Source organism: Actinoplanes sp. NPDC051861 (assembly GCF_040681145.1).
In the GTDB taxonomy this organism is placed as follows: Bacteria; Actinomycetota; Actinomycetes; order Mycobacteriales; family Micromonosporaceae; genus Actinoplanes.
On the sequence record NZ_JBFAYE010000001.1, the window covers coordinates 928834 to 985470 of the forward strand.

General features: G+C 70.5%; 54 protein-coding genes. 36 read left to right on the forward strand and 18 right to left on the reverse strand.

Annotated elements, in window-relative coordinates:
* Nucleotides 1–181: 181 nt before the first annotated feature.
* From AB0M02_RS04575 to AB0M02_RS04585, 3 genes are read right to left on the reverse strand one after another with little or no spacing between them, the layout of a single operon-like run.
* A complete protein-coding gene (locus AB0M02_RS04575; RefSeq protein WP_364221325.1) occupies nt 182–1390 on the reverse strand; it encodes a DNA-protecting protein DprA in 1209 nt (402 codons plus the stop codon).
* 28 nt (nt 1391–1418) lie between these two features.
* Nucleotides 1419–2987 (reverse strand): YifB family Mg chelatase-like AAA ATPase, encoded by a 1569-nt coding sequence (locus AB0M02_RS04580; protein ID WP_364221328.1) that lies wholly within the window; start codon nt 2985–2987, stop codon nt 1419–1421.
* A complete protein-coding gene (locus tag AB0M02_RS04585) occupies nt 2987–3346 on the reverse strand; it encodes a YraN family protein (RefSeq protein WP_364221330.1) in 360 nt (119 codons plus the stop codon). The genes AB0M02_RS04580 and AB0M02_RS04585 overlap by 1 nt, the downstream gene beginning before the upstream one ends.
* Before the next feature lie 138 nt (nt 3347–3484).
* Here AB0M02_RS04585 and AB0M02_RS04590 point away from each other — a divergent pair, with 138 nt between their 5' ends.
* From AB0M02_RS04590 to AB0M02_RS04625, 8 genes are all read left to right on the forward strand, one after another.
* The gene (locus AB0M02_RS04590; protein ID WP_364221333.1) at nt 3485–4039 is read left to right on the forward strand and encodes a hypothetical protein; all 555 of its coding nucleotides are present in this window, start codon (nt 3485–3487) and stop codon (nt 4037–4039) included.
* A gap of 258 nt (nt 4040–4297) precedes the next feature.
* Nucleotides 4298–5203 (forward strand): 30S ribosomal protein S2, encoded by a 906-nt coding sequence (gene rpsB, locus AB0M02_RS04595; protein WP_364221336.1) that lies wholly within the window; start codon nt 4298–4300, stop codon nt 5201–5203.
* Between the two features lie 74 nt (nt 5204–5277).
* Nucleotides 5278–6108 (forward strand): translation elongation factor Ts, encoded by an 831-nt coding sequence (gene tsf, locus AB0M02_RS04600; RefSeq protein ID WP_364221339.1) that lies wholly within the window; start codon nt 5278–5280, stop codon nt 6106–6108.
* 157 nt (nt 6109–6265) lie between these two features.
* Nucleotides 6266–6976, forward strand: coding sequence for a UMP kinase (gene pyrH, locus AB0M02_RS04605; RefSeq protein WP_364222557.1), 711 nt, complete (start codon nt 6266–6268; stop codon nt 6974–6976).
* Between the two features lie 59 nt (nt 6977–7035).
* A complete protein-coding gene (frr, locus tag AB0M02_RS04610; protein WP_364221342.1) occupies nt 7036–7593 on the forward strand; it encodes a ribosome recycling factor in 558 nt (185 codons plus the stop codon).
* A complete protein-coding gene (locus tag AB0M02_RS04615; RefSeq protein WP_364221345.1) occupies nt 7593–8633 on the forward strand; it encodes a phosphatidate cytidylyltransferase in 1041 nt (346 codons plus the stop codon). The genes frr and AB0M02_RS04615 overlap by 1 nt, the downstream gene beginning before the upstream one ends.
* A 15-nt stretch (nt 8634–8648) precedes the next feature.
* The gene (rlmN, locus tag AB0M02_RS04620; protein WP_364221348.1) at nt 8649–9827 is read left to right on the forward strand and encodes a 23S rRNA (adenine(2503)-C(2))-methyltransferase RlmN; all 1179 of its coding nucleotides are present in this window, start codon (nt 8649–8651) and stop codon (nt 9825–9827) included.
* Between the two features lie 37 nt (nt 9828–9864).
* Nucleotides 9865–11043 carry a DivIVA domain-containing protein gene (locus AB0M02_RS04625; RefSeq protein WP_364221351.1) on the forward strand — a complete coding sequence of 393 codons (1179 nt, stop codon included), beginning with the start codon at nt 9865–9867 and terminating at the stop codon, nt 11041–11043.
* 54 nt (nt 11044–11097) lie between these two features.
* Here the strand turns inward: AB0M02_RS04625 and AB0M02_RS04630 are convergent, their stop codons facing one another.
* Nucleotides 11098–11334: a DUF2631 domain-containing protein gene (locus AB0M02_RS04630; protein WP_364221354.1), complete on the reverse strand. Its 237-nt coding sequence runs from the start codon at nt 11332–11334 to the stop codon at nt 11098–11100.
* 147 nt (nt 11335–11481) lie between these two features.
* Between AB0M02_RS04630 and AB0M02_RS04635 the strand changes: the two genes are divergently transcribed.
* Nucleotides 11482–13041 (forward strand): Rieske 2Fe-2S domain-containing protein, encoded by a 1560-nt coding sequence (locus AB0M02_RS04635; protein WP_364221357.1) that lies wholly within the window; start codon nt 11482–11484, stop codon nt 13039–13041.
* Here the strand turns inward: AB0M02_RS04635 and AB0M02_RS04640 are convergent.
* Together AB0M02_RS04640 and AB0M02_RS04645 are read right to left on the reverse strand one after the other, a co-directional pair.
* On the reverse strand, nt 13038–14606 hold the full coding sequence (locus tag AB0M02_RS04640; protein WP_364221360.1) for an NAD(P)/FAD-dependent oxidoreductase: 1569 nt from the start codon (nt 14604–14606) through the stop codon (nt 13038–13040). The genes AB0M02_RS04635 and AB0M02_RS04640 overlap by 4 nt on opposite strands.
* Nucleotides 14603–15418, reverse strand: coding sequence for a YhjD/YihY/BrkB family envelope integrity protein (locus tag AB0M02_RS04645; RefSeq protein WP_364221363.1), 816 nt, complete (start codon nt 15416–15418; stop codon nt 14603–14605). Before AB0M02_RS04645 ends, AB0M02_RS04640 begins: the two co-directional genes overlap by 4 nt.
* A 50-nt stretch (nt 15419–15468) precedes the next feature.
* On the opposite strand from AB0M02_RS04645, the gene AB0M02_RS04650 reads away from it, so the two are divergent.
* Genes AB0M02_RS04650 through AB0M02_RS04675 form a run of 6 tightly spaced genes read left to right on the forward strand, consistent with a single transcriptional unit; the run spans nt 15469 to nt 21206 of the window.
* Nucleotides 15469–15948, forward strand: a complete 480-nt coding sequence (locus AB0M02_RS04650) for a YcxB family protein (protein ID WP_364221366.1) — start codon at nt 15469–15471, stop codon at nt 15946–15948.
* A gap of 23 nt (nt 15949–15971) precedes the next feature.
* Entirely contained in the window at nt 15972–17171 is a 1200-nt protein-coding gene (gene dxr / locus AB0M02_RS04655; protein WP_364222560.1) for a 1-deoxy-D-xylulose-5-phosphate reductoisomerase, read from the forward strand.
* Nucleotides 17172–17212: 41 nt separating this feature from the next.
* Complete coding sequence (locus tag AB0M02_RS04660) at nt 17213–18472, forward strand: site-2 protease family protein (protein WP_364221369.1); 1260 nt, start codon at nt 17213–17215, stop codon at nt 18470–18472.
* 5 nt (nt 18473–18477) lie between these two features.
* Nucleotides 18478–19653, forward strand: a complete 1176-nt coding sequence (ispG, locus tag AB0M02_RS04665; protein WP_364222563.1) for a flavodoxin-dependent (E)-4-hydroxy-3-methylbut-2-enyl-diphosphate synthase — start codon at nt 18478–18480, stop codon at nt 19651–19653.
* Between the two features lie 48 nt (nt 19654–19701).
* A complete protein-coding gene (locus AB0M02_RS04670; protein WP_364221372.1) occupies nt 19702–20685 on the forward strand; it encodes an LLM class F420-dependent oxidoreductase in 984 nt (327 codons plus the stop codon).
* Nucleotides 20686–20723: 38 nt separating this feature from the next.
* On the forward strand, nt 20724–21206 hold the full coding sequence (locus tag AB0M02_RS04675; RefSeq protein ID WP_364221375.1) for a GNAT family N-acetyltransferase: 483 nt from the start codon (nt 20724–20726) through the stop codon (nt 21204–21206).
* A gap of 128 nt (nt 21207–21334) precedes the next feature.
* Here AB0M02_RS04675 and AB0M02_RS04680 read toward each other — a convergent pair whose 3' ends face one another.
* Nucleotides 21335–21928, reverse strand: coding sequence for a PadR family transcriptional regulator (locus tag AB0M02_RS04680; protein WP_364221378.1), 594 nt, complete (start codon nt 21926–21928; stop codon nt 21335–21337).
* Nucleotides 21929–22051: 123 nt separating this feature from the next.
* Here AB0M02_RS04680 and AB0M02_RS04685 point away from each other — a divergent pair, with 123 nt between their 5' ends.
* Entirely contained in the window at nt 22052–22891 is an 840-nt protein-coding gene (locus AB0M02_RS04685; protein ID WP_364221381.1) for a GNAT family N-acetyltransferase, read from the forward strand.
* Nucleotides 22892–22899: 8 nt separating this feature from the next.
* On the opposite strand, the gene AB0M02_RS04690 is transcribed toward AB0M02_RS04685, so the two are convergent.
* The 5 genes from AB0M02_RS04690 to AB0M02_RS04710 form a co-directional block, all read right to left on the reverse strand.
* Nucleotides 22900–23958, reverse strand: a complete 1059-nt coding sequence (locus AB0M02_RS04690; RefSeq protein ID WP_364221384.1) for an ABC transporter permease — start codon at nt 23956–23958, stop codon at nt 22900–22902.
* Nucleotides 23955–24848 (reverse strand): ATP-binding cassette domain-containing protein, encoded by an 894-nt coding sequence (locus AB0M02_RS04695; RefSeq protein ID WP_364221387.1) that lies wholly within the window; start codon nt 24846–24848, stop codon nt 23955–23957. Before AB0M02_RS04695 ends, AB0M02_RS04690 begins: the two co-directional genes overlap by 4 nt.
* Nucleotides 24849–24929: 81 nt before the next feature.
* Entirely contained in the window at nt 24930–25586 is a 657-nt protein-coding gene (locus tag AB0M02_RS04700) for a response regulator transcription factor (RefSeq protein ID WP_364221389.1), read from the reverse strand.
* Nucleotides 25583–26863, reverse strand: coding sequence for a sensor histidine kinase (locus AB0M02_RS04705; RefSeq protein WP_364221392.1), 1281 nt, complete (start codon nt 26861–26863; stop codon nt 25583–25585). The genes AB0M02_RS04700 and AB0M02_RS04705 overlap by 4 nt, the downstream gene beginning before the upstream one ends.
* 38 nt (nt 26864–26901) lie before the next feature.
* Complete coding sequence (locus tag AB0M02_RS04710) at nt 26902–27255, reverse strand: MerR family transcriptional regulator (protein ID WP_364221395.1); 354 nt, start codon at nt 27253–27255, stop codon at nt 26902–26904.
* A gap of 584 nt (nt 27256–27839) precedes the next feature.
* On the opposite strand from AB0M02_RS04710, the gene AB0M02_RS04715 reads away from it, so the two are divergent.
* From AB0M02_RS04715 to AB0M02_RS04745, 7 genes are all read left to right on the forward strand, one after another.
* Nucleotides 27840–29354: an amino acid permease gene (locus AB0M02_RS04715; RefSeq protein WP_364221397.1), complete on the forward strand. Its 1515-nt coding sequence runs from the start codon at nt 27840–27842 to the stop codon at nt 29352–29354.
* Nucleotides 29355–29367: 13 nt separating this feature from the next.
* Complete coding sequence (locus AB0M02_RS04720; protein WP_364221400.1) at nt 29368–30714, forward strand: glutamine synthetase family protein; 1347 nt, start codon at nt 29368–29370, stop codon at nt 30712–30714.
* 30 nt (nt 30715–30744) lie between these two features.
* On the forward strand, nt 30745–32100 hold the full coding sequence (locus AB0M02_RS04725) for an aldehyde dehydrogenase family protein (protein ID WP_364221403.1): 1356 nt from the start codon (nt 30745–30747) through the stop codon (nt 32098–32100).
* Between the two features lie 4 nt (nt 32101–32104).
* On the forward strand, nt 32105–32869 hold the full coding sequence (locus tag AB0M02_RS04730) for a 3-oxoacyl-ACP reductase (protein ID WP_364221406.1): 765 nt from the start codon (nt 32105–32107) through the stop codon (nt 32867–32869).
* 171 nt (nt 32870–33040) lie between these two features.
* A complete protein-coding gene (locus tag AB0M02_RS04735) occupies nt 33041–33730 on the forward strand; it encodes a gamma-glutamyl-gamma-aminobutyrate hydrolase family protein (RefSeq protein WP_364221409.1) in 690 nt (229 codons plus the stop codon).
* A 16-nt stretch (nt 33731–33746) separates the two neighbouring features.
* Nucleotides 33747–34481, forward strand: coding sequence for a gamma-glutamyl-gamma-aminobutyrate hydrolase family protein (locus AB0M02_RS04740; protein ID WP_364221412.1), 735 nt, complete (start codon nt 33747–33749; stop codon nt 34479–34481).
* Between the two features lie 111 nt (nt 34482–34592).
* The gene (locus AB0M02_RS04745; RefSeq protein ID WP_364221415.1) at nt 34593–38120 is read left to right on the forward strand and encodes a SpoIIE family protein phosphatase; all 3528 of its coding nucleotides are present in this window, start codon (nt 34593–34595) and stop codon (nt 38118–38120) included.
* On the opposite strand, the gene AB0M02_RS04750 is transcribed toward AB0M02_RS04745, so the two are convergent.
* Nucleotides 38110–38427: an STAS domain-containing protein gene (locus AB0M02_RS04750; protein ID WP_364221418.1), complete on the reverse strand. Its 318-nt coding sequence runs from the start codon at nt 38425–38427 to the stop codon at nt 38110–38112. The two genes, AB0M02_RS04745 and AB0M02_RS04750, sit on opposite strands and share 11 nt — an antisense overlap.
* 68 nt (nt 38428–38495) lie before the next feature.
* Between AB0M02_RS04750 and map the strand changes: the two genes are divergently transcribed.
* Nucleotides 38496–39353 carry a type I methionyl aminopeptidase gene (gene map, locus AB0M02_RS04755; protein ID WP_364221421.1) on the forward strand — a complete coding sequence of 286 codons (858 nt, stop codon included), beginning with the start codon at nt 38496–38498 and terminating at the stop codon, nt 39351–39353.
* On the forward strand, nt 39350–40048 hold the full coding sequence (locus tag AB0M02_RS04760; RefSeq protein WP_364221424.1) for a VIT1/CCC1 transporter family protein: 699 nt from the start codon (nt 39350–39352) through the stop codon (nt 40046–40048). Before map ends, AB0M02_RS04760 begins: the two co-directional genes overlap by 4 nt.
* 11 nt (nt 40049–40059) lie before the next feature.
* On the opposite strand, the gene AB0M02_RS04765 is transcribed toward AB0M02_RS04760, so the two are convergent.
* The 3 genes from AB0M02_RS04765 to AB0M02_RS04775 all read right to left on the reverse strand — a co-directional run bounded on the left by AB0M02_RS04765 (nt 40060) and on the right by AB0M02_RS04775 (nt 41733).
* Entirely contained in the window at nt 40060–40767 is a 708-nt protein-coding gene (locus AB0M02_RS04765) for a nucleotidyltransferase domain-containing protein (protein WP_364221427.1), read from the reverse strand.
* Between the two features lie 63 nt (nt 40768–40830).
* Entirely contained in the window at nt 40831–41253 is a 423-nt protein-coding gene (locus tag AB0M02_RS04770) for a ferritin-like domain-containing protein (protein WP_364221430.1), read from the reverse strand.
* A gap of 9 nt (nt 41254–41262) precedes the next feature.
* Nucleotides 41263–41733 (reverse strand): hypothetical protein, encoded by a 471-nt coding sequence (locus AB0M02_RS04775; protein WP_364222566.1) that lies wholly within the window; start codon nt 41731–41733, stop codon nt 41263–41265.
* 193 nt (nt 41734–41926) lie between these two features.
* Between AB0M02_RS04775 and rimP the strand changes: the two genes are divergently transcribed.
* From rimP to truB, 10 genes are all read left to right on the forward strand, one after another.
* On the forward strand, nt 41927–42559 hold the full coding sequence (rimP, locus tag AB0M02_RS04780; RefSeq protein WP_364221433.1) for a ribosome maturation factor RimP: 633 nt from the start codon (nt 41927–41929) through the stop codon (nt 42557–42559).
* Entirely contained in the window at nt 42556–43572 is a 1017-nt protein-coding gene (gene nusA, locus AB0M02_RS04785; RefSeq protein WP_364221436.1) for a transcription termination factor NusA, read from the forward strand. Before rimP ends, nusA begins: the two co-directional genes overlap by 4 nt.
* A gap of 34 nt (nt 43573–43606) precedes the next feature.
* A complete protein-coding gene (locus tag AB0M02_RS04790) occupies nt 43607–43936 on the forward strand; it encodes a YlxR family protein (protein WP_364221439.1) in 330 nt (109 codons plus the stop codon).
* 106 nt (nt 43937–44042) lie between these two features.
* Nucleotides 44043–47150 carry a translation initiation factor IF-2 gene (gene infB / locus AB0M02_RS04795; RefSeq protein ID WP_364221442.1) on the forward strand — a complete coding sequence of 1036 codons (3108 nt, stop codon included), beginning with the start codon at nt 44043–44045 and terminating at the stop codon, nt 47148–47150.
* A 62-nt stretch (nt 47151–47212) separates the two neighbouring features.
* Complete coding sequence (locus AB0M02_RS04800; protein ID WP_364221445.1) at nt 47213–48235, forward strand: SAM-dependent methyltransferase; 1023 nt, start codon at nt 47213–47215, stop codon at nt 48233–48235.
* A 33-nt stretch (nt 48236–48268) separates the two neighbouring features.
* Nucleotides 48269–48562, forward strand: coding sequence for a DUF503 domain-containing protein (locus AB0M02_RS04805; protein WP_364221448.1), 294 nt, complete (start codon nt 48269–48271; stop codon nt 48560–48562).
* A gap of 71 nt (nt 48563–48633) precedes the next feature.
* Nucleotides 48634–49101, forward strand: a complete 468-nt coding sequence (gene rbfA / locus AB0M02_RS04810; RefSeq protein ID WP_364221451.1) for a 30S ribosome-binding factor RbfA — start codon at nt 48634–48636, stop codon at nt 49099–49101.
* Complete coding sequence (locus tag AB0M02_RS04815) at nt 49098–50111, forward strand: bifunctional oligoribonuclease/PAP phosphatase NrnA (RefSeq protein WP_364221454.1); 1014 nt, start codon at nt 49098–49100, stop codon at nt 50109–50111. Before rbfA ends, AB0M02_RS04815 begins: the two co-directional genes overlap by 4 nt.
* Nucleotides 50112–50575: 464 nt before the next feature.
* Nucleotides 50576–51886: an MATE family efflux transporter gene (locus AB0M02_RS04820; RefSeq protein ID WP_364221457.1), complete on the forward strand. Its 1311-nt coding sequence runs from the start codon at nt 50576–50578 to the stop codon at nt 51884–51886.
* A gap of 69 nt (nt 51887–51955) precedes the next feature.
* A complete protein-coding gene (gene truB, locus AB0M02_RS04825) occupies nt 51956–52843 on the forward strand; it encodes a tRNA pseudouridine(55) synthase TruB (RefSeq protein ID WP_364221460.1) in 888 nt (295 codons plus the stop codon).
* A 6-nt stretch (nt 52844–52849) separates the two neighbouring features.
* Here truB and AB0M02_RS04830 read toward each other — a convergent pair whose 3' ends face one another.
* Both AB0M02_RS04830 and AB0M02_RS04835 read right to left on the reverse strand, forming a co-directional pair.
* The gene (locus AB0M02_RS04830) at nt 52850–53245 is read right to left on the reverse strand and encodes a response regulator (protein ID WP_364221463.1); all 396 of its coding nucleotides are present in this window, start codon (nt 53243–53245) and stop codon (nt 52850–52852) included.
* The gene (locus AB0M02_RS04835) at nt 53242–55581 is read right to left on the reverse strand and encodes an ATP-binding protein (protein WP_364221466.1); all 2340 of its coding nucleotides are present in this window, start codon (nt 55579–55581) and stop codon (nt 53242–53244) included. Before AB0M02_RS04835 ends, AB0M02_RS04830 begins: the two co-directional genes overlap by 4 nt.
* Before the next feature lie 103 nt (nt 55582–55684).
* Here AB0M02_RS04835 and AB0M02_RS04840 point away from each other — a divergent pair, with 103 nt between their 5' ends.
* On the forward strand, nt 55685–56614 hold the full coding sequence (locus AB0M02_RS04840) for a bifunctional riboflavin kinase/FAD synthetase (RefSeq protein ID WP_364221469.1): 930 nt from the start codon (nt 55685–55687) through the stop codon (nt 56612–56614).
* Nucleotides 56615–56637 lie beyond the last annotated feature (23 nt).

Here is a 56637-nt window from a genome sequence, read left to right on the forward strand (position 1 = left end):
CGTTGGCCGTCTCGCCGGTGCGGGGCGATTGGTTGGCCGTCTCGGTTGTGTGTGGGGCAGTGGCGTGGTTTCCGCGTGGTTCGTTGCTGTGGGATTCGGTGGGTGGTGTTGGGGTTGGTGGGTCCCGGGCTGGGCGGGACCCGGGGTTGGTGGGCCTCGTATTCCGGTGTTGCCGTGCACGTCAGGTCTCCGGGTCTGGGTGGTGTTGGGGGGCCAGGGCTATGCCGTTCTCACGGCGGGTTATCAGGCCGGCGGTTTCGAGCAGGGTCAGGCGTTGGAGGACTGTGCGGACTGACAGGCCCGCGGTGGCAGCCAGGTCCTCGGGTGTGGCGAGACCTCTTCGTGGCACGGCCTCCAGGACCAGGGCTGACTCCTCGTCCAAGGAGTCGCGGGCGTGGTCGGGGCCGCGTGGAGGCTCGGTCAGGTACTCGCCTATTCGGCCGATCTCCTCGAGTACGTCGTCGGCGGAGGTGACCAGCCGGGCGTACGGGTTGCCGCGCAGGATGGCGTGGCAGCCCACGGACATCGCTGAGGTGACCGGGCCGGGCACGACCATGGCGGGCCGGTTCAGGGAGAGCACTCGGCTCATCGTCTGGGTGGCGCCGCTGCGGGCCGCCGCCTCGACCACCACTGTTCCGGCGGTGACTGCGGCGATGACACGGTTGCGGATCAGGAAACGGTGCCGCAGCGGCTCGGCGCCGATCGGCCACTCGCTGATGAGCAGCCCTTCCTCGGCGATCTGATCGAACAGAGCGGAGTTGCCCAGCGGGTAGGGGCGATCCACTCCGCAGGCCAGGATGGACACGGTCCGGCCGCCGGCGGCGAGCGCCCCGCGGTGTGCGGCGGCGTCGATGCCGAACGCGCCGCCGGAGAGGACGGTCCAGTTCTGGCCGGCCAGGGCGTAGGCCATCTCGGTGGCGACGTGGGTCCCGTAGCTGGTGGCGGCTCGTGCGCCGACGATCGCGACGGAGCGTTCGAGGGTTTCGTGGAGGGGCGGGGCGCCGCGGACCCAGAAGCAGAGCGGTGGGCGGATATCCTGATTTATCCGGCCTCCGGTGTCGAGTTCCAGTCCGGCGAGGTCGTCGACCCTGGTCGGCCACTCGTCGTCCGAGGGCACGACGATGCGGGCGCCGAGCCGTTCGGCGCGGCGGAGTGAGGCTTCCGCCACGCGTCGGGCGTCGCCGACCGCCATGCGCGCGGTGACGGTGGAGCGCAGGCTGCCGTTCGGGAAGTCGCCGCTGAGCAGGCGATCCAGGGTTTCCGGTGCACCAAACCGCTGGATCAGCGACCAGACCGTGCGGTTCCCGGGTTCGGCGAGCCAGGTTAGCGCGACCCTCGCGGCTCGATCCACGGGACTGCCGGGCTCGCGGTCGGGGGCGGGGATGGTCATGGGTTCTCCCTGGAGGTGAAGGGACTGGTCATGAGGCCCTCTTCCGGTCGCGGGCCGGCCTGTGGGACATCTCGCCCATGCGCAGGAAGAAGGCCTCGCTCACGTCGTCTGGGCTGGGCTTTTCGCGGCCGTCTAGGTCGCAGACGGTCCAGGCGAGTCGTAGGACCCGATCAAGCCCGCGCGCCGAGAGGACGCCTCGATCGACCGCTCTGTGCAGGATCTCGGTGCCTCTGGCAGGGAGTCGCCATGGTCGTCGCCGCAGTTCAGGCCCTGGGACTTCGGCATTCACGCGCCAGCCTCCGGCGGACCACCGCGCGGCGGCGGCGGAACGGGCCCGTGCGACTCGGGCTGCGACGATCGCGGACGACTCGACAGCGGGCGTTCCGGTGGCAGCGGATTCACCCATCAGCTGGACCGCCGTCAGGGGCAATGCGTTGATTCGAATGTCGATGCGGTCGAGCAGCGGCCCGGAAAGCTTGGACAGATAGCGCCGTCGAGCCGCCGGGCTGCAGTTGCAGAGTTGGTCTCCGGCGGGAGACGCGCACGGACAGGGGTTGGCGGCGACGACGAGTTGGGTCCGTGCCGGGTACTCGACGGTGCCGCGCGATCGGGACAACAGGACCCGTCCGCTCTCCAGCGGCTGTCGCAATGCCTGAAGGGTGGAGCGGGACATCTCCGGCGCCTCGTCCAGGAAGAGAACACCTCGGTGGGCCAACGAGATGGCACCCGGGCGGCCCAGGCCCGTGCCGCCTCCCACGAGGGCCGAAAGGCTCGCGCTGTGATGGGGTGCCTGGAACGGCGGGCGCCGGACGAGTCGACCGTCCGGTGGCAGGACACCGGCGATCGATTGGAGAGCGGTCACCTCCAGAGCGGCCTCGTCGTCCAGTTCCGGGAGGATGGACGGCAGGCGCTCGGCGAGCATGGTTTTGCCGGCACCGGGAGGCCCGATGAGCGCGACGTGGTGCCCACCGGCGGCGGCGATCTCGAGGGCGTATCTGGCGGTCTGCTGGCCGGCGACGTCGGCGAGGTCGGGTCCCGAGTAGGGCAGAGGGGGTGGGGCGGGCGGCGGGTCGAGCAGGGTGTCGTTGCCGCGGACGAAGTCGATCAGGTGGCGCAGGGAGTCGACAGCGCGCACGGTCACGCCCGGCACCACGGCCGCCTCTTGCGCGTTGCCGACCGGCACGACGACTCGCGAGACCCCCGCACGAACGGCGGCGGCGACCATCGGGAGGACGCCGCGGACCGGACGGACCGCGCCGTCGAGCCCGAGCTCGCCGAGGAGCACGACGCCGGCCAGCGGCGAGACTGGAAGGTCGCCCGCGCCGGCCAGGAGGGCGACGGCTATTGCCAGGTCGAAGCCGCTGCCGTGTTTTGGCAGGGCGGCCGGCAACAGGTTGACCGTGAGGCGGCCGGGGGGCCACTCCTGGCCCGAGTTGACGACGGCTGCGCGGACCCGGTCGCGGGCCTCGTTGAGTGCTGTGTCCGGCAGGCCGGTGAGCACGACGGCGGGTAGGCCGCCGGAGAGGTCCGCCTCGACCTCGACCACGTGGCCGGCGACGCCGACCAGGCCGACGCAGAGGACTCGGGCGTACCCCATCAGAACGCCGCCCTGATGTGTACGAGCCGGGTGGCGCCGCGGCGCTGGGGGAAGACCTCGACCACGTCGAAGCGGATGTGCTTCGCGCGTACCCCTGAATCGGCCAGCCAACGGACGGCCAGGAGTCGCAGCTTGCGGATCTTGCGATGGTCGACCGCGGCGGCCGGCGTGCCGAAGGCCGCGCCGCGCCGGGTCTTGACCTCGCAGAAGACCAGGTCGTCGCCGTCGCGCAGGATGAGGTCGACCTCGCCGTCGGAGCATCGCCAGTTGCGGTGCAGCACGACGAGGCCGAGGTCCTCCAGGTGCCGGGCGGCGAGTCGTTCGCCGTACGCTCCGACCGCTTTTCGCTCAGTCGTCATGAGGCGGCACCGTGGCACTGTCGCGAGGGCGCCGCACAGGAGCCTGTGGATGTGGCGGCTTTGTGGATTTCGGCTCGGAGTGCCTTCCGGTGTGATAAGGGTGGCAGCGGACCCGCCAGTCGCTTACGGTGCGAATCCGTGGAGCATCGATACGCCGACGAGCCCGAACCCCCCAGCTGGTACACCGGCCGCCGGTACACCACAGACCCGGAGGTGTCCGGGTCTCACCGGGTGCCGGAGCAGCGTGACCTGAGCGAGTCGGGCCGCATCCCGATCCGCGGCCCGGAGTATCCGGCTGTGCGCCCGACGCCGGCGGCCGAACAGACCGGCCCGTTCCAGCCGCTCGCACCACAGGCGCCGCAGGCACCGGTTCAGCCGGCCGGACCCCAGACTCCGGCCGACCGGGTCTATCAGACCCGCCGCCCGGTCTCCTCGCTGATCCTCCTGGGCATACTGGCGATTCTGCTGGTCCCGGCCCTGCGGCTGCTCGCCACCGTGACCTTCACCGCAGACCCGGCCGCCGGCGGCATCGTCCCCGCCGTCCTGCTGACTCTGGGCCTCGCGATGACCGGTTTCGGCCTTTTCGCCGTGGGGAGCGGACCGATCACCCGCGACTCCTGGACGCGAGCCCCGCACGTCTATCTGCCGGTGGGCCTGATCGTCCTGCTGGCGGCCGGGCTGGCAGCCGCCTGAGCAGAGCGGTGCCGGACCCGAGGCCGGACCAGGCCGTCCCACAGCTTGGCGTATGCTGGTGCACGGCGACCGCCCCAGGCGGTCGACCTCGCGCGCCCTCCGACCGTGCCGTTGCTGGCTTCCCCAGTCCCGGCGGCCGGCGGCGACGGCCCTCCCTGGTCCCGATTCTCTCGGGCCCGACTGTGGCCGCCGACCGGGCGCCAGGACGCTCACCGCCGGTGAGCGTGACAACCAGGGAAGACCAGGGAGTAACCCACCATGGCCGTCGTGACCATGCGCCAGCTGCTGGAGAGCGGTGTCCACTTCGGGCACCAGACCCGGCGCTGGAACCCGAAGATGAAGCGCTTCATCTTCACCGAGCGCAACGGTATCTACATCATCGACCTGCGCCAGACCCTCGACTACATCGAGAAGGCGTACAGCTTCGTGCGTGACACCGTCGCCGAGGGTGGCCACATCCTCTTCGTCGGCACCAAGAAGCAGGCTCAGGAGGCCATCGCCGAGCAGGCGACCCGGGTCGGCCAGCCGTACGTGAACCACCGTTGGCTCGGCGGCATGCTGACCAACTTCCAGACGGTGTACAAGCGTCTGCAGCGCATGAAGGAGCTCGAGGCTCTGGGTGACCTGAGCGGCACCGCCGCCGGTTACACCAAGAAGGAGACCCTCCAGCTCTTCCGCGAGAAGACCAAGCTCACCAAGACCCTCGGCGGTCTGCGTGACATGACCAAGACGCCGTCGGCGATCTGGGTCGTGGACACCAAGAAGGAGCACATCGCCGTCGACGAGGCCCGCAAGCTGGGCATCCCGGTCATCGCGGTGCTGGACACCAACTGTGACCCGGACGAGGTCGACTTCCCGATCCCGGGCAACGACGACGCGATCCGTTCCGCCGAGCTGCTGACCAAGGTCATCGCTGCGGCTGTCGCCGACGGCCTGATCGCCCGCTCCGGCCGTGGCCGTGGCGGCGCCGACGAGAAGCCCGAGGCCGGCACCGTCGCCGCCGGTGAGCCGCTGCCCGAGTGGGAGCGCGACCTGTACGAGGGCGCCGAGAAGAAGGCCGCCGACGAGACCGCCCCGGCCGCCGCTGCTGCCGAGCCGGCCGCTGCTGCTGCTCCGGCCGCCGCCGCTGCCGCTCCGGCTGCCGCCGCCGTCCCCGCCGAGTAAGTCCCGATTGCTTCCGGCCGCCGCCGCTGATGGCGGCGGCGGCCGAGTTCCCGACTGACATCGAGAGAAGAGTCATGGCTAACTACACCGCCGCGGACGTGAAGAAGCTCCGCGACCTCACCGGTGCCGGCATGATGGACTGTAAGAAGGCGCTCGAGGAGGCCGAGGGCGACTTCGACAAGGCCGTCGAGTTCCTCCGCATCAAGGGCGCCAAGGACGTCGGCAAGCGCGCCGGCCGCACCGCCGCCAACGGCATCGTGGCCCACTCCGGCAAGGCGCTGCTCGAGCTCAACTGCGAGACCGACTTCGTCGCCAAGACCCCGGACTTCGTCTCCCTGGGCCAGCGCCTGGTCGAGTTCGGCGAGGCCAACAAGATCGCTGACGCCGCCGCGCTGCTGGCCGCCACGCTGGACGACGGCAAGACCGTCGCCGACACCGTCCAGGACTACGCCGCCAAGATCGGCGAGAAGATCGTGGTGAACCGCTTCGCGATCGTCGAGGGCAACGTCGCGGTCTACCTGCACCGCAAGGCTCAGGACCTGCCGCCGCAGGTCGGCGTGCTGGTGGAGTACTCCGGCAAGACCGACGAGGCCGGTGACGCGGACGCCCGCGGCGTCGGCATGCAGATCGCCGCGATGCGCCCGAAGTACCTGACCCGCGAAGAGGTCCCGGCCGAGGTCGTGGAGTCGGAGCGGCGCATCGCCGAGCAGACCGCCCGCGAGGAGGGCAAGCCCGAGCAGGCGCTGCCCAAGATCATCGAGGGCCGGGTCAACTCCTTCTTCAAGGACTTCGTCCTGCTGGAGCAGTCTTCGGTGGTCGACAACAAGAAGACCGTGAAGCAGGTCATCGCCGAGGCCGGTATCGATGTCACCCGGTTCGTCCGGTACGAGGTCGGCCAGGAGTAAGGGCACCGCAGACATAAGGCACGGGAGGTCGGGAACGCGATTCTGCGTCCGGCCTCCCAGTCGCATAAGGTCTCCTGTTGAAAGTGAAGGGAAGGCGGGTCTCATGACGATGGTGACCGAGCAGTCCGCCACGGTTGACGATCAGAACCCGCCGACCATGCGGCCGCGGCGGGTCGTTCTCAAACTCTCCGGCGAGGTGTTCGGCGGCGGCGCGGTCGGTGTCGACCCCGACGTCGTTCAGTCTCTGGCACGGCAGATCGCGACGGTCAACCGTCGTGGCATCCAGGTCGCCGTGGTGGTCGGCGGCGGCAACTTCTTCCGCGGCGCCGAGCTGCAGAAGCGCGGCATGGACCGCAACCGGGCTGACTACATGGGCATGCTCGGCACGGTGATGAACTGCCTGGCGCTCCAGGACTTCCTGGAGAAGGAGGGCATCCAGACGCGCGTGCAGACCGCGATCACGATGGCCCAGGTCGCCGAGCCGTACATTCCGCTGCGTGCCATCCGGCATCTGGACAAGGGCCGGGTCGTCATCTTCGGCGCCGGCGCCGGCATGCCGTATTTCTCCACCGACACGGTGACCGCCCAGCGCGCGCTGGAGATCCACGCCGACATGGTGCTGATGAGCAAGAACGGGGTCGACGGCGTCTACACCGCCGACCCGCGGGTGGATCCGGACGCCCGCAAGCTGGACACCATCACCTTCCAGGAGCTCCTCCAGCGCGGGCTGCGGGTGGCCGACCAGGCCGCGTTCAGCCTCTGCGAGGAGAACAAGCTGCCGATGCTGGTCTTCGGCGCGGAGGGCGACGACACCATCGTGCGTGCGTGCGCCGGCGAGCGGATCGGCACTCTGATCACCGCTGACTGATTCGCGCCACGTCCCCACATCCCGCACCACCGAAGACAGCAAGGAGGCGAGAAGAGCCGGTGATCGAGGAAACCCTCTTCGAGGCCGAAGAGAAGATGGACAGCGCGGTCGAGCACGCCAAGGAGGAGTTCGCCGCCATCCGTACCGGCCGGGCGACTCCGGCGATGTTCTCGAAGATCGTGGTCGACTACTACGGCGCGCCCACGCCGGTGACCCAGATGGCCTCGGTCGGTGTTCCGGAGCCTCGCATGGTCATCGTCAAGCCGTACGACGCGTCCCAGCTCGGCCCGATCGAACGCGCCATCCGCGACTCCGACCTCGGGGTCAACCCGAACAACGAGGGCACCCAGCTGCGCATCCACCTCCCCCAGATGACGGAGGAGCGGCGGCGCGAAATGATCAAGGTGGCCCGCCACAAGGCCGAGGAAAGCCGCGTTGCCATCCGTAACGTCCGCCGTAAGGCCAAAGAGCAGCTGGACAAGCTGGTCAAGGACGGCGAGGCGGGCGAAGATGAGGGCCGTCGTGCTGAGAAGGAGCTCGACGACCTGACCCACCGCTACGTGGCGGTCGTCGACGAGCTCCTCAAACACAAGGAAGCCGAGTTGCTCGAAGTCTGATGTCCTACCTCGATCCGCGTGCCGGGCAGGCCTCCGGCGACGACACGAGCGTGCCGGCGCCGTACGTCTATGACCCGAACATCCGGCACACCCCGACTGCCGCCTGGCACGCGGACCAGAGGGAGCCCCAACCGGCGAACGAGCCCGCCGCGGCGCCGAAGGGCGCCAAGGGCCGCCGCCGGGCGGGGCGGGGGCAGAACAAGGACAAGAGCCGGGCCGGTCGCAACCTTCCGGCCGCGATAGCGGTCGGGGTCAGCCTAGGCCTCGTCGTGCTCGCCTCGCTCCTGATCCAGCCGATGGCCCTGCTGGCCGTCCTGGTCGTGGCGTCCGGCATCGGCGTCTGGGAGATGGCCCGGGCCGTGACGGTCACCGGCAGCAACCCGCCGCTCGTCCCGCTGATCGCGGGCAGCGCCCTGATGGTGGGACTGGCCTGGCAGGCCGGGCCGGACGCGCTCGCCATCGGCCTCGTCGTGACCGTGGGCGCCGCCATGCTCTGGCGGCTGGCCGACGGCGTCGACGCCGTACGCCGTGACTTCACCCCCACCGTGCTCATCGCCGTGTACGTGCCGTTCCTGCTCAGCTTCGCCGCGATGCTGGTGCATCCGGGCGAGGGCGACCAGATGGACGGCGCCTGGCGCGTGCTCGGTGTGCTTGTCGCCGTGGTGCTTTCCGACACAGGCGGCTACGCGGCCGGCGTCTTCCTGGGCCAGCACCCGATGGCACCGAAGATCAGCCCCAAGAAGTCCTGGGAGGGGTTCGCCGGCTCGGTGACCGCCGCCGCGATCGGCAGCGGCGCGCTGCTGTTCTTCCTGCTCGACGTGCCGGTCTACTGGGGTCTGCTGTTCGGCGCCGCCATCTCGGTGGTCGCCGTCCTCGGCGACCTGGCCGAGTCCATGCTCAAGCGGGACCTGCGGATCAAGGACATGAGCAACCTGCTGCCGGGCCACGGCGGCCTGATGGACCGGCTCGATTCGATCCTGTTCGCCGTGCCCACCGCTTACCTGCTCTTCTCGATCATCACCCCGAGCTGGCAGGCGTGAGAAGCTGGATATGCCATGACGATTCTTCCGGTCATTCCGATCACCCCAGACCAGCCCGACGCGGTGGCCACCCGGCGCCGTCCCAGCATGCCTCCGCGCCACCTCGCCGACCTCGACCTGGCCGCCCGGCGGACCGCGGTCACCGGCCTCGGCGAGCCTGCCTTCCGTGCCAAGCAGCTCTCCACCCACTACTTCGGCCGTCTGGTCCGGGACGCCGCGGCGATGACCGACCTCCCGGCGGCCTCGCGTGACAAGCTCACCGCGGACCTGTTGCCCACGCTGCTGACCCCGATCCGGGAGCAGGCGTGCGACGACGGCGCCACGCGCAAGACGCTGTGGAAGCTGCACGACGGCGCGCTCGTGGAGAGCGTCCTGATGGGCTACCCGGATCGGGTGACGGCCTGCGTCTCCAGCCAGGCCGGCTGCGGCATGGCGTGCCCCTTCTGCGCAACCGGGCAGCAGGGCCTCACCCGGAATCTGTCGGTTGCCGAGATCGTGGACCAGGTGGTCTATCTGGCCGGTGTGGCCGCCTCCGGCGCGGTCACCGGCTCACCGCCGCGGCTGTCCCGCGTGGTCTTCATGGGTATGGGCGAGCCGATGGCGAACTATCCGCGCGTCATGGAGGCCGTGCGGCGGCTCACCGCCCCGGCACCGGAGGGCCTCGGGCTGTCACAACGGCACATCACGGTGTCCACGGTGGGTTTGGTGCCCGCAATGCGCCGGTTGATAGCCGAACAGCTCTCTGTGACTCTTGCGTTGTCACTGCATGCCCCCGATGATGATCTGCGCGATGAGCTTGTGCCCGTCAACCAGCGTTGGAAGGTGGCCGAGGTGCTCGATGCCGCGTTTGATTACGCGGCGCAGACCGGCCGTCGGGTTTCCATCGAGTACGCCCTGATCAGGGACGTAAACGATCAGCCCTGGCGTGCCGACCTGCTGGGCCGCCTTCTGAACGGCAAGCTGGCCCATGTGAATCTCATCCCGCTGAACCCCACCCCGGGCAGTAAGTGGGATGCCAGCCCCAAACCGGTCGAGCGAGAGTTCGTCCGCCGGCTGCGAGAGGCCGGCGTGGCGACCACCGTGCGCGACACCCGGGGCCGGGAGATCGACGGTGCGTGCGGCCAGCTGGCCGCGGGAGAGCTGACGCAAGCGAGCGCAGGGGGCGCCGCAGCCGACGCGGAGGTGGCACAGTGACTGGGCGCAGGTCCCAGCGAGCGGAGTGGGAGACGTTGTGACGAGTCAGGGACAGCGTTTCCGGCGGCGTGCGCTGCGGCGTGGCTACAAGGTCGACGAGGTCGATGCCTTCCTGGACCGGGTCGAGGCGACCCTGGCCGGTGAGCAGGTCGGCCCGCCGGTCGGCGCGCAGGAGGTGCACGACGTCGTCTTCCGGGTGCGTTTCGGCGGCTACGACGAGTGGCAGGTCGACCTGCACCTCGACCGGGTCGAGCGGCAGCTCGCCGAGTTCGAGGAGCGTGGTGGCCGTCCGGCTCCGGACCCGATGCGTGACTCGATGCGCAGCGGCCTGTCCGCCGCGCCGCAGAGCCCGCCCGGGATGGGCGCCGGCATGGGTCCCGGTATGGGCGCCAGCCTGAGCGGCGCCGGCATGGGCCCCGGGATGGGCGGTCCTGGGATGGGTCCCGGCATGGGCGGCGGCATGCCGCCCGGTGGGATGCCGCCCGGCGGCGGGATGGGTCCCGGCATGGGCCGGGCGCAGCCCCCGATGGCGCCGCCGACCGAGCGTCTTCCCGCTCCGGTCCGCGACGACCGCATGATGCCCCCCCAGATGCCGCAGATGCCCCCGCAGATGCCGCAGCGTCAGCAGATGCCCCCGCAGAACCCGTATGGCGACCGTTACGACGAGCCGACCGGTTACGGCCAGCAGCAGCCGCCGCAGCGCCCCGGCCCGCCTCCCGGCTACGACCAGGGCGGCTACGACCAGGGTGGGTATGACCAGGGTGGCTTCGAGCCGGGCCGGCACGGCCGCTCGGACATGACCGCCGAGATCCGGATGCCCGACCGCGACCCGCGCGGCGGGTACGGCGGCCCGCCGCCGAACGCGATGCCGGGTTCGCCGATGCCGGGCGCTCCGATGAGCGGCCCGCCGGGTGGCTACGGCCCGCCGCAGCAGCAGCTCGGCCCGCCGCTGGGTGAGCCCGGTGGCGAGCTGTACCGGGTGGACCAGCTGCGCCGCACGTTCCAGCCGCGGCGTTTCGGCAGCGGTTACGACCCGATGCAGGTGGACCGTCTCTTCGAGGGCATCCTGCAGGCGATGACCGGTCGCGGCCCGATGCCGGTGAACGAGAACGACCTCGACATGCTGCAGTTCGGCCTGGTGCCGAACGGCTACTTCGAGGCCGAGGTGGACGCCGCGCTGCGCGAGGTGAAGGACATCCTGCTACGGCGCAGATGACGCAAGAACGAGAAAAGGGGGCCAAGGGCCCCCTTTTTTCATGTCTGAGATCGGTTACTGGTCGTTGGGACGGAGCCCGGCCTTGCGCAGCACGACGTCGCCGATCACCACGCCGATCAGGCCCAGAGCGATCACCACGAGCCACACCTTCTCGGTGTTGCCCTGCTGGTTGCCCCAGAAGAAGAGGATCAGGATCGCGGCGGAGATGATCGCACCACGCTGCGCCCGCTTGCGATTGCCCGGCTTGAGCTGGTCGGGCGCGTAAACCTCGTGGTGTTCTTCCGCGGACACGGTCGGGTCCTCCTCATCGACGGTTCGAGGCAAGGCGTTCAAAGCCAGCCGTTCAAAAGGAAGTGTGTCACGGGGTCAGTGGGCGGCACCCGGCAACCCGGTTGTACTTTCAAGGGCGGTCAGAAGCCGAGTTTGAGGAGCGATCTAGTGCGGATCACGGGCACCGGCCACGCGAGCATGCGTATCGACACCGCCGCCGGCAGCATTCTGTGCGATCCGTGGGTGAACCCGGCGTATTTCGCCTCGTGGTTCCCCTTCCCGGACAACTCGCAGCTGGACTGGGAGACGCTGGGCGACGTCGACTACCTGTACGTGTCGCACCTGCACCGGGACCACTTCGACGCGGCGCACCTGAAGAGGTTCATCAGCAAGAAGGCCACCGTCCTGCTGCCGGAGTACCCGACGAGTCAGCTCGAGGACGAACTGCGGGAGCTGGGGTTCACCAGCTTCTTGCGTACGAGGTCGGACGAGGTGCACGAGCTCGACGGCGGCCTGAAGGTCATGATCCAGGCGCTGATCAGCCCGACCGACGGCCCGATCGGCGACTCGTCGCTCTGGGTGGAGTACGACGGCGTTCGCGTGCTCAACCAGAACGACGCGCGTCCCGCCGACCTGACCCGCTTCAACGAGCTGGGCCACGTGCACGCCCACATGCTGCAGTTCTCCGGCGCGATCTGGTACCCGATGGTCTACGAGCTGCCGGAGAACGCCAAGACCGCGTTCGGCAAGCAGAAGCGTGAGCGGCAGTTCGACCGCACCTGGCGATACATCGACGACCTGAAGGCCGACCACGTCTTCCCGATCGCCGGCCCGCCGTGCTTCCTCGACGACGAGCTGTGGCAGTTCAACGACATCCACGGCGACGAGGGCAACATCTTCCCCAACCAGTCGGTCTTCCTCACCGAATATGCCAAGGTCGGCGGAAATAACGGAATTGTTCTGCTCCCGGGCAGTGTGACCGAATTGTCCGATCAAGGGGCGACGGCGACGACCACGCACCCGACCCCGATCGACGAGTTCTTCAAGAACAAGAAGCAGCACCTCGAGGAGATGCGCGACCGCAAGCGCCCGATCATCGAGGCGGAGAAGGCCTCCTGGCGCCACCCGGAGATCGACGTCCTCAAGGAGCTGAAGAAGCGGATCGAGCCGCTGCTCGAGGAGTCGATCTACCTGGCCAAGGGCGTGGGCGGACCGGTCCGCTTCGATCTGGTCTCCTACGACGGCGACGAGGTCGAGTCGATCGTCGTGGACTTCCCCGGCAAGCAGGTCCGGCCGTACGTCGACGAGAAGGTCCGCTACCGGTTCCGCACCCAGCGCGAGCTGATCGAGCACCTCATCTTCATCGACGAGGGCGACTGGGTGAACTCGCTGTTCCTGTCCTGCCGCTTCTCCGCGGCCCGCATCGGGCAGTACAACGAGTTCGTCTACGCGTTCTTCAAGTGCCTCTCCGAGGAGCGCCTGCAGTACGCCGAGGGCTGGTACGACGAGCACGAGAAGTCCGTCGACGCCGAGGACATCCAGTTCGGCGACTGGACCGTGCAGCGCCGCTGCCCGCACCTGAAGGCCGACCTGTCCCGCTTCGGCATCCTGGACGGCAACGTGCTCACCTGCCAGCTGCACGGCTGGAAGTTCGACCTGCCGAGTGGCCGCTGCCTCACCGGCGTCGGACACAAGATCCGAGCCAGCAAGACAGCGGAAAACGGCTAGAGGGACAGATCGCGCAGGATGCGGCGGGCCGCGTTGTGGCCCGCCGCCCCGATCACGCTGCCGGCCGGGTGCGCACCCGCCGACCCGTGATAGAGCCCGTCGAGCCCGGTGAAATACGGCATCCGCTGATCGAACGCCACCGTGTTGTCGACGTGATGGATGTGCCCGCCGGTGATCCCGAAGTGCTCCTCGATCCCGGGCGGCGTCAGCGGGAAGACATCCGCGACGAGATCCGAGGTCCCGGGCGCGTAAGAGTCACATATCTCCAGCAACTTCTGGACATATCCCGGCAAAAGTGAATCCCACGAACCCTCGACAGGCGAGAACGGCACCGACTGCACGAACAGCGCCGACGAGTGATGCCCGTCAGCGTCCTGCAACGACGGGTCGACGGTCGTGTGCACGTACCACTCGATGGTCGGCGTGGCGGGCAGAAGACCGGCCTGCACCTCGGCCCACATGGAGCGCAGATTCGCCATCGGAGAGCCCGAGCCCGGCAGCAGATGGATCGTCGAACCGAACGGCGACGGCGCACCGGCGGGCAGGCAGGAGAATCGGGGGAGATCCCGCAGCGCCAGATTGACCTTCAGGGTGGTCCCGGTCCGCTTGACCCCGGCCATGCGCGAGGTGAGCGAGGACGGCAGGGCGCCGTCCGGGACAAGACCCATGAGACGGTACGGGTCACAGCCGCCGAGAACCACCCGCGCCGCGATCGACCGCCCGTCCGCGAGGACCACGCCACTGACCGCGCCTGAGTCGACCGTCACCGACGTCACCTCGGCGTCCGTGAACAGCGTCGCCCCGGCCGCGCGAGCCGCCTCGGCGAACGTCCGCGACACGGTGCCCATGCCACCCGACGCGATCATCCACGTCCCGTCCGAGCCGGGCAGGCGGCACATGTTGTGCACCAGGAAGTTGTGCCCGGTCCCCGGGTCGTCCGGGCCGGCGTTCAGCCCGGACAGGCCGTCGGTCACCGTGTACATGGCGGTGAGCAGCTCACTCTTGAACCCGAACCGTGCCAGGTAGTCGGCGACGCTTCCGCGTACCAAATCCAAGAAGGTGCTCTGGAGCTGCGGCCGGATGTGGCGGTCGGCGATCTCCTCGACGGACGCCGGCTCCTCCAGCCAGGCCGGTGCGAGATCGGCGCGCAGCGCGCCGATCTCGCAGGCCAGAGTCTCGTCGGCGGCGAGGTCCCGGGGCGTGAAGAACTCCTCCATCTGCGCCCGGGTGGCCTCGCGGTCGCTGCCGAACAGCAGGTACGGCGAGCCGGCGGGACCGGCGCTCGGCAGGAAGTAGTGCGGATCCCGGCGCAGCACCGGGATGTCGACGTCAAGCGTCTTCAGCAGTTCCGGGGGCATCAGCCCGAGCAGGTAGGAGCCCGTGGACTGACCGAGTCCGGGCACCTTGCGGAAGGGGCGTTCGGTGCGGGTGGCACCACCCAGCACGGCGGCGGCCTCGAGTACGACGACGTCGAGCCCGGCGCGGGCCAGCAGGATCGCGGAGACCAAACCGTTGTGGCCGGCCCCGATGATCACCACATCGGCGCGGTCGGGAAAGGGGGTCATGCCGAGCGAGCGTACCCCGCTGTTCGGCGGACCGCGGCTGCCGATTCGCCCGAAAAATAGAACGTGGCAGCGAAGCCGGCCAGCAGAACGACGTGGAACAGGTAGAGCCACAGGCCGACCGCGACCATCGCGCCGATCTCGGTGAATCCGCCGAACGGCACGCCCAGGTCCAGCGGCAGCGCGCAGAAGAGCACGAAACCGTGCAGGAACCCGGAGAGGTTCGCGGCGGTGAACGAGCCGATCAGGACCGTCGGCAGCCACGGCGGGCGGCCCGGCGCGATGTACCGGAACACCCAGATCACCACGGGCGTCAGCACCAGCCAGCCGGCCAGGAACGACAGCACCACGCCGAGCACCGACCACCAGCCGCCGCGCAGCCAGAGCGAGCTGGTCGTGGGCAGCGCCAGGAAGAGGGCGAGGAGCAGGGCCGGTGCCGCCGCCAGCAGCGGCAGCCAGAGCAGCCGGCCGCGCCAGCCGACCAGCGACTCGCCGCGCCGGTAGACCGAGACGAACGCCCTCCGCAGACCCTCGCCGTAGAGGGTGGCGGGCAGCAGGCTGGCGAGCGCCAGCAGGGGGGTCAGCGTCAGCCCGGCGTCGATGAGCGCGCCGAGCGCGCGCGGCGCACCGATGGCATCCGGCAGGGCGGCGATGGTCCGGCCGGTCAGATCGCGTACGCGAGACGCACCCACCACGTGCCCGGTCAGCCAGATCGCCAGCAGCGCGACCGGCACCACCGCGATGCCGCCGTAGAACGTGATGGCCGCCGCGTGCAGCGCGACGTCCCGCCCGCGCAGGGGCTCGAAGAAACGCACAGTCGTCAGGTACCCCATCGGCGCCCGGCGATCACTACGATTCCGCTTTCATGGCACCCTTCACGTTCTCGGCGCACCCCACCCAGGCTCAGCTGATCGCGTCGCTGAACCACTTCCTCAAGCCGCAGTACCGGGTCTACCGGGTCTCGGGTGTCATCCTGCTGGTGCTCGGCGTCATCCTGCTCCTGCTCGAGGACTACTACGTCGGCCCGCTCGCGCTGGTGCTGGGCGTGTTCTGCCGGTGGGGTCTCCCACCGCTGGTCACCCGGATGGTGCTGCGCCGGGCGGCCAGTCTGCTGGACCGGCCGACCGACTACCGGATCGACGAGGACGGCGTCTGGGTCGGCAACGACCAGGCGGAGAGCCTGTTCCACTGGAAGGCGGTGGACCGGGTGGACGAGTTGCCGGGGATGCTGATCGGGAGACTCGGGAAGGCGGGCTTCTTCGCCGTACCCCTTGATGGTCTTGATCCTGAGACGGCCGCGCAGCTGACCGCTTTCATCCGGGCGCACGTGCCCGCCCGCGGCTGAGCCGCATGCGCGGATCCGGAAAGATGGGGCACATGCGCGACCTCGTCCTGCTCGGCTCCACCGGTTCCATCGGCACCCAGGCCATCGACATCGTCCGGCGCAACCCCGGCCGGTTCCGCGTGGTGGCGCTCGGCGCCGGCGGCGGCAACGTCGAGCTGCTCGCCGCACAGGCCCTCGAACTCGGCGTCGAGGTGGTCGGCGTCGCCCGCTCCTCGGTCGTGCAGGACCTCCAGCTCGCCTTCTACGCCGAGGCGCAGAAGCGCGGGTACGCGACCGGCGACTTCAAGATCCCGAAGATCGTGGCCGGACCGGACGCGATGACCGAGCTCGCCGCGCATCCGTGTGACGTCGTGCTCAACGGCGTGGTCGGCAGTCTCGGGCTGGCACCCACCCTCGCCGCGCTGGAGAGCGGCCGGATCCTCGCGCTGGCCAACAAGGAGTCGCTGGTCGCCGGTGGCCCGCTGGTCCGGCGGATCGCCAAGGCGGGCCAGATCGTCCCGGTCGACTCGGAGCACTCGGCGCTGGCCCAGTGCCTGCGCGGCGGCACCGCGGCCGAGGTGCGCAGGCTGATCCTCACGGCGAGCGGGGGCGCGTTCCGGGGCCGCCGTCGCGAGGAGTTGGCGAACGTCACACCTGAGGAGGCGCTGAAGCATCCGACGTGGGACATGGGCCCGGTCGTCACGATCAACTCGGCCACCATGGTGAACAAGGCGCTGGAGGTGATCGAGGCGCACGAGTTGTTCGATGTGGCGTACGACGACATCGAAGTGATGGTCCACCCGCAGTCCGTCCTGCACTCGCTCGTCGAGTTCGCCGACGGCTCCACGCTTGCCCAGGCCAGCCCACCGGACATGCGACTGCCGATCGCGCTGGCCCTGGCCTGGCCGGAGCGCGTGCCGCTGGCCGCCGCCGCGGTGGACTGGACGCAGGCGCACAACTGGGAGCTCCGGCCGCTCGACGACGAGGCGTTCCCCGCCGTCCGGCTGGCCAAGGAGGCGGGCCGTGCCGGGCGCTGCCTGCCGGCCGTCTACAACGCCGCCAACGAAGAGTGTGTGGCCGCCTTCGTCTCCGGTCGGCTACCTTTCTTGGGCATCGTCGACACGCTGGAGCGTGTGTTGGCGGCGGCCCCGGATTTCGCGGAGCCGGGTACCGTCGAAGACGTGCTTGCCGCGGAGTCGTGGGCGCGTGCCCAGGCGCAGCGGACGATCGCGACTGTGGCCTGACTAAGACCGTGGCTGACTATGACCGTGGCTGAAGGAGCCTGATGCTGTTCTGGCTGGGCGTGGTGGCGTTCGCGCTGACCATTTTGATCTCGGTGAGCCTGCACGAGCTGGGCCACATGCTCACCGGCAAGCGCTTCGGCATGAAGGTGACGCAGTATTTCGTGGGTTTCGGCCCGACCATCTTCTCCTTCAAGCGCGGCGAGACGGAGTATGGGCTGAAGCTCATCCCGCTCGGCGGCTTCTGCAAGATCGTCGGGATGACGCCGCAGGACGACGACGTCGCGCCGGAGGACCAGCACCGCGCCATGTGGCGGTTCCCGGTCTGGAAGCGGACCGTCGTGATGTCCGCCGGCTCCATCACACACTTCCTGCTCGCGCTGGTCGGCGCGTGGGTGATGGCGATGACCATCGGCCTGCCGAACACCGACATCCCGCAGACCGCCGAGCAGCAGCGCACCGCCCCGGCGATGATCTACGTGGGCGACTGCATCCGGACCTCGCTGACCGACACCAGCACCGAGTGCGTGCCCGGCCAGGGCAGCGCCCGGGAGGCGCCGGCCAAGGTCGCCGGCCTGCAGACCGGTGACCTGATCACCAAGGTGGGCACCACCGCGGTCGCCAACTACGGCCAGCTGACCGACGCGATCCGGTCCCAGCCCGCCGGTCCCACCCCCTTCGAGTACACGCGCGACGGCCAGGCCGCCAAGACCACCGTCGACCTGATCAGCGCCGAGCGGACCCCGCTGGACGACCCGGAGGGACCGGTCTCCCAGGTCGCCGTGGCCGGCGTGAGCTGGACCACCGACCAGCCGGCCGTGATCACCTACAGCGCGCTCGGCGCGGTCCCGGCGTCCGGCGAGTTCAACTGGTACCTGGTGGAGAACTCGCTCAAGGCGATGGCCCGGATCCCGGAGAAGATTCCGGCCCTGTGGAACTCGATCACCGGCGAGGAGCGCGACCCGGACACCCCGATCAGCGTGGTCGGCGCGAGCCGGATCGGTGGCGAGGCGATCGAGAAGGGCGTGCCCGAGGTCTTCTGGCAGGTCTTCATCTCGCTGAACGTGTTCATCGGCCTGTTCAACCTGCTGCCGCTGCTGCCGGTGGACGGCGGTCACATCGCCATCGCCTGGTTCGAAGCTGTTCGCTCCTGGCTCTACAAACGTTTCCGGCGACCTGATCCCGGCCGGGTGGACTACTACAAGCTGATGCCGTTGACGTACGCGGTCATCCTCATAGGCGGCGCGTTCACCCTGTTGACCGTCACCGCCGACATCATCAACCCGATTACGATCTTCAAGTGAGTGACATGAGCCTGCCGATCAGCCTCGGAATGCCGGCCGTACCTCCGCCGCCTCTGGCCCCGCGCCGGCGCAGCCGCCAGATCATGGTCGGCAACGTGCCGGTCGGCGGCGGTGCGCCGGTCAGCGTCCAGTCGATGACCACGACGCTCACCGCCGACGTCAACTCCACCCTGCAGCAGATCGCCGAGCTCACCGCGTCCGGCTGCCAGATCGTCCGGGTCGCCGTCCCGTCCCAGGACGACGTCGAGGCGCTGCCCGCGATCGCCAAGAAGTCCCAGCTCCCGGTGATCGCCGACATCCACTTCCAGCCGAAGTACGTGTTCGCCGCGATCGACGCCGGCTGTGCAGCGGTCCGGGTCAACCCGGGCAACATCCGGCAGTTCGACGACAAGGTCAAGGAGATCGCCAAGGCGGCCTCCGACGCGGGCATCCCGATCCGGATCGGCGTCAACGCCGGCTCGCTGGACAAGCGCCTGCTGGAGAAGTACGGCAAGGCCACCGCCGAGGCGCTGGTCGAGTCGGCGCTCTGGGAGTGCTCGCTCTTCGAGGAGCACGGCTTCCGCGACATCAAGATCTCGGTGAAGCACAACGACCCGGTCGTCATGATCCGGGCGTACCGGCAGCTGGCCGAGCAGTGCGACTACCCGCTGCACCTCGGTGTCACCGAGGCCGGCCCGGCGTTCCAGGGCACGATCAAGAGCGCGGTGGCGTTCGGCGCCCTGCTCGCCGAGGGCATCGGCGACACGATCCGGGTCTCGCTCTCCGCGCCGCCGGTCGAGGAGATCAAGGTCGGCAACCAGATCCTGGAGTCGCTCGGCCTGCGCGAGCGCGGCCTGGAGATCGTCTCCTGCCCGTCCTGCGGCCGTGCCCAGGTGGACGTCTACACGCTCGCCGAGCAGGTCACCGCGGCGCTGGACGGTTTCCCGGTCCCGCTGCGGGTGGCCGTCATGGGCTGCGTGGTGAACGGGCCGGGCGAGGCGCGCGAGGCCGACCTCGGTGTGGCCTCCGGCAACGGCAAGGGCCAGATCTTCGTCAAGGGCAAGGTCATCAAGACGGTGCCCGAGGCGATCATCGTGGAGACCCTGGTCGAAGAGGCCCTGCGCCTCGCCGACGAGATGGGCGCCGACCTCCCGGAGGAGCTGCGTGAGTTGCTTCCGGGCCCGACCGTGACCGTGCACTAGTTACTGATCGGTAGACAGCGGCGGGCCCGTGACGGCAGGATCGGGGGCATGTCGATGCGCTGGGGCATGACCGTTCCGCTCAGCGGTGTTCCGCTCGCCGAGCACGCCGCCGTCTACTCGGCCCTGGCGGACGCCGGGTTCACCGACGTCTGGAGCGCGGAGGTGAACGGCACCGACGGCTTCACGCCGCTCACGCTGGCCGCCGCCTGGGAGCCGCGGCTGCGCCTCGGCACCGCGATCGCCCCGGTCTTCACCCGAGGGCCGGGCCTGATGGCGATGACGGCGGCCGCCCTGGCCGAGACGGCGCCGGGCCGGTTCCAGTTCGGCATCGGCGCCTCGTCACCGGTGGTCTCCGGGGACTGGAACGCCGCCGACTTCGTCCGGCCCTACGCCCGCAGCCGCGACATGCTGCGCTTCCTGCGCGCCGCGCTGGCCGGTCAGGTCGTCGACGAGCAGTTCGACGAGTTCACCGTCCGGCGCTTCCGCCTGGAACGGCCGCCGGCCGTCCCGCCGCGGCTCATGCTCGCCGCCCTGCGCCCGCAGATGCTGCACCTGGCCGCCGCCGAGGCCGACGGCACGATCCTCAACTGGCTGGCCGCCGGCGACGTGCCCACGGCGCTCGCCGAGACCAAGGCCGCCGGCCCGGACTTCGAGGTGGCCGCCCGCATCTTCGTCATCCCGACCGAGGACGCCGCGTACGCCCGCACCGTCGGCCGCCGGATGATCGCGGCGTACCTGACCGTTCCCGCCTACGCCGCCTTCCATCGCTGGCTGGGCCGCGAGGAGGCGCTCACCCCGATGTGGCGGGCCTGGGAGTCCGGCGACCGCAAGGGTGCCCTGGCCGCCATCCCCGACTCCCTGGTCGATGAGCTGATCGTGCACGGTTCACCGGAACAGTGCCGCGAGGGCGTCCGCGCCTACGCCGAAGCCGGCGTCACCGTCCCGGTCATGGCCCTCACGCCCACCCCCGAACTGGAACGAGGCGGCCCGGCAGCCCTGCGCGACCTGATCACCGCCCTCGGCCCCGCCTGACCGCGGAAATCCGTTGACGGGGCTGCCACGCTGAACGCATGGCAATCGAGATCAGGGCCTTCGAGGCCGGCGACGTGGACGGTGTCGTGGAGTTCGCGCTGCGGGCGTGGGAGCCGGTCTTCGCGTCGTTCGAGAAGGTGCTCGGGCCGGAGATCTACCCGCTCGTCTACCCCGACTGGCGCGCCTCCCAGGCCCGCGAGGTGGCCCGCACCTGCACCGAGCACGCCGAGCGCACACTGGTGGCGCTCTCCGGGGAGAAGCTGGTCGGGTTCGCCGCGTGTGTCTATGACGAGGCCGAGTCGACCGGCGAGATCGAGATGATCGCCGTCGACCCGGACCACCAGCGCGAGGGCATCGCCGCCACCCTGATCGAGCACTCCGTCGAGGCCATGCGCAAGGCCGGCCTCAAACTTGCCGCCATCGGCACCGGCGGCGACCCCGGGCACGCGCCGGCCCGAGCCGCCTACGAGAAGGCGGGCTTCCACCCGTTCCCGCTGGTCCACTACTACAAGGTCTTGTAACCACCCCGTGGCGCGAAAGCCGCCGGGCGGCCCGGTGTTGCAACCGGGCCGCGAGTCTCGGAGCGGCAGAGCACGCTGACGCGTACAAAATAAAAGCGTAAGAAAGCCGCCAAAGCGTGCCCAAAAAGCTACTCGCTCAGGATGGCGTAAAGCTTGCGCTTGGTTTCGTTGAGGACTTCGAGCGCCTTCTGGCGCTGCTCCGCGTTGCCCGCGAAACCGATCTGCTTGAGCGCGCCCATGATCCCGACCGCCGCGTCGCGGAAATCCTGGACCTGGGACATGGCGTCGTCGCCGAACTGGGTCCACGGCGGGTTCTGCGCGGCGGCCTCAGCCTCGGGCCGGCCGTCCGCGGTGAGCTGGTAACTCTTGCGGCCGCCCGCCGCCGTGGCCTCGATCAGACCCTCGTCCTCCAGGAGCTGGAGCGTCGGGTAGACCGAGCCGGGACTGGGGCGCCAGATGCCGTTGGTGCGCGAGTCGAGCTCCTGGATCATCTCGTAGCCGTGCATGGGCCGTTCGAGCAGGAGCGCGAGGATCGCCGGGCGGACGTTCTGTCGTGAGCCGCGGCCGCCGCGTCGTGGGCCGTGGCGGCCGAAGTCAGGCCCGCCGAAACCGGGGCCGCCAGGACCGCCGGGGCCGAAGGGGAATCCGGGCGGGAAGCCGAAGCCGCGCCTGCGCGCCTCGCCGATCCAGCCGTGTCCGTGTCCTCGCTGTCCGTGATACATGACCTTCTCCATTCTGTCGTCGATAGTTAGACGATATATCGGCGAACAGTCGGAAGCAAGGGTTTCTGGGTTCGCGGGGTTGCGGTACGTGTCGGACGGCTCGGATCTGGCAATCTGGTACCTGTGTTGACGGTCCCCATTCGGCAGCTCGGCGAGCCCGAGCGCGCAGCGGTCGAGCGCATTCTTGACGCCGACCCGTTCGCTGGGGCGCAGATCGCGGAGCGGGTGGCTTCGCACGGGCTGAACTGGTGGCGTTCGGACGGGCGCATCTACGGCTACGAGCAGTCCCGCCGCATCGAGTCGATCATCTGGTCCGGTGCGCATCTGGTGCCGGTGGGCGCCACGCCGGCCGCGACCGCCGCCTTCGCCGACCTGCTCGGCGCCGAGCCGCGGATCTGCTCGTCGATCATCGGGCGCTCGGAGGCCGTGCTGGACCTGTGGAACAGGCTGGGTGGCCACTGGGGACCGGCTCGTGACGTGCGGCCCAACCAGCCGCTGCTGGTCACCGACCGTGACCCGCTGGTGCAGCCCGACCCTTCGGTACGCCTGGTCCGCGCACACGAGGTGGATCAGCTCTTCCCGGCCGCGGTGGCGATGTACACCGAGGAGGTCGGCGTCTCGCCGCTGCTGGACGACGCCGGGCGGGGCTACCGGCGGCGGATCGCCGAGCTGGTGAAGGGCAAAAGGGCGTATGCCAGGTTTCTGGGCGACCAGGTGATCTTCAAGGCCGAGCTGGCGATCATCACCCGGCGGACCACGCAGGTGCAGGGCGTGTGGGTGCACCCGGACTATCGCGGGCGCGGCCTGGCCACGGCCGCCATGGCCGCGGTGGTCGCCGACGCGCTGCGCCGGGTCGCACCGACCGTCAGCCTGTATGTCAACGACTACAACAAAGCCGCACGCCGGGTGTACCAGCGGTGCGGCTTCGTGTCAGCGGGATCGTTCGCGACCGTGCTGTTCTGAGCGGGTGGTTACTTCGCCGAGCTCCAGGCGGTGGCGAACGACGTCTTGCCGTTGGTGCGCATCAGCGAGCCCTGGTAGACGCGGGCGCCGGCGGCGAGCAGCACCACCGCGGTGGCCGCCACGATGGCCAGCGCCACCAGCGGTTCCCAGGCGGCCGCCTCGTCCTTGAACAGCCGGATCGGCATGGCGATCGGTGACGAGAACGGAATGTACGAGAGCACCTTCTGCGCCGCCGCGTTGTCCTGCAGGAAGATCACCGCGAAGAACGGGATGAGCACGACCATCTGCATCGGCACCGAGGTGCTGCCCAGGTCCTCCTGGCGGGCCGCCAGCGCGCCGGCACCCGCCCAGAGCGTGGCCAGCATGACGAAGCCGAACACGAAGAAGACCAGGAACCAGCCGATCGTCGGGCCGATCGCCGACACCACGCTGGTGTCCACGTCGGTCACCGTCATGCCGACGAAGGCGACCACCCCCAGCAGCGCTATCTGCCCGAACGCGAGCAGGGTCATCGCCGCGACCTTGCCCGCCAGCAGGGCGCGCACCGGGACGCTGGCCACCAGGATCTCGACGATCCGGGTCTGCTTCTCCTCGACGACGCTCTGCGAGATCTGCAGCCCGTACGTGAACGAGGTGAGGAAGAAGAGCATGGCCAGCCCGACCGGCACGATGGTCAGCAGGAACGGGTCGAGCTCGGCCGGCTCCAGCAGGCGGACCGGGGGAGCGGCGCTCAGCGCGTCCACCACGTCGCCCGGCGGGTCCTCCAGGGCCACCACCTCCGGGCCGGGCAGCACGGCTGCCTCGACCTCGTCGTCACGGACCAGCTGTTCGGCGGTCGCGACGTCGGGAACGGTCTGAACCTCCAGGCCGGCCGCGGTGAGCTGGGCGGTCACGGTGTCGCCGACCACCGCCACCTTGGTCGGGCCGCCGTCGAGCATGCTCGGCACGACGATCGAGGCGATGATGATCACCAGGAGAAACGCGGTGCTGAAGAGGAACGCCTTGTCGCGGAGCTTGACGTGCAGCTCCCGGGCGGCGACCAGCCGGGCGGCTTCGAACGTGGTCACTGGATCACCTCTCGGAAGATCTCGGCGAGGGAGGGGCGCACCGGGCCGAAGGACCGCACCGGGCCGCGCGACAGGGCGGTCTGGAGCAGGTCCTGGTCGTCGGCCTCCGGGCCCAGGTCGAACACGGCGCGCGGGCCGTCCAGCTCGACCAGCGTGATGCCGGGATGGTCGCGCAGCCAGCCGGCGTCGGCGCCCACCTCGATCCGGTAGCGCGGAAGGGTGTACTGGTCGCGCAGGTAGGAGCGGCTGCCGGCGGCGCGGATCGTGCCGTCCGCGATGATCACGAGGTCGTCGCAGAGGCGTTCGACCAGCTCCAGCTGGTGGCTGGAGAAGAGCACCGCGGTGCCGGCGGCGGCGCGCTCGCGCAGCACCGTCACCACGTTGTCGGAGGCCAGCGGGTCGAGGCCGGAGAACGGCTCGTCCAGGATCAGCAACTCGGGGTCGTGCACCAGGGCGGCGGCGATCTGCACCCGCTGCTGGTTGCCGAGCGACAGCTTCTCCACGAGGTCGCCGTCGCGCCCGCCGAGCTCCAGCCGCTCCAGCAGGGCCGCGGTGCGCTTCTTCGCGTCCGCGACGCTCAGGCCGTGCAGCCGGCCCAGGTAGACGACCTGGTCGGCGACCGTCATCTTCGGGTAGAGGCCGCGCTCCTCCGGCATGTAGCCGAACCGGTGCCGGTCCTCGCGGGTCAGCGGGTTGCCCTGCCAGGTGACAGTGCCCGAGTCGGCGGAGAGCACCCCGAGGATGATCCGCATGGTCGTGGTCTTGCCGGCGCCGTTGGCGCCGACGAAGCCGGTCAGCCGGCCGCCCTCGACCGCGAACGACACGTCCTTGAGGACCTGCCGGTCGCCGAAGGACCGGTTGACGGCATCGACGTTGAGGACGGTGGTCATGAAGATCACGGTAGGCGCTCGTCGATGCCTGTGTCGTCCGGCCGGGGAACGACCCACGGGGTCCTTCGCAAGGAGGACCCCTCATGCTCCCGGCCGAACCACCCCCAGCTCGTACGCGAGCACCACGGCCTGCGTGCGGTCGCGGGCGCCGAGCTTCTGCAGCACCCGGCTGACGTGTGTCTTGACCGTCGTCTCGCCCAGGTGCAGGGCCGACGCGATCTCCGCGTTGGTGGCGCCACCGGCCAGCTGGACAAGCACCTCGTGCTCGCGCGGGGTGAGGTCGTCGAGGCGTACGCCCGGCTCCGGGTTGCGCTGGCGGGGCGTGGTGAACTCGGCGATGACCCGGCGCGTCACGGCCGGTGCCAGCAGGGCGTCGCCGGCCGCGATCACCCGGACCGCCTCGGTCAGCGCCTCCGGGGTGCCGTTCTTCAGCAGGAACCCGCTCGCGCCGGCCTGCAGCGCGGCGAACAGGTAGTCGTCCCGGTCGAAGGTGGTCAGGATCAGCACCGACGGGCCGGCCTGCGCGGCGATCCGGCGGGTGGCCTCCAGCCCGTCCACGCCGGGCATCTCCACGTCCATCAGCACCACGTCGGGGCGCAGCGACAGCGCGAGGTCGACCGCCTGCACGCCGTCGGCCGCCTCGCCGACCACGGTGATGTCGTCCTCCATCTCGAGGATGACACGGAAGCCGGTGCGCACCAGCTGGTGGTCGTCGGCCAGGAGCACCCGGACGCTCACGCCTCGGCCCCGGTCCCGACGAGCACCGGCGTGTACGGCAACCGCACCCGCACCCGATAACCGCCGTCGCCCCGCGGCCCGTGTTCGAGCGTGCCCTCGTGCACGGCCACCCGTTCCCGCATGCCGATCAGCCCCATTCCGGCCGCCGGGGACGACACGCCGCCCCGCCCGTCGTCCGCGATGTCCATCTCCAGCTCCCCCGACAGGTACCGGATACGGATGTCGAGGGTACGGGCATGCGCGTGCTTGAGAGTGTTGGTGGCCGCCTCCTGCACGATCCGGTACGCGGCCTGCGACACCGAGTCCGGCAGCGGCATCGGGTCGCCGAACGTCGCGAAGTGAACCTCGAGTCCCGCCTCGCGCGCGTTGTCCGCGATCTCGCCCACCCGGTCGATCCCGGCCGGCGCGGCCTCGGCCGTCGCCCCGGAGGCCCGCAGCGCGCCCAGCATGCGCCGCAGTTCGTCGACCGCTGTCCGAGCGCCCTCCTCGATCGCGGTGAGCGCGGTCCGTGCCCGTTCCGGGTCCTTGTCCAGCGCCCGGCGGCAGGCGGAGGCCTGGATGCCCATCACCGACACGTGATGCGCCACCACGTCGTGCAGCTCACGGGCGATCCGGACGCGCTCGCCGAGCACCGCCCGCTCGGCCGCGGCGTCCTGTGCCGCTCGCAGCTCGGCGGCCTGGGACTCGACCAGCGCCAGGCGGCGGGCGGCGTTCCAGGCCGCGTCACCGACGAGGTAGACCGAGGCGAAGTAGATCGCGTTGACGATGTACAGGTTGAAGATCACCGACCAGAGCGCCGGGAGCTCCCCGGAGGCGCCGTCGAAGTCCTGGTTCAGGATCTTGTCCCAGGCCATGGCGACCGAGACGGTGAGCCACGTGAACATCACCACGATGATCCCGAGGCGCTCGAACCGCGCACGCTGCCGGTTCGGCCCCCAGGCGCCCAGCGTGTACATGGCGGCGTAGAGGACGAACGACGTGACCTGCTGCTCCTGCGCGACTCGGATCTGCCCGCCGATGTAGACCACCGAGATCACGATGGCGACCGCCTCCGGCCACCGGCGCCGCCAGGCCAGCGGGAGCGTGGTGCCGACCGCCCAGGCGATCTGCTCGATGCGGCCCGGCGAGTCCTCGGTGGCCAGGATTCCGGCGCTGCGGGAGAGGAAGAGGTTGAGCACGACCACGACGACGCACGCCAGCCCGATCCAAAGGTCGTTGCGCATCTGGGCGGCGGTCGGGCCGGGGCGCCGCCACTCGTCGGCAGTCCAGGAAGGCATGGGGCGACCATCGCACGTCACCCCGGGACGCGGCCAGGTCAGGGTCTGGCGGCCGGTGCGCGGTAGTAGCGGGTGGTGCCCAGATCGCGGCGGGTCTGGCGGGGGATCAGAGCGCCCTCGAGTTCGGCGATCCGGCGGTGCGCGGCGTCGAGCTGATCCTCCAGGCTGACGACGCGGCACGCGGCGGTGAGCAGGAGGCCCTCGTCCAGCAGCTGCCGGACCCGGGCGGCGAGGTCGAGTTGATGGCGGGAGTAACGACGGTGACCGCCGGCCGAGCGCTCCGGCGAGATCAGGCCGGCCTCGTCCAGGCTGCGAAGAAACGCCGGGGTCACGCCGATCAGTTCGGCGGCCCGGCCCATGGAGAACTCCGGCTGGTCAGCGCTGTTGGCCATGATTCCTTTCGGATCCATAGTCCAGGGCCCCGGCGGGTAACCGGGGCCCTGGCTTTTCAATTCTTGTGCCGGCTCTGCCGGCTCATGTGGTCGACCGGCTGCGTGCCGCTAGCAGTCGACCGGAGTGATGGGCATCGGCTGCGATCACCTCTTGTCGGTTCGGGGACGTCGTGATTTCGCGTTGCTGCGGTATCTCGTCCTCCTTCTCCAACTCAGCGACTGTGCCAGTTGCTTGCCGACCGTGGCCGGCAACCTGAATGTATGCCCGTCGCGGGCTGATTTCTAGACTCGCCGCTGTAGATTTTTTAGCCGATAAGTCTGACTGAGCTGCGCAAACTGTTGCAACGATCGATGTCTTCGGTATGGCGGCGCGGAGCGGGCGCGTGAAAAGTGAGAGAGGTGACCGCGCTCCGCGCCAACCCGTGACTCGCGGCCCTGCCGAGGAACCGCTGAGTCAAGGCTCGCACCGGCTCCCCAGCGCGGCAACGCAATTAACGCTGGTCATTGACGCCCGTAACACGACGGAGAGATCATCACCGCATGAGTGGCTCAGGTCACAACCCTTCGGGCAAGGGAGCAGTTACATGACCACAGACGAGGAACGTCTCGCCCAACTCGGATACAAGCAGGAACTGCACCGCCGGCTCTCCGGCTTCTCCAACTTCGCCGTCTCGTTCTCGATCATCTCCATCCTGGCCGGTGCGATCACCTCGTACGGGATCGCGATGACCGCCGGCGGGCCGATGGCGATCACCCTGGGCTGGCTGTTCGTCGGCATCATGGTGACCTTCGTGGCGCTCGCGATGGCCGAGGTCTGCTCGGCCTATCCGACCGCCGGCGCCCTCTACTGGTGGGCCGCGGCGCTGGCCAAGCGCAACAAGGCCGCGTGGGCCTGGTTCATCGGATGGTTCAACTTCCTCGGCGAGGTCGCGGTGACCGCCGCGATCGACTTCGGCGCCGCGATCACCACCTCGGCGTTCCTCAGCCTCACCTTCGACATGGAGGTGACGACCGGGCGGACGTTCCTGATCTTCCTGGTCATCATCGCCGTGCACGGCCTGCTGAACACGTTCGGCGTGAACCTGGTGCGGGTGCTCTCCGACGTGAGCGCCTGGTGGCACCTGGTCGGCGTCGCGGTGATCGTCGGGGTGCTGGCCGTCGTGCCGGACAACCACAAGCCGATCTCCGAGGTGTTCTTCGAGGTGCAGAACGCCACCGGCTTCACCTTCGCCGGGGCGAGCGTGTACGCCGTGCTGATCGGTCTGCTGATGGCGCAGTACACGTACACCGGGTACGACGCCTCGGCGCACGTCGCGGAGGAGACCCACGACGCGGCCCGTGCGGCGCCGCGCGGCATCGTGATGTCGGTGGTCGTCTCGGTCATCGCCGGTTTCGTCCTGCTCTTCGCGATCACCTGGTCCATTCAGGACTACGAGGGCGCGCGGACCAGCGAGCTGGCGCTGCCGCCGGCGCAGATCTTCATCGACGCGGCAGGACACGACACCGGTACGTTCCTGCTGTTCATCTGCATGGTCGCGCAGTGGTTCTGCGGCATGGCCTCGGTCACCGCCAACTCCCGGATGTCGTACGCCTTCGCCCGCGACGACGCCCTGCCCGGCTCGCGGATCTGGAAGAAGGTCAACCCGCGTACCGGCACGCCGACCAACTCGATCTGGCTCTGCGTCAGCCTCTCCGTCCTGCTGGTGCTGCCCTCGCTGTGGAACACCACCGCCTACCTGGCGGCCACCTCGATCGCGGTGATCGGCCTGTACATCGCGTACGTCGGACCGGTGCTGCTGCGGCGGAGGCTGGGCGCGGACTTCGTGCCCGGCCCGTGGAACCTCGGCAGGTGGAGTGCTCCGGTGGGCTGGATCGCGATCATCTGGGTAGGCGTCATCTGCGTGCTGTTCGTCCTCCCCACGGCCAGCCCGATCACCACGACGACGTTCAACTACACGATCGTCGCCGTGGCGGTGGTGCTCGGTGCGGCCACCGTGTGGTGGTTCGCCAGCGCCCGCAAGTGGTTCACCGGGCCGAAGCAGAACCTGATCGAGAAGGCCGCGCACGGCGAGCAGACCATGCCCACGGCCAACGACTGATAGGACTGTATTCATGGATCTCGAGGAGCTCGACGTCGCCGTCGACAACGGCAGCATCGACACCGTGCTGCTGGCCCTGACCGACATGCAGGGCCGGCTTCAGGGCAAGCGGCTGCACGGGCGGTACTTCATGGACGAGGTGGTGTCCGGCGGGAGCGAGGGCTGCAACTACCTGCTCGCCGTGGACGTCGACATGAACACCGTCGACGGGTACGAGATGTCCTCGTGGTCCACCGGTTACGGCGACTTCGTGATGCGGCCGGACTTCTCCACGCTGCGCCGCGTCCCGTGGCTGCCCGGCACCGCGCTGGTCCTGGCCGACCTCACCGACACGTCGGGCCAGCCGGTGCCGCCGTCGCCCCGCCAGATCCTGCGCCGCCAGCTCGACCGGCTGGCGGCGCACGGACTCTCGGCGTACGCCGGCACCGAACTGGAGTTCGTCCTCTACAAGGACTCCTACGAGCACGCGTTCACCAAGAACTACCGGGACCTGACTCCCGCCAATCAGTACAACGTGGACTATTCGCTGCTCGGCACCTCTCGGGTGGAGCCGCTGCTGCGCCGGATCCGCAACGAGATGTACGGCGCCGGGCTCACCCCGGAGAGCGCCAAGGGCGAGTGCAACTTCGGCCAGCACGAGATCGCTTTCCGGTACGCGGACGCGCTCACCGCCGCCGACCAGCACGTGATCTACAAGAACGGCGCCAAGGAGATCGCCGCGCAGGAGGGCATGTCGCTCACGTTCATGGCCAAGCCGAACGACCGCGAGGGCAACTCCTGCCACATCCACTTCTCGTTGCGCGGCGAGAGCGGCCGGTCGGCGATGCTCGGCGACGGCCCGGCGCACCTGAGCGAGACCGGTCAGCGGGTGCTGGCCGGGCTGCTCGCCACGATGCGCGAGTTCAGCCTGCTGTTCGCGCCGAACATCAACTCCTACAAGCGGTACCAGCCGGGATCGTTCGCGCCGACCGCGCTGCGCTGGGGTGTGGACAACCGGACCTGCGCGCTGCGGATCGCCGGGCACGGCCAGGGCATGCGGGTGGAGAACCGGGTGCCGGGCGGGGACGTCAACCCGTACCTGGCGATCGCGGCTCTGATCGCGGGCGCGCTGCACGGGATCGAGAACGAGCTGTCGCTGGAGGACGAGTTCGTGGGCAACGCGTACCAGGACGAGAGTGCCGGGCGGGTGCCGGGCACGCTGCGCGAGGCTTCCGAGCTGTGGGCGGGCAGCGGGCTCGCCGAGGCGGCGTTCGGCGCGGACGTGGTCGCGCACTACGCGAACATGGCCCGGGTCGAGCTCGTGGCCTTCGACGCCGCGGTCACCGACTGGGAGTTGCGCCGGGGCTTCGAACGTCTGTGAAAACCGGCCGCCGGAGGGGATGATCAAGGCGTGACCGATGTGATCAACCCGGCGACGGGGGAGGTCTTCGCGACCGTGCCGTCGCTGGATCTTGCCGAGACCGATGCCGCGATCGAGCGGGCGGAGCGGGCCTTCGCCCGGTGGCGTGCGGTGGCGCCGGGTGAGCGGGCGCGGCTGCTGCGCCGCTTCGCGGCGGTGGTGGAGGAGCACATCGAAGAGCTCGCGCAGCTGGAGGTACGCAACGCGGGTCACACGATCGGCAACGCGCGCTGGGAGGCGGGCAACGTCCGGGACGTGCTCAACTACTACGCGGGCGCGCCGGAGCGGCTGATCGGGCGGCAGATCCCGGTGGCCGGTGGCATCGACGTGACGTTCCACGAGCCGCTCGGTGTCGTCGGGATCATCGTGCCGTGGAACTTCCCGATGCCGATCGCCGGCTGGGGTTTCGCGCCCGCGCTGGCGGCCGGCAACACGGTCGTGCTGAAGCCGGCCGAGCTGACCCCGCTGACCGCGATCCGGCTCGGTGAGCTGGCGCTGGAGGCCGGGCTGCCGGAGCACGTGTTCCAGGTGCTGCCGGGCAAGGGCAGCGTGGTGGGGCAGCGGTTCGTCACCCACCCGGCGGTACGCAAGGTCTGCTTCACCGGTTCCACCGAGGTCGGTAAATCGATCATGGCGGGCTGCGCGGACCAGGTGAAGCGGGTGACGCTGGAGCTGGGCGGCAAGAGCGCCAACATCGTGTTCGCGGACGCGGACCTGGAGGCGGCGGCCGCCGGGGCGCCGGGCGCGGTCTTCGACAACGCCGGCCAGGACTGCTGCGCGCGCTCGCGGCTGCTGGTCGAGCAGTCGGTGTACGACAGGTTCCTCGCGCTCCTGGAGCCGGCCGTGCGGGCGTTCCGGGTTCGTGATCCGGCGGACGACCAGGCGGAGATGGGCCCGCTGATCTCCTCGGGGCAGAGGGATGTCGTCACGTCGTACGTCCAAAGCTCTGACGTCGCGTTCCGCGGCACCTCGCCGCAGGGTGCCGGATGGTGGTTCCCGCCCACCGTGCTGCTGGCGCACTCGGCCGATGATCGCCACTGGCGTGAGGAGATCTTCGGCCCGGTCGTCTCGGTGCTGCCGTTCCGCGACGAACAGGAGGCGATCCGGCTGGCCAACGACACCGAGTACGGACTCTCCGGCTCGATCTGGACCCGTGATCTGGGACGCGCGCTGCGGATGTCGCGCGCGGTGGAGACCGGTGCGCTCAGCGTGAACAGCAACTCCTCGGTCCGATATTGGACACCGTTCGGCGGCATGAAGCAGTCCGGTCTCGGCCGGGAGCTGGGCCCGGACGCGCTGCTGTCGTTCACCGATGTGAAGAACGTGTTCCTGGCTATGGGGGAGTGACGAAGTGGATCGTTTGCAGGACCGGATCGCCGTGATCACCGGGGCCGGCAGTGGGATCGGATTGGCGACAGCGCGGCGGTTCGCGGCCGAGGGCGCTTTCGTCGTTTGCGTTGATATTTCCGAAAAAGCGGGTAAATCGGTTGCGGAGGAGGTCGGCGGCGAGTTCGTTGCCTGTGACGTCAGTGACGAGGAGCAGGTGAAGGCGCTCTTCGACGGCGTCGCCGCACGCCACGGCCGAGTGGACATCGCGTTCAACAACGCCGGTATCTCCCCGCCCGACGACGACTCGATCCTGGTCACCGGCCTGGACGCCTGGGAGCGGGTCCTCAAGGTCAACACGACCAGCGTCTTCTTCTGCTGCAAGTACGCGATCCCGCACATGCAGCGGCAGGGTAAGGGCTCGATCATCAACACCGCGTCGTTCGTCGCCCTGCTCGGCGCGGCCACCTCGCAGATCGCCTACACCGCGAGCAAGGGCGGCGTGCTGGCGATGACCCGCGAGCTCGGCGTCCAGTTCGCCCGCGAGGGCATCCGGATCAACGCGCTCTGCCCGGGACCGGTCGCCACCCCGTTGCTGATGGAACTGTTCGCGAAGGACCCGGAGCGCGCGGCCCGCCGTCTGGTGCACGTGCCGATGGGCCGGTTCGCCGAACCGGACGAGATCGCCGCCGCGGTGGCGTTCCTGGCGAGCGACGACGCGTCGTTCATGACCGCGTCGCAGTTCGTCGTCGACGGCGGTATCACCGGAGCTTACGTAACACCGCTGTGATGTTTCAGCAGCGGCTACGCTGGGAACGGTCCCTGGTACGCCCAGCTCACACTGGGTGCAGGGGCCGAATCCCCGCCCGCACGGGTTCCGATCCCCGTGTGGGTGGGACAGATGGGCCCGTCACGCGGCGCCGGTTCTCCGGCGCCGCGCGCCTGTGACTACGGTGGTGCGATGCGTCCGATCATCGGCATAACGACATACGTCTTGCCTGCTACCTGGGGCGTCTGGCACGACCTCCCGTCCGCGCTGGTCCCGCACGACTACGCCGAGGCGGTCCGGCTGGCCGGTGGCCGTGCCGTGCTCCTGCCCCCGGACGACCTCGACGCCGACGTGCTGGACCGGATCGACGGGCTGCTGCTCTCCGGCGGCCCCGACGTGGAGCCCTCGCTGTACGGGCAGCGGCCGGGCCCGCACACCGTCACGCATCCGGACCGGGACACCGCCGAGCTGGTGCTGCTGCGCGCCGCCCTCGACCGCGACCTGCCGCTGCTCGCCGTCTGCCGTGGCATGCAGCTGCTGACCGTGGCCTCCGGCGGTTCCCTGCACCAGCACCTGCCCGACGTGTTCGGCCACGAGAAGCACCGCCCGGCACCGGGGGTGTACGGCTCGCAGTCCGCCGAATTCACCCCCGGCAGTCGCATCGCCGACCTTATGGGCGAGGACGTCACGATCAACTGTTTCCATCACCAGGGTGTCGCCGACGCCGGGTCGCTGACCGTCACCGGACGGGCCGCCGACGGCCTGCCCGAGGCGGTCGAGGATCCGGAGCGCCGATTTGTCCTCGGCGTTCAGTGGCATCCCGAGGTGAGCCGCGACCGGCGGCTCTTCGGAGCGCTGATCGCGGCGGCAACGAACACGTAAGGAGAAACCCGCCCGCATGCGACGACCCCTCATCGGCCTCACCGCGTACGCCGAGCACGTGCAGTACGGCCGCAACGAACTGATGGCCGGAATGCTCCCGATGACCTATGTGCGCGCGGTGCACGCCACCGGTGGCCGGGCCGTTCTGATCACTCCGGACGACCCCGGCACCGACGTGCTGGAGTCGCTGGACGGCGTGGTCTTCACCGGCGGGGGTGACATCGATCCGTCGCACTGGGGCGCCACCGCGCACCCGGCGACCGAAGTGGACAAGGCCCGCGACGCCGCCGAGCTGATGCTGATGCGCGCCGCGCTGGAGGCGGACCTGCCCGTCCTCGGCGTCTGCCGGGGCATGCAGGTGATGGCCGTGGCCACCGGCGGCTCCCTGCACCAGCACCTGCCCGACCTGATCGGCCACGAGCGGCACCGGGCCGCGCCGGTCACCGACCCGCTGGCCGCGAACGCCTCCGACTACGGCCGGCACGACGTGCTCGTCGACGAGCGGAGCCGGGCGCACGCGTACTTCGGCCGGTCCCTCACGGTGAATTCGTTCCACCATCAGGCGGTCGCCGATCCGGGTGAGTTCGTCCCGGTCGGCTGGTGCCCCGAGGACGAGGTCGTGGAGATCATCGAGCATCCCGGCCGGACGTTCGCCCTGGGCGTGCAGTGGCACCCGGAACGCACTCCCGACCTCCGGTCCTTCGCCGCGCTCGCCGAGGCCGCCACCCGAGCCCGGGTGATGGCGGCGTAGTCCGAAGTCGATCTCGGGCGGCGCGTGCGGGGCGGTGCCCGTTCGCCGGTGCTACGGTGCCACCGGGCCGGGTGTTCCGACCGGTCCCGGAAGAGCCGTGGGAGGCATGAAATGGGTGCCCTGCCGAGCCGGCTGCGCATCGCCTTCGAGCGCGGCGGCGAGATGGGCGCGCGGATGTCCGCTCTGGACTGGTCCGCCTCACCGATCGGCGACCCCGCGACCTGGCCGGACGAGCTCGTGAACGCGGTCGTCACGATGCTGGCGTCGCGCACACAGATCATCATCTTCTGGGGCCCGGAGTACACGTCGCTCTACAACGACGCGTACATCGCCGCGCTGGGCGGCAAACACCCGCGGTACCTCGGCCGGCCCGGCCGGGAGCTGTGGGCCGAGACGTGGGACGTGCTGCACGAGCTGTTCGACGGCGTGCTCGCCGGTGACCGGTCGTTCTACGCGCCCGACCACCCCTTCCTCCTGGAACGGCACGGGTTCCTCGAGGAGGCGTACTTCGACATCTCGTACGACCCGATCCGGGACGACTCCGGTGTCGCGGGCGGGGTGTTCTGCATCGTCACCGACACGACCGGACGGGTGCTCAGCGAACGCCGGGTGCGGACGCTCAGCGCCCTCGGCCGCCGGCTGGCCGACTCACCCGGCGACGCCGCCGCGGTGCTCTGCGAGAACGCCGCCGACGTGCCGTACGCGGCACTGATCCTCGACCCGCCCGGCCCGGTCCAGCCGGTGATCGACGCGGTGATCCGTGACGGCCGCCCGGGATGGGTGCCGCTGCGCGCGCTGGTGGCCCAGCCACCGTCCCGCGCCGCCGACGAGGCGCTCGTGCTGCCGATCGGCGTCGGCGCGGACACGGTCGGCGCGCTGGTCGTCGGGCTGAGCCGGGTGCTCGAGCTGGAGGGCGACTACCGGGACTTCCTGGACCTCGCCGTGGCGCAGATCTCCCGGGCGGTGGCGAACGCGCGGGCGTACGAGCAGGAGCGCCGCCGTGCTGCCGAGCTGGCCGCTCTGGACCAGGCCAAGACGAACTTCTTCTCCAACGTGAGCCATGAGTTCCGTACCCCGCTGACGTTGATCCTGGGCCCGCTGGAGGACCTGCTCGCCGACCCGGCCACGCCCGACGGCCTGCGCGACCGGCTGCGCCCGGTGCACCGCAACGGCCTGCGCCTGCTGAAGCTGGTCAACACCGTGCTCGACTTCTCCCGGCTGGAGTCCGGCCGGATGCGCGCGGTGTACCGGCCGACCGACCTGGCCGGGCACACCGCGCGGCTGGCCGGCACGTTCCGCCCCGCGACCGAGCGCGCCGGGCTGGATCTCACCGTCGAGGCGCCGCCGCTGCCCGAGCCGGTCCACGTCGACCACGAGCTCTGGGAGAAGATCGTCTTCAACCTGCTCTCCAACGCGGTGAAGTTCACCCGCGCGGGTGAGGTCGTGGTGCGGGTGCACGCCGAGGACGGGCACGCGGTCCTCACCGTCCGCGACACCGGCATCGGCATTCCCGAGGCCGAGCAGGCGCTGCTCTTCGACCGCTTCCACCGGGTCACCGGCGTGTGGGCGCGCAGCCACGAGGGCACCGGCATCGGCCTGGCCCTGGTGCGCGAGCTCGCCGAACTGCACGGCGGCACGGCCGAGGTGCGCAGCACGCCGGGGCAGGGCAGCGAGTTCGCCGTACGGATCCCGTTCGGCACCGCGCACCTGCCGCCGGACCGGGTCAGCGACGACCCGGTGGCGGCGGAGTCGGCCGAGCCGCGGCTCTGGGTCGACGAGGCCACCTGGTGGGCCGGTGACGGCCCGGCCGGCCCGGAGCCGGTCCGCGAGCGCGCCGGTGGCCGGATCCTGCTCGCCGACGACAACGCCGACCTGCGCGAACACGTCTCCCGGCTGCTGAGCCCGCACTGGGACGTGGTCGCCGCGGTGGACGGCGTGGCGGCGCTGGAACTGGCCCGCGAGGACCCGTTCGACCTGGTGCTGACGGACGTGATGATGCCCCGGCTGGACGGGTTCGGCCTGATCGCGGCGCTGCGCGGCGACGAGCGGACCCGGGATGTGCCGATCGTGGTGCTCTCCGCCCGGGCCGGCGAGGAGGCCGCGGTCGAGGGCCTGTCGGCCGGCGCCGACGACTACCTGATCAAGCCGTTCTCGGCCCGCGAGCTGATCGCCCGGGTCCGGGCCAACCTGGAGCTCGGCAAGATCCGGCGGGAGATCGTCGACCGGTTGCGCCGTCTGGTCGACGCCGCCGTGGCGCTCAACACCGTGCCGACCACGGCCGAGGTGCTCGACGTCGCCACCCGGCACGTGCTGGCCATGACCTCGGCCGGCCGGGTGGTGCTGACCGCACCGGACGCCCGGGCCGAGCAGGACGGCGGCGCGGCGCCCTCGGCACCGCCCGACCTGGTGCTGCCGCTGCCGGACACCGCCGGGCCGCCGCTCGGCGAGCTGCGCGTCTGGTCCGGCCCGGCCGGCCCGGCCGAACCGGCGGTGCTGATCCAGCTGGCCCGGCTCGTCGGGCTGCGGCTCGCCAACGCGCGCCTCTACGAGACCGAGCACCGGATCGCGACCACACTGCAGCACAGCCTGCTGCCGCAGTCGCTGCCCCGGGTGCCCGGCGCCATCGTGGCCGGCCGGTACGTGCCGGGCAGCAGCGAGGCCCGGGTCGGCGGCGACTGGTACGACGTGATCGCCGGACCCGACGGCGAGCTGTTCCTGGTGATCGGCGACGTCGTCGGCAAGGGCGTGCACGCCGCCGCGGGCATGGGGCAGCTGCGCAACGCGCTCCGGGCGTACGTGCTGGAGGGCTTCGACTGCGGCGGCGCGCTCTCCCGTCTGAACCGGCTGGTGGACACGCTGGGCCGCCGGCAGTTCGCGACCGTGCTCTGCGTCGCCTTCGACCCGCGGACCCGGCGGCTGCGCTACTCCTCGGCCGGGCACCCGTCGCCCGTGATGATCGCCCCCGGCGAGGCCGGCACGTTCCTGTACGACACGGCGCTGGGCCCGCCGATCGGTGCGCTCGGCGACGTGACCTACCCGACCCGGGAGACCGAACTCGCCGCCGCCAGCCGCCTGCTGCTCTACACCGACGGCCTGATCGAGGACCGCCGGCACGGCATCGACGACGGGCTGTCCGAGCTGACGGCCGACGCCGCCAAGCCGACCGAGCACGTCGAGGACCTGCTCGAGGCGCTGCTGGCGAAGGCCACCCGGTCCGCCCGGCGCGACGACATCGCACTGATCGCGCTGGAGGTGACCGAGCCGCGCGAGTTCGTGCTGCGGCTGCCCGCCGAGCCGGAGCGGCTGACCGTCCTGCGCCGGCGCCTCGAGGACTTCCTGGCCGCGCACGCGGTGCCCGAAGCGGACGTGTTCGACCTAGTGGTGGCGGTCTCCGAGGCCGCTGCGAACGCCATCGAGCACCCGCTCGAACCGGCCGAGGCGGTGATCATCGTGGAGGCGTCACTCGACATCGGCGCGGTGGTGGTCACGGTCCGCGACACCGGGCGCTGGCGGCCCGCCGGCGACGCCGGCTTCCGCGGACGCGGCCTGGCCCTGATCGGCGCGCTCACCGAGCTCTCGGTGCACCGCTCGCCGGAGGGAACATCGGTGACGTTGCGACGGCCGCTGACTACTCCTTGAGCCAGGGCTGCTGGCCCAGGCCGGAGATGTCCAGCACCCGCCGGACCCGGTCGGAGGGCAGGACCTCCAGGGTGCCCGGATAGTGCTCGGCCAGCCGGATCAGGGTGTGGATGGCGGCCGAGTCGAAGAAGGTCACGGCGCGCAGGTCCAGTGTGGCGGAGCCCACCCGGTCCGGAGTGGCGGCCAGGTAGAGGGACTCCGCGGTGGACATGTCGACCTCACCGGTCACCGTGACGGTGACCCGGTCGCCGGCCACCGCACCGATCGCCGAGAAGTTGGGGTCAGCACCCTCTTGATCCACGAACATACGATTTCACAGCGTTCCCGGCACCAGCAAGGAAGAGACCCCCCAGGCGAGCCGGATAGGCTGTGGTCATGACGGTACGTGCCCCCTTGGTGCCGGGTAAGCAGTCGCGTGCGCGATCGGTCCCGGCTCAGATCGCCCGCCCGGAGTACGTGGGCAAGAAACGCCCTCGCGAGTGGCGCGGCTCGCACGTGCAGACCCCCGAGACGATCGAGAAGATGCGGATCGCGGGCCGCCTCGCCGCCCAGGCCACCCAGCTGGCGGGCGAGCACTGCAAGCCCGGCGTGACCACCGACGAGATCGACCGGGTGGTGCACGAGTTCCTCCTCGACCACGGGGCCTATCCGTCGACGCTCGGCTACAAGGGCTTCCCCAAGTCCTGCTGCACCTCGCTCAACGAGGTGATCTGTCACGGCATCCCGGACTCCACGGTGCTGGAGGACGGCGACATCATCAACGTCGACGTGACGGCGTACCTGAACGGCGTACACGGTGACACCGACGCCACCTTCTGCGTGGGCGAGGTCAGCGAGGAGGCCCGGCTGCTCGTCGAGCGGACCCACGAGGCGATGATGCGCGGCATCCGCGCAGTCGCGCCGGGCCGCCCGATCAACGCGATCGGCCGGGTCATCGAGGCGTATGCGCGACGGTTCGGCTACGGCGTGGTCCGCGACTTCACCGGGCACGGCATCGGCGAGACGTTCCACTCCGGGCTCTACGTGCCGCACTACGACAACCCGCGGCTGGACACCGTCATGGAGACCGGCATGACGTTCACCATCGAGCCGATGATCACCCTGGGCACCCATGAGTACGAGATCTGGAAGGACGGCTGGACGGTCGTCACGAAGGACCGCCTGTGGACCGCCCAGTTCGAGCACACGCTCGTGGTCACCGACGACGGTTACGAGATCCTGACCCTGCCGTGACCCAGGTCGTCGAGCACCATCACTCCGACGTCTCGGGTGGCTGGCTGCGGGCGGCCACGTTCGGCGCGATGGACGGCCTGGTCACCAACATCGCGCTGATCGCCGGGGTGGGCGGCGCGAACGCCGATCGCCAGATGCTGATCCTCACCGGTGTCGCCGGTCTGGTGGCCGGTGCCATCTCGATGGCGATCGGCGAGTACACCAGCGTCCGCACGCAGAACGAGCAGGTCGCCGCCGAGCTGGCCAAGGAGCTGCACGAGCTGCGGGTCAACCCGGAGGGTGAGGCCGACGAGCTGGTGCAGGCGTGGACCGCTCGTGGCCTGCCCGCCGCCCTCGCCCGTCAGGTCGCCGACGTGCTCAAGGCCCATCCGGACCAGGCGTTGCGGGTGCACGCCCAGGAGGAGCTCGGCGTGGTCCCGGACGAGTTGCCCAGCCCGTGGATCGCGGCCGGCTCCTCGTTCGTCTGCTTCGCGGTGGGCGCGGTGATCCCGCTTCTCACGCTTCTTCTTGGGTACGAGCAACTGTGGCTCGCCCTGGCCGTCGGCGGACTGGGGCTGTTCGTCACCGGCGCGCTGATCTCCCGGCTGACGGCTCGCCCGTGGTGGCGGGGCGGCCTGCGCCAACTGCTCCTCGGCGCGCTGGCGGCCGGCGCGACGTACCTCATCGGCGCCCTGATCGGGGTCAGCGCTTCCTAGTCGTCCGCTTCCTAGTCGAACAGCGCGCTGAGCGTGCCGTCGACCGGGCGGCCGCGCGCGGCCAGCTCCTCGGCCTGGTAGTTCAGGATCGCGCTGAGCTCCTGCATGTCGGCTGCGGCGAGTCCGGTGCGCTTGACCGCGTCCGCCTCGTTCCGAAAGTACGTCCTGGTCAGCAGGCCGGTCACCATCGCCGCGTGCAGGCGGGCCTCGGCCATCAGGACCAGCGCGGCATCGGTGTCATACCACTGCGCGAGGCGGACGGCACGTGCGTGCGCGCCGTTCGCGATCGCCCAGTTGTGCCGGGCCAGCTGGCTGAACTCGACCGGGCGCGCCTCGGCGAGCAGCGTCAGGTGCGCCTCACGCTGGTCGGCGAACCAGTCCTTCGGGTCGTACAGCGGAAAGTTGGAGATGAGCCCGTCGGCCAGCAGCGGCCAGCGGGGGGTGAGCACCCGGGACTGCCCCATGGCCTCCTCGGCGCCCATCACCCGGAGCTGGACCGGCACACCGTCGACCTTGCGCAGGGTGGGCCTCGGGCCGGTCCTCGGACGGAAGGTGACGACCACCAGATTGACGTCGCTGCTCTCGGAGTCGTCGCCGTGTGCGACCGACCCGTGCACCCCGATTGCCTGGACATCAGCCGCCCAGCGGTGCTGGATCACGTCACGCAGACGGACCGCCAGAGAGCCCCGGACGGTGGTGGTGTCGATCCCGTCGATCACACCCTCATTCTCGGGTATTCGTGATTTACGGGAAGCCCCGATCGGCAGCTATAAGTCTGTCGTTCAACCGGCGCGACCCGGAAAGGCCAAGGTCAGCGGTTCCACACCCGCGATCCGCCGCCATCGTGTAGCGCGAACTGCGGAGTCGGTCAAAGCCGACAATGCGTCGACACGCTCGGTACCCTCGGTCACCGGCAGCACGACCCGCCACGCCTGGGCCACGCCGTCCTCGACGTGGATCGCCAGCTTCAGCGCCGACTCGCGGTCGGTGACCTCGAACGGCAGCTGGTAACCGGCCGGTGCCGGCGCGGTGCTCGCCTTCAGCTCGTCGAGGCGTCCGACCAGGTCGTCACGCCGGACGCGATGCGCCTGTTCGGTGGCGCGGGCGCGGTCCTGCTCGTCCTCGGAGAGGTGGACGCCGATCAACCCGTACGCATAGATGGCCGCCTCCTCGGCGGCGAGCGCGCCCGCCAGTTCCTGACTCACGCCGCGAACCTAGCGCAGCGCCTCGGCGTGCGTGGCCCGGCAGGCCGCGATCGAGCCGACCAGCGCGGCCCGCTCCTTCGGTGCCGACCCGCACGCCGCGACCGCGTTCTTCTGTGCCGCCTGCTCGGCCTTGCGCAGCTCACCCGTGGGGTCGGCGTCGGTGGCCGAGCCGGACGACGGCGGCGCGGCCACGGCGGAGGGCGCGACGGTGCCGATCATCCGGGCGAGCTCGGTGGCGTGCTCCCGGTGCGCGCCGGCGAGCGGGGTGAGCCGTGCGGCGAGCGCGGGCTGGGCGGCGATCGCCCGGTCGTACGCACCGGCCAGGGCGAGCGCCTCGTCCAGCAGCGGCTGCAGCGGGTCCGGCGGCGGGGGCGGCTCCGGGTCGTCGCCGAACAGGCCACACCCACTCAGCGTCGCGGCGCTCAGGGCGGCGCCGGCGGTCACCAGCACCCCGCGGCGGGAGTGCCCTCCTGGTGTCATCACCGGGCCAGTCAACACCATCCGGTCCGGTGACCGTGGGTACGGGCCGCTGACCTGCGGATGGGGTGGTTTCGGAGCGGCGCCGCACCGGCCCGGGCGTGGGCGCGTTACGCTCAGCGTCAGCCGCGGGGCCGCGTTCTGCCCGGCGGCATATAGTCGTTTCCACTCCTCAGCGAATGAAAGGTCGAGCCCGATGACGCAGCGTGGTCGCGCCGGGGCCCGGCCCGGCGGACGTCCCGATGGCCGCCGCACCCGGCCCGAGCCGGAGAGCCGCACCGCCGCACCCCGGATCGACCTGGCCGCCGCCCGCGCGCGGGTCCGGGCCGTGATCGAGCCGGTGGTCGAGAAGGCGGGTTACGACCTGGAGGACCTGACCCTCTCCCGGGCCGGTCGCCGGCACGTGGTGCGGGTCCTGGTCGACACCGACGGCGGGATCAGCCTGGACGACGTGGCCGTCGTCTCCCGCGAGATCTCCGCGGCGCTGGACGCGGCCGAGGAGGCCGGTGGTGAGCTGCTCAGCGGGGAATACCAGTTGGAGGTCGGTTCGCCGGGCATCGACCGGCCGCTGACCGAGCCGCGCCACTGGCGCCGCAACGTCGGCCGCCTGGTCGCGGTGAACGGGGTGGTCGGCCGGGTGGTCTCGGCCGGCGAGACCGGTGTCGTGCTGGACGTGGACGGCGCGACCCGCGAGCTGGGCTTCGCCGAGCTCGGTCCGGGCAAGGTCCAGATCGAGTTCAAGCGGATGGACGAGGCGGACTTCGGCGACATCGACGAAGACGAGAACGACGACGAAGACGACGACGACGAAGGGGAGGGCGAGGAATGAACATCGACCTCGCGGCGCTGCGCGCCCTGGAGCGCGAGCGGGAGATCCCGTTCGAGACCATTCTCGCGGCCATCGAGACCGCACTGCTGACGGCGTACCGGCACACCGAGGGCGCGGAGAGCCACGCCCGGGTGGAGATCGACCGCAAGAGCGGGGTGGCCTCCGTGCTGGCACAGGAGCTCGACCCGGACGGCACCGTGGTGCGCGAGTGGGACGACACCCCGCACGACTTCGGCCGGATCGCCGCCATGACCGCCAAGCAGGTGATCCTGCAGCGGCTGCGCGAGGCCACCGACGAGCAGCACTTCGGTGAGTACGCGGGACGCGACGGCGACCTGGTCACCGGTGTGGTGCAGGCCGACGCGGCGCGGGCCGAGAAGGGCATCGTCATCGTCGACCTGGGCAAGCTCGAGGCGGTCCTGCCGCAGTCCGAGCAGGTGCCCGGAGAGACGTATGAGCACGGGTCCCGGATCCGCTGCATCGTGGTGCACGTGGCCAAGGGCTTCCGCGGCCCCCAGATCACCCTGTCGCGCTCCCACCCCGCCCTGGTGAAGAAGCTGTTCGCCCTGGAGGTGCCGGAGATCGCGGACGGGACCGTGGAGATCGCCGCGATCGCACGTGAGGCAGGTCACCGGACGAAGATCGCCGTGCGCTCGACCGTCGCCGGAGTGAACGCCAAGGGCGCCTGCATCGGGCCGATGGGCCAGCGGGTCCGCGCCGTGATGAGCGAACTCCACGGCGAGAAGATCGACATCATCGACTGGTCGGAGGACCCGGCCCAGTTCGTCGGCAACGCGCTCTCTCCGGCCAAGGCGCTGCGGGTCGAGGTGGTGGACGCCGCCACCCGTACGGCTCGGGTGACCGTGCCGGACTTCCAGCTGTCGCTGGCGATCGGCCGGGAGGGGCAGAATGCCCGGCTGGCGGCCCGGCTCACCGGGTGGCGCATCGACATCCGTCCGGACAACGAACCGGCCGGCGTCTCGGACCGTGATGCGGCCGAGGCGGGGAACTGACCGGATAAGCGTCCGGCGCGATCGAGGGGTAGACTTGTCCACGGTCGGCCCGACGCGAACCTGCGTCGGCTGCCGCAACCGCGCGCCGGCCGCTTCATTGCTGCGGTTCGTCGCGGCCGGATCCGGGGGAGACCTCCGGCTTCTGCCCGATCCGGGCCGTCGACTGCCGGGGCGGGGAGCGCATCTGCATCCCGATCCGGCTTGCTTAGCGCAGGCGGAGAGACGTCGAGCCTTCGGGCGTGCGTTACGTCTCACTGGTGTTGCTGACACTGGCCTGCTAGCCGAGCACATTCGTACGGTCTCCGTGCCGTGCGGACCCACCGATGACGAGGCGTCGGCGCTTCGTCACGACCCAGCAAGGTAGGACGACCCAGATGAGCACACGATGAAGTCCCTGAAATGACCAGGCTTCTAGTGCACGAGTGAGGTCTGTGCGGGTGCGCTCGCACGACCTCGAAGTGAGGAGTGCAGTGCCAGGCAAGGCCCGCGTACACGAGCTCGCCAAAGAGCTCGGGGTCGACAGCAAGACCGTTCTCGCCAAGTTGAAAGAAATGGGCGAGTTCGTCAAGTCCGCATCGAGCACCGTCGAGGCCCCGGTGGCCCGGCGGCTCCGTGGTGCCCTCGAACAGGGTGGAGCCGCGCCGTCGGCGCCGTCCGCCCCGTCATCGGGTGCGTCCGCCGTCTCCGGTGGATCGAGCACCGCTACGCCCCCGCGCCCCGGACCCCCGATGGGGCGGCCTCAGCCGCCGCGCCGGCCCGGTCCGCCGCAGGGCGGCCCCAATGTTCCTACGTCCCCTGCGCCGTCGCCCGGCCAGTTCCCCCGGCCCAAGCCGCCGGCCCCGGGTCGCCCGGGTCCGACGCCCGGTCCGGTCGCCAAGCCGGCCAGCGCCCACGACATCGAGGTGGCCGCCGCCGAGGCGCGCGCCTTGGCTCTGAAGGCGGAGCAGGAAGCAGCTGTCAAGGCGGCACAGGCCGCGCAGGCGGCCCGGACTCGCGACGCCGAGCGCCGGCCGCAGGGTCCCGCGGACGGCGGTGCCGCCCGTGGTGGCCCGCGTCCGGGTCCCGGCAGCGTCCCGCCGCGTCCGGGTTCCCCGGCCGCCGGTGGCCGCAACGCGACCCCGGGTGCTCCCGGCGGTCCCCGTCCCGGTCCGGCCGGCGGCGCTCCGCGCCCGCCCGCGCGTGGCCCGGGTAACAACCCGTTCGGTGTCTCCGGCGGTGGCGCCCCGCGTCCCAGCCCGGCCGCGATGCCGCGTCCCAACCAGGCGGGCATGCCGCCGCGGCCGAGCCCTGCCTCGATGCCGCCTCGGCCCAGCCCCGCCTCGATGCCGGCGCAGCGCCCGGGTCGCCCCGGTGGCGGTCCCGGCGGTGGCGCTGGTCGTCCCGGCGGTCCCGGCGGCGGCCGTGGCGGTCCCGGCGGCGGCGGTGGCGGCTTCCGCCCCGGTGGCGGCGGTGGCGGCGGTGGCGGCTTCCGTCCCGGCGGTGGCGGCGGTGGCGGTGCCGGCGGTGGCGGTGGCTACCGCGGTGGCCCCGGCGGCGGTGGCGGTGGCGGTGGCTACCGCGGCGGCCCCGGTGGTGGCGGCGGCGGTCCGGTCGGTGCCGGCGCGCCCGGTCGTCCCGGCGGTGCCGGTGGCCGTGGTCGTGGCGGTGGCGCGGCGGGTGCCTTCGGGCGTCCCGGCGGCCGGCCGACGCGTGGCCGCAAGTCGAAGAAGCAGCGGCGTCAAGAGTTCGACAACCTGTCTGCTCCGCAGATGAGCTCGGGCGCGCCCCGTGGAAACGGCCAGGAGATCCGGCTGTCCCGCGGTGCTTCGCTCTCCGACTTCGCCGACAAGATCAACGCCAACCCGGGTTCGCTCGTCCAGGAGATGTTCAACCTGGGCGAGATGGTGACCGCGACCCAGTCGGTCTCCGACGACACGCTGTTGCTGCTCGGTGAGCACCTGGGCTTCACCGTCGTGATCGTCAGCCCCGAGGACGAGGACCGTGAGCTGCTCGCGCAGTTCAACATCGACCTCGACGCCGAGATCGAGGCCGACCGCCTCGTCACCCGGCCCCCGGTGGTGACCGTCATGGGTCACGTCGACCACGGTAAGACGAAGCTGCTCGACGCGATCCGCAAGACCAACGTGGTCGCCGGCGAGGCGGGTGGCATCACCCAGCACATCGGCGCCTACCAGGTCTCCGTGCCCCACCAGGGCGTGGACCGCGCGATCACCTTCATCGACACCCCGGGTCACGAGGCGTTCACCGCCATGCGTGCCCGTGGTGCCCAGGTGACCGACATCGTGATCCTGGTGGTCGCGGCGGACGACGGCGTGATGCCGCAGACGGTCGAGGCGCTCAACCACGCCAAGGCCGCCGAGGTGCCGATCGTGGTCGCGGTCAACAAGGTCGACAAGCCGGACGCCAACCCGGAGAAGGTGCGCCAGCAGCTCACCGACTACGGCCTGCTCGCCGAGGAGTACGGCGGCGAGACGATGTTCGTCAACGTGGCCGCCAAGCCCGGCATCGGCATCGACGACCTCCTCGAGGCCGTCCTGCTGACCGCCGACGCGGCGCTCGAGCTGACCGCCCCGATCGACGGCCCCGCACAGGGTGTCGCGGTCGAGGCGCACCTGGACAAGGGCCGCGGTGCGGTCGCAACCGTCCTGGTGCAGAAGGGCACGCTGCGTGCCGGCGACTCGATCGTGGCGGGTTCCGCTCACGGTCGCGTCCGGGCCATGCTCGACGAGAACGGCAACCAGGTGCCCGAGGCGGGTCCGGCGCGTCCGGTCCTGGTCCTCGGTCTGACCTCGGTGCCGAGCGCCGGTGACACGTTCCTCGCGGCTGAGGACGACCGCACCGTGCGGCAGATCGCCGAGCAGCGGCAGGCCCGTCGCAGGGCCGCGACCTTCGCCAACTCCCGGCGCGCCAAGACGATCGACGAGATCGTCCGCGAGCTCAAGGAAGGCGAGAAGGCGTCGCTCACCCTGGTCATCAAGGGTGACGGCTCCGGTTCGGTCGAGGCGCTCGAGGATGCGCTGTTCAAGATCGACATTCCGGACGAGGTGCAGCTCAAGGTCATCCACCGCGGCGTCGGTGCGATCACCGAGAGCGACGTCAACCTGGCGTCGGCCTCGTCGGACCAGACCGCGACGATCATCGGCTTCAACGTCCGGGCGTCGAACAAGGTCAAGGAGCTCGCCGACCGCTCCGGCGTGGAGATCCGCTACTACAGCGTGATCTACCAGGCCATCGAGGAGATCGAGGCGGAGCTCAAGGGCCTGCTCAAGCCGGAGTACGAAGAGGTCGAGCAGGGTACGGCGGAGATCCGCGAGGTCTTCCGCTCGTCCAAGATCGGTCTCATCGCCGGTTGTATCGTCCGGTCGGGTCTCATCCGCCGCAACGCCAAGGCGCGAATCCTGCGCGACGGCGTCGTGGTCGGGGACAACGTCACGATCAGCTCGCTCAAGCGGTTCAAGGACGACGCCACCGAGGTCCGCGAGGGCTTCGAGTGTGGTCTGACGCTCCAGGGCTACGGCTCGCCGCAGGTCGGCGACGTGATCGAGACCTTCGAGATGCGTGAGAAGCCGCGGGCGTAAGTCCACGGCTCGGTGACGGCCCCCGGCGTAACGCCGGGGGCCGTCGCTGCACAATGGCAGGCATGTCCCGGTATGCCATGCTGCTCGCCCCGTCCGCCAACCGCGTCTACGCCGACCAGGCGGCACGCATCTCCCAGGCGGAACTCGCCGCTTTCGGCCCGGTGCTCTCCGCCGGCCTCGACGGCATCGGCGTCACCGCGATCGGCGGCGTGGAGTACCTGACGTTCGAAGGCTCGCTCCAGGAGCGCGACATCGCGTACCTGTCGAACCTCTCGGCCGCCTACGCGCTCTTCGAACTCCTCGACGAGGACCTGCTGCGCCCGCTCACCCTGGCGCCGCTGGCCCGCTACGACAGCGACCTGATCACCATTCCGAAGTACGCCGGCAAGACCAACGAGCAGTTCACCAAGCTGGTGCTGAACCTGACGCTGCTCGCCTCCGCCTCCGCGGGCCGGATGCTCGACGGCCACCTGACCGTCCTCGACCCGCTCTGCGGCCGAGGCACCACCCTCAACCAGGCCCTCATGTACGGCTACGACGGCATCGGTGTCGAGATCGACGGCAAGGACGTCGAGGCGTACAAACTGTTCCTGCAGACGTGGCTCAAGCGCAAGCGGCTCAAGCACAGCGCCGAGCTGGTCCCGATGCGCGTCCAGGGCCGCCGTGCGGCACGCCGGCTCGAGGTGACGATGGCCGCCAGCAAGGACGACCACCGGGCCGGCGCGGTGCAGAAGGTGACCGTCCTGCACGCCGACACCACCCAGCTGGACGGCCTGATCCGGCGCGGCGTGGCCGACGTGCTGGTCGCCGACCTGCCGTACGGTGTGGCCCACGGCAGCTACGACGACAGCGGCATCTCCCGCCGCCCTCTGGACCTGCTGGAGCGTGCGGTGCCGCAGTGGCTGCCGCTGCTGCGTCCCGGCGGCGCGGTGGGCCTCTCCTGGAACACCAAGGTGGCCAAGCGCGAGCTCGCCGAGGACATCCTGCTGGCCAACGGGCTCGCACTGGTCGAGCACCTGCCCCTGGAGCACCGGGTGGACCAGGGCATCGACCGCGACGTGGTGGTGGCGCGGAAACCCGCCTGAGAAATCCCGCCGCCGGGCGTACCCTGCTCGCTGATGTATACCGAGACCGCAGTCCTCGACCTGCTCCTGCCCGGCGACTCCCGCTCGCTGAAGCAGAAGCGTTCCTACGTCCGGCCGATCATCGCGATGCTGAAGAAGTTCGATGTCAGCGTCGCCGAGGTCGGATTCCACGACCTGCATGCCCGCGCCCGGATCGGGGTAGCCGTGGTGGCAGCGGAGCCCGCACAGGCCCGTGCTGTCATCGACACCTGCGAGAACCAGGTGGCGGGCCGTCCCGAGATCGAGTTGCTATCCGTCAAGCGACGGCTTTACGGCGAGGACGACTGACGTAGGTACGCTTCAGCAGTTAAGGCGGGGGCGGTGCTGACCCGCGGGAATCACAGTCGGAGGTGGGCGAAATGTCGGACCCAGCCAAGACGCGTCGGCACGCGGAACGTGTTCGCGAGTTGGTGGCTTCGCTGGTGCGGGAGATCAAGGATCCCCGTCTCGGCATGCTGACCGTCACGGACGCCCGGATCACCGGTGATCTGCGCGAGGCCACGGTCTACTACACGGTCCTCGGTGACTCCACCGAGCAGGCCTCCACCGCGGCGGCCCTGGAGAGCGCCAAGGGCATGTTGCGCAGCCGTGTCGGTCACGCGCTCGGCCTGCGCCACTCGCCGAGCCTGACGTTCGTGCTGGACAACGTGCTGGACCACGCCAAGGAGATCGACGATCTGCTGGCCGAGGCCCGGCACCGCGACCAGGAGGTGCAGCGGCTCGCGGCCGGTAAGAAGTACGCGGGCGATCCGGACCCGTACAAGAGTGACGAGGACGAGGACGAGGACGACTCCGAGCGGGTGGGTGCGGCTGAGGACAAAGGGTGACCCTGTCCGATCCCACGGCTGAGCAGTGGGCCGCCGCCGTCGCGGCGGTCCGCGCGCTCGGCGCAGATGACGAGATCCAGCTGATCTGCCACGTGAACCCGGACGGGGACGCACTCGGCAGCATGCTCGGTTTCGGGCTGGGACTGCGGCGGCTGGGCTTCGGGCGGGTGCGTGCCACCTTCCCGGGCGAGTTCCGGGTCCCGGATCCGTACCGTTCGCTGCCCGGGTCGGACCTGCTGGTCCCGGAGGCCGAGGCCTGGAAGAACGCCGATCTGGTCATGATCTTCGACGTGGCGAGCGAGTCGCGCCTCGGCGGGCTCGCCGGCCTGCTCGCGGACGCGCCCGCCAGCGTGGTGCTCGACCATCACGCGTCCAACACCGGCTTCGGCGGCGTCCGGCTGGTCGATCCTCGGGCGGCCGCCACCTCGGTGGTCGCCGAGCAGTTGCTCAGCCGGCTCGGCGTGGAGCTGGACAGCGAGATCGCCGAGTGCCTCTACGTGGCGCTGGCGACCGACACCGGCTCGTTCAAGTTCGACCTGACCACGGTGGCCGTGCACGAGCTGGCCGCCCGTCTGATCGCCACCGGCCTGCAACCGGGCGAGATCTCCCGGCGCATCTTCGACAGCCGGCCGTTCGGCGCGATGAAGCTGGCCGGCGAGGTGATGGGCCGCGCGGTGCTGGAGCCGGGCGCGGCCGGCGGGCGGGGCATGGTCTGGACCGTGGCGACGCTGGACGACCTGGAGAGGTATGCCCAGCCGCCCTACGTGCTGGACACCCTGATCGACCCGATCCGCTCGGTCGCCGAGGCGGACGTCTCGGTGGTGGTGAAGCAGGTCGCCGCCGGGGAGTGGTCGGTGTCACTGCGCAGCAAGGGCGCCGTGGACGTGAGCGGCGTTGCGGTGGCTCAGGGTGGCGGGGGACACCGTCTGGCCGCCGGATTCACCGGTTACGGGGAGGCGGATGCGGTGGTTGACACCGTTCGTCGCCTACTTGACGAATATCTGAACTAGACACCGTTTTCGCAGTTCGAAGGGGGTCACCCGAAGGGGTGGCCCCCTTTGTCGTTGTCCCGGATCGCGGGATCCCACCAACGGCCACCCGGAGTGAACGTTAGTTTGGTTCCTGAACGGTGATTTGGTTTCGCGCGGCTGCCACCGACCGCCTTCCGCGAGACCTCGAGCCACCCGGGTCCACCGCCCCGGGCCGCGTCACCTCCGCCAAGATCCGGCGATCCCGGATCGGCCCGCTGTGACGCCCCGCTCGACCGATTCCGGGCGCCCCGCCGATGCGGGGGCGCCCCACTCCACCGTGGAAGGAAGCTCTCTCATGGCTGCCAAGCCGAAGCCTCAGCCCTCCGACGATGCCCGCGAGCAGGCGCGCCGCGCCCTGCAGACCTCGCTGGACACCCGTCAGTAGGTGTAAGTGGCAGGGCCGCATTGCGGCCCTTACTCCGCAGCGGGCATCATGGGACACCATGAGCCCGCCCGCCCGCACCGCCACGGCACACCGGATCGCCGCGCTGGCCCTGCCGGCACTCGTGGTCCTGGCCGCCGAGCCGCTCTACGTGCTCGTCGACACCGCCGTCGTCGGCCATCTCGGCCCGGTCGAGCTCGCCGCCGTCGCCGTGGGCGGCACGGTCATGTCGATGGCCGCCTGGTTCGGCACCCTCATGGCGTACGGGACCACCGGCCGCGCCGCCCGCCGTTTCGGCGCCGGCGACCGCCCGGCCGCGGTCGCCGAGGGTGTGCAGGCCTCCTGGCTCGCGCTCGGTGTGGGCCTGCTGCTGGCCGCGGCCGCGATGGTCGGCGCCGAGCCGCTCACCCGCGTGCTGGCCGGCAACCCGGAGACCGCCGAGGCCGCCGCCGGTTGGCTGCGCATCGCCGCGCTGGGTGCGCCCGGACTGCTGCTCGCCGCCGCCGGCAACGGCTGGATGCGGGGCGTGCAGGACACCCGGCGCCCGCTCTACATCGTGCTGGGCGCGAACGTGCTCTCCGCCGTTCTCTGCCCGATCCTGGTCTACCCGCTCGGGCTCGGCCTGACCGGCTCGGCGATCGCCAACGTCACGGCGCAGACGGCCGGCGGCGTACTCTTCCTGCTCGCCCTGATCCGGGAGACGCGCGCCCTGCGCCCGGTCCCGTCGATCATCGTGCGGCAGGTGGTGCTCGGCCGCGACCTGCTCATCCGCGGGGCGGCCTTCCAGGCCTGCTTCCTCTCCGCGACGGCGGTCGCCTCGCGATTCGGGGTGGCCGCGGTCGGCGCGCACCAGATCGCGTTGCAGCTCTGGTTCTTCGCGGCGCTGGCCCTGGACGCGGTGGCGATCGCGGCGCAGTCGCTGGTGGGTGCGGCGCTGGGTGCGGGGGACGGGGACGAGGCTCGCGACGTGGCTCGCCGCGTCACGCTCGCTGGTGGCGTGGCGGCGGTGGCCTTCGCGATCCTGGCCGCCGTGGGAGCGTCGGCGGTGCCCACCTGGTTCACGTCCGACTCCGCCGTTCAGGAGCAGGCAGCGGTGATCTGGCCGTGGTTCGTGGGGCTGTTGCCGTTCGCGGGGGTCGTCTACGCCCTGGACGGCGTGTTCATCGGGGCCGGCGATGTAGCGTTTTTGCGTACGATAACGGTGTTTTCTGCTCTTTTTGGGTTTCTTCCTGCTGTCTGGGTCGCTTATGCCTTCGACCTCGGGCTGGGAGGCGTGTGGGCGGGGCTCGGCTTGTTCACTCTGGTCCGCTTCGTAACGCTGGTCTGGCGATGGCGATCTCCGCGATGGGTGGTCGTGGGCGCCACCCGCTGACCCGCGTGTGGAGTTGGGGTGTGGAGCGGGGTTGAAGTTCACACACGGGGTGGGTCTTAGGGTGGGCGGGTGAACTCGGATGGACTGATCGTGGTGGACAAACCGGCCGGGATGACGTCGCACGACGTCGTCGCGCGGATCCGGCGGCTGGCGAAGACCCGGCGGGTGGGGCACGGCGGGACGCTGGACCCGATGGCCACCGGCGTCCTGATCATCGGGGTGAACCGGGCGACGCGGCTGCTGACCTACGTCATCGGGGCCCGCAAGAGCTACACCGCCACGGTCCGCCTGGGCGAGTCCACCGTCACCGACGACGCCGAGGGGGACGTCACCGCGAGCACCCCGGCCGGTGCGGTCACCGACGACGCGATCCGGGCCGGTCTGGCCGCGCAGACCGGGGAGATCGGCCAGGTGCCCAGCGCGGTCAGTGCCATCAAAATCAACGGGGTACGTTCCTACAAGCGCGTCCGTGACGGCGAGGCCGTCGACATCCCGGCGCGGCGCGTGACGGTCTTCCGTCTGGACATTCTGGACATCCGCCGGCCCTCGGGCCGCGATGTGATCGACGTGGACATCGACGTGACGTGTTCGTCGGGGACATACATCCGGGCCATCGCCCGTGACCTCGGGACCACCCTCGGCGTGGGCGGGCATCTCACCGCGCTGCGTCGCACCGCCGTCGGCGACATGACCCTCGATGTGGCCTCCACCCTCGGGGACCTGGAGGAACGCGCCCCCGACGTGGTCGGCCTGCCCATGGCTGAGGCGGCCCGCCGGGCGTTCCCGCAGCGCGTCGCGACCGAGGAGGAGACCCGCGTGCTCCGCCACGGCGGCCCGTTGACGCCGGTGGGCATCGAGGGGCCCTATGCCGTCTTCGACCCGGCCGGCGAGGTGCTGGCGATCGTCAGCGAGCGCGACGGCAAGGCGCGCGCCGAGATCGTCCTCTCCCCGGCCTGAGCCCGGCTAGGGCTGCGGTAAATGGCGGGCGACCGTGGCCACCAGGTCCGCGGCGGCGTAAGGCTTGTCCAGGAAGTCGTCGCAGCCGGCATCGAGGGCGGCCTTCTGGTCGCGGGGCAGGACGCTGGCCGTCACCGCGACCACGTGGGGGCGGGGCCGGTCCGGCGGCGGTGTGCCGGCTGCCAGCTCGCGGGCCAGGGTGAGGCCGTCGCCGTCGGGCAGGTTGAGGTCGAGCAGGATGAGGTCGACGTCGGTGTCGGCCAGGCGTTCGCGGGCCCCCGCCAGGGTGGTGGCGTCGATGACCTCGGCGTCGCGGACCTCGGCGACCGCGGCGCGGGAGAGCACGGCCTTGACGAGCATGCGGTTGAGTTCCTCGTCCTCGACGAGCAGGATCCGGCTCACCTGACTGCCTCCTGGGTGGGCGGGACCGCGTTGCGCAGGTGGTGGGGCGGGGACGTGCGGCGGCGAGCGGGGGACTCGGTGGGTACTCCGGCCACCTCGGCCATCGGGCCGAACCCGGCGTAGGCGGGTGCGCGTCTGCTCGTACCCATGGAAATGCTCGAAGCCGGATGCGCGCCCAGCCGTGGCCCGCCCGCCCAGCCCGCGCTTCCCGCACGGAGGCCTTCCTGGAAGGCCTGCCGGACCGCGTCCTCGCCGGAGAGGACCAGCGGTGCGCTCGCCGCCGCGATGGCGTTGGCCAGTGCGCTGAGCAGCGCGTGCTGGTCGACCGGCTTGACGAAGTGGTCGTGCACGCCGGGCGGGCCCTCGTCGTGGATGCTCACCACCAGCACCGGTACCGACGCGAGGCGCGTGTCCGCGTGGAGCCGGCGCATCACCTCGCCGCCGTCGACGCCGGGCAGGTCGAGGTCGAGGATGATCGCGTCGGGACGGTGTTCGTGCGCGAGGGCGAGGCCGCTCTCGCCGCTGGCCGTCACCTCCACCCGGTATCCGGCGTGGCCCAGCCTGGTGCGGGTCAGCTCGGCCGACTGCGGGTCATCTTCGATGACCAGGACGTAGTGGGCGTCGGCGGGCGAGGGCGCCGCCGGCTGAGGGAGCTTTGCCGCGGGCATGCGTACGCCGAAACAGCTCCCCTCACCCGGCACCGACTCACAGATGATTTCCCCGTGGTGCGCCTCCACGAGTCGTTTGGCCAGCGCCAGGCCCAGCCCGGTGCCGGCGTGCCGCCGTTCCGGATCGCCCGCCTGCTGGAACTCCTCGAAGATGCGCGAGATGTCGTCGGCCGAGATGCCCACTCCGGTGTCGGCGACGGTGACCATCGCGTGGTCGTCGTCGCGGCCGGTGGTGACCGTGACCGTGCCGCCCTCGGGGGTGAACTTCGCCGCGTTCGACAGCAGGTTCTCGACGATCTGCCGGAACCGCACGCGGTCGGCGAGGACGGTCACCGGCCGGAGGTCCGTGCGCACCCGCAGGCCCTTCTCGGTGAAGATCGGCGACAGGGCGGTGAGGAGTTCGTCGATCGCGGTGTCGGCGCGTAACGGTGCGAGTCGCAGGTCCATCCGGCCGGCCTCCACCTTGCTCAGATCGAGAATGTCGTTGATCAGGCGGAGCAGGTGCCGCCCGCTGTCGTGCACGTGGTCCACCCAGTCGGCGGGCACCCGGCGGCGGTCGCCGTCCGGTTCCTCGAGCCGCATCAGGTCGCTGAATCCGATGATGGCGTTGAGTGGCGTACGCAGCTCGTGGCTCATGTTCGCCAGGAAGTCGCTCTTGGCGCGGTTCGCCCGGGTGAGCGCGACGACCGACGCGTTGAGCTCCGCGTTGATCGCCTGGCGTTCGGCGAGCAGCCCGGCCTGTCCGCCGAGCTCGGCGAGCAGCCGCAGGTCGTCCTCGCTGAACAGGTTGTAGTGGCGGTTGACGAGCTGCACGGCGCCCTCGACGTCCGGCGCCACCGGCATCGGCAGCGTGATGACGTGCGCGTCGATCTGCTCGCCGTCGTACGCGATCCGCCGCAGCTCGCCGCTCTCCGGATCGGGCAGCAGGACTGCCACCGCGTCGGCGCCGGTCTGCTCCCGCATGATCTCCGCGTAGGTCTGCCAGACCTGTTCCGCCGACTCGGCCGGCGCCCGCAGGAGCCGCTCGGTGACCGAGTGGGCCGCGGTCGTCGCGAACAGCCGCCGCAGCCACCGTGGCGGCAGGAAGGCAACCAGGTAACCGAGCGCGCTGATCAGGGCGAGGATGAGGCTGACGTCGAAGAGGGGGTAGCGGCGCAGCAGGATCATCAGGCCGAGGACCGCCGTCGCCGCCGCGGCGATCATCAGCCGGGCGCGGTTGGCACCGGTACGGGCATGCGCCTCCCGGTAGAACACCAGCGCCGCGATCATCTGGACGCTCAGGTAGTAGATCATCACGCCGATGCGCGCGCCGAGCGGAACCGGCCACGGCAGCAGCACCGCCGGCAGGGTGGAGATGATGTATGCGGCGAGGGCCGTCCTGGTCAGCCAGCGAGGAACCGGGCGCAGGCGACCGGCGAGGCGGAGCGTCAGGTAGGGCAGCGAGAGCTGGATCGCGGAGGTCGTGGCCTCGGCCCAGTGGGGAAGCCCGTCGGCCGCGACCCGCAGCATGTCGACGCAGAAGCCGAGTGCGGACGGGAAGAACAGGAGGGTCACGTCGCGGCGCAGCGGGTCGGGATGCCGCAGATAGGTGAGCAGAGCCCGCAGGAAGATCACCGCGAAGGTGACCTCCGCAGCGAGTAGGACGGCGCGGGTCCACTCGATGCTCATATCGGTGTCAATCGTAGCTTTCCGGGCGGCCCCGAGGGGGCATACGGCCGCTCCGTGCGGTCGATAGGCTGGGCGGAGCGGCGTACGGCGGAGGAGCGTTTCGATGCAGCGGTGGCGGGGCTACGAGTCGGTCCCCGGTGGATGGGGCCGGTCGGTCGTGACGATCGGCGTCTTCGACGGCGTGCACCGCGGTCACCAGGCGATCATCGGGCATGCCGTGAAGCGGGCCCGGGACCTGGGCCTCCAGTCGGTGGTGATGACCTTCGACCCGCACCCCGCCGAGGTGGTGCGCCCGGGGTCGCACCCGGCCGTGCTGACCGAGCCGGTGCGCAAGGCCGAGCTGATCGAGGAGCTGGGCGTCGACGCGCTCTGCGTGGTCCCGTTCACCTCGGCCTTCTCGCAGCAGACGCCGAACGAGTTCGTGCACGACGTGCTGGTCGAGGCGCTGCACACGGCGGTCGTGGTGGTCGGCGACAACTTCCGGTTCGGCCACAAGGCGGCCGGTGACGTCGCGCTGCTGGAGACGCTGGGGCACAAGTTCGGCTTCACCGTCGAGGACGCCCCGCTGGTCTCCGAGGGCGGGCTGGTGTTCTCCTCGACGTACATCCGCAGTTGTGTCGACGCCGGGGACGTGCGTGCCGCAGCCGCCGCACTCGGCCGGCCGCACCGCCTGGCCGGCGTCGTCGTCCGCGGTGACCAGCGCGGACGCGAGCTGGGCTTCCCCACCGCCAACCTGATGGTCCACCGATACGCGTCGGTCCCGGCCGACGGCATCTACGCGGCGTGGCTCACCCGCGGCGGCGAGGACGTCCGCCGCCCGGCCAGTGTGTCGATCGGCACCAATCCCACGTTCTCCGGCCGGGAGCGCCGGGTGGAGGCCTACGTCCTCGACTTCGAGGGTGACCTGTACGGCGAGCGGGTGAGCCTCGACTTCGTCGCGCACCTCCGCGAGCAGCGAAAATACGACGCCATCGACCCGTTGATCGCGCAGATCCGCGCGGACGTCGAAGAGACCCGGGTGTTGCTCCGATGACGCCCTGATAGGGTTTAACTGTC

Bases quoted from the DNA above. Each gene is read 5' to 3' on its own strand.
- AB0M02_RS04575 (WP_364221325.1), bottom strand. From the start codon at position 1,390: ATGACCATCCCCGCCCCCGACCGCGAGCCCGGCAGTCCCGTGGATCGA.
- AB0M02_RS04580 (WP_364221328.1), bottom strand. From the start codon at position 2,987: ATGGGGTACGCCCGAGTCCTCTGCGTCGGCCTGGTCGGCGTCGCCGGC.
- AB0M02_RS04585 (WP_364221330.1), bottom strand. From the start codon at position 3,346: ATGACGACTGAGCGAAAAGCGGTCGGAGCGTACGGCGAACGACTCGCC.
- rpsB (WP_364221336.1), top strand. From the start codon at position 4,298: ATGGCCGTCGTGACCATGCGCCAGCTGCTGGAGAGCGGTGTCCACTTC.
- tsf (WP_364221339.1), top strand. From the start codon at position 5,278: ATGGCTAACTACACCGCCGCGGACGTGAAGAAGCTCCGCGACCTCACC.
- pyrH (WP_364222557.1), top strand. From the start codon at position 6,266: ATGCGGCCGCGGCGGGTCGTTCTCAAACTCTCCGGCGAGGTGTTCGGC.
- AB0M02_RS04615 (WP_364221345.1), top strand. From the start codon at position 7,593: ATGTCCTACCTCGATCCGCGTGCCGGGCAGGCCTCCGGCGACGACACG.
- rlmN (WP_364221348.1), top strand. From the start codon at position 8,649: ATGACGATTCTTCCGGTCATTCCGATCACCCCAGACCAGCCCGACGCG.
- AB0M02_RS04640 (WP_364221360.1), bottom strand. From the start codon at position 14,606: ATGACCCCCTTTCCCGACCGCGCCGATGTGGTGATCATCGGGGCCGGC.
- AB0M02_RS04650 (WP_364221366.1), top strand. From the start codon at position 15,469: ATGGCACCCTTCACGTTCTCGGCGCACCCCACCCAGGCTCAGCTGATC.
- dxr (WP_364222560.1), top strand. From the start codon at position 15,972: ATGGGGCACATGCGCGACCTCGTCCTGCTCGGCTCCACCGGTTCCATC.
- AB0M02_RS04660 (WP_364221369.1), top strand. From the start codon at position 17,213: ATGCTGTTCTGGCTGGGCGTGGTGGCGTTCGCGCTGACCATTTTGATC.
- ispG (WP_364222563.1), top strand. From the start codon at position 18,478: ATGAGCCTGCCGATCAGCCTCGGAATGCCGGCCGTACCTCCGCCGCCT.
- AB0M02_RS04670 (WP_364221372.1), top strand. From the start codon at position 19,702: ATGTCGATGCGCTGGGGCATGACCGTTCCGCTCAGCGGTGTTCCGCTC.
- AB0M02_RS04675 (WP_364221375.1), top strand. From the start codon at position 20,724: ATGGCAATCGAGATCAGGGCCTTCGAGGCCGGCGACGTGGACGGTGTC.
- AB0M02_RS04680 (WP_364221378.1), bottom strand. From the start codon at position 21,928: ATGTATCACGGACAGCGAGGACACGGACACGGCTGGATCGGCGAGGCG.
- AB0M02_RS04695 (WP_364221387.1), bottom strand. From the start codon at position 24,848: ATGACCACCGTCCTCAACGTCGATGCCGTCAACCGGTCCTTCGGCGAC.
- AB0M02_RS04705 (WP_364221392.1), bottom strand. From the start codon at position 26,863: ATGCCTTCCTGGACTGCCGACGAGTGGCGGCGCCCCGGCCCGACCGCC.
- AB0M02_RS04710 (WP_364221395.1), bottom strand. From the start codon at position 27,255: ATGGCCAACAGCGCTGACCAGCCGGAGTTCTCCATGGGCCGGGCCGCC.
- AB0M02_RS04715 (WP_364221397.1), top strand. From the start codon at position 27,840: ATGACCACAGACGAGGAACGTCTCGCCCAACTCGGATACAAGCAGGAA.
- AB0M02_RS04720 (WP_364221400.1), top strand. From the start codon at position 29,368: ATGGATCTCGAGGAGCTCGACGTCGCCGTCGACAACGGCAGCATCGAC.
- AB0M02_RS04735 (WP_364221409.1), top strand. From the start codon at position 33,041: ATGCGTCCGATCATCGGCATAACGACATACGTCTTGCCTGCTACCTGG.
- AB0M02_RS04740 (WP_364221412.1), top strand. From the start codon at position 33,747: ATGCGACGACCCCTCATCGGCCTCACCGCGTACGCCGAGCACGTGCAG.
- AB0M02_RS04745 (WP_364221415.1), top strand. From the start codon at position 34,593: ATGGGTGCCCTGCCGAGCCGGCTGCGCATCGCCTTCGAGCGCGGCGGC.
- AB0M02_RS04750 (WP_364221418.1), bottom strand. From the start codon at position 38,427: ATGTTCGTGGATCAAGAGGGTGCTGACCCCAACTTCTCGGCGATCGGT.
- map (WP_364221421.1), top strand. From the start codon at position 38,496: ATGACGGTACGTGCCCCCTTGGTGCCGGGTAAGCAGTCGCGTGCGCGA.
- AB0M02_RS04775 (WP_364222566.1), bottom strand. From the start codon at position 41,733: ATGACACCAGGAGGGCACTCCCGCCGCGGGGTGCTGGTGACCGCCGGC.
- rimP (WP_364221433.1), top strand. From the start codon at position 41,927: ATGACGCAGCGTGGTCGCGCCGGGGCCCGGCCCGGCGGACGTCCCGAT.
- nusA (WP_364221436.1), top strand. From the start codon at position 42,556: ATGAACATCGACCTCGCGGCGCTGCGCGCCCTGGAGCGCGAGCGGGAG.
- AB0M02_RS04800 (WP_364221445.1), top strand. From the start codon at position 47,213: ATGTCCCGGTATGCCATGCTGCTCGCCCCGTCCGCCAACCGCGTCTAC.
- AB0M02_RS04805 (WP_364221448.1), top strand. From the start codon at position 48,269: ATGTATACCGAGACCGCAGTCCTCGACCTGCTCCTGCCCGGCGACTCC.
- rbfA (WP_364221451.1), top strand. From the start codon at position 48,634: ATGTCGGACCCAGCCAAGACGCGTCGGCACGCGGAACGTGTTCGCGAG.
- AB0M02_RS04820 (WP_364221457.1), top strand. From the start codon at position 50,576: ATGAGCCCGCCCGCCCGCACCGCCACGGCACACCGGATCGCCGCGCTG.
- AB0M02_RS04835 (WP_364221466.1), bottom strand. From the start codon at position 55,581: ATGAGCATCGAGTGGACCCGCGCCGTCCTACTCGCTGCGGAGGTCACC.
- AB0M02_RS04840 (WP_364221469.1), top strand. From the start codon at position 55,685: ATGCAGCGGTGGCGGGGCTACGAGTCGGTCCCCGGTGGATGGGGCCGG.